The organism is Alphaproteobacteria bacterium (assembly GCA_039980135.1).
GTDB lineage: Bacteria > Pseudomonadota > Alphaproteobacteria > UBA6615 > UBA6615 > UBA8079.
Genome location: JBDXCV010000003.1, coordinates 171,765 through 229,217 on the forward strand (window position 1 = coordinate 171,765; position 57,453 = coordinate 229,217).

The window sequence follows — 57,453 nt, forward strand, 5'->3', positions numbered from 1 at the left end:
GATCTGCTGAAGGTCGATATCGAGGGCGCCGAGTTCGCGTTGTTCGACAGCGCGCCGGATGCGTTGCTGCAACGGCTGGTCCAGATCACCATCGAGTTCCATGACTTCAAGAACGCGGCCCTCACGCCCGACGTGGACCGCGTCAAGGCGCGGATGCGGGCGCTGGACTTCATCTGCCTCACCTTCTCGGGCAACAACACCGATGTGCTGTTCGTGAACCGGCGTTATCTGCACGTCGGCGCCGTGGCCCGGGCCTATATGCTCGCGCTGTACAAATACGGTCGCGGGATCGGTCGGCAGATCGCCGGACGCCTGTAAGGCGCGCCTTCACGACAGGCCCGGGACATCCGGCACCCCGTCATCGCGGCGGACCAGGCCCTTGATTCGCGCCCACATGTTATGGGCACCGACCGGAAGCTCGGTGCTCAGCAGAAGCTCACGCCGCAGGGTCGCCAGCAGGCCTGGCTCATCAGGATAGAAACGCAGCGTCTCGGCCAGCATGCGCGCGTATTCGCGCGCGGCGCGCGGCGGCGGGTCCGCGACGGGCGCATCGAAACCCTCCGCGCGCATCCCCAGATCATGCAGCAGCCGGAGAAACACCCGGTAGGGTCCGGCATAACCGCCGGCCGACGCCAGTCGATCGAGCCCCGGCCAATCGAGATCGTAATGCCGGGCCAACCGCATCGCGTCGGCGATCTTGCGCGCCGCAAACAGGCCGAACTTGTCCTTGGCGACGTTGGTCGCACATAACAGAAAGGCGTGATCGGCGCAGGCGGCCCGGAAAGACAGCCCGTCCGCATCGATTGAGATGGCCCGCGCGAAGACCGCATCCGTGGTCAACGAACGATAGGCGGGAAAGCAATCGGGATGAATATGAACGTCGAGATTGCACGTCGCGTCACCCGAGACAAACGGCGCATAGCTCGCCGCAGAAATGAAACCCCAGGGCGGGCGGGGCAATGGTTCGAAGACATAGCCGTTTTTGTCCAGAAACCGAACCAACCGGTCGCGATCCGCCGGGCGCACCAGCACATCCAGATCGCCGACGGCGCGAACTTCGGGATCGTCATAAATCATGTGGGCCAGTGCGAACCCCTTGATGACGACGATCTGGACGCCGGCGGCGGCAATCAGGCGCAGGCAATCGCGCTGGGCCGACAGTCGAAAACGATTGTTCAGCCGGCTCTGGTTGAGGGTTTCGGGGTCGACGTCACTGCCGCCCAGCAGGGTGTCTGTCAGAATCGGCGATGCGAGGGCGGAAAGCCGGGCGACAACGGACGACGCGATCGCAGGCGTGGATGCGGTCTCACCCCCCGCGACATTTGCCATACGCGCCCAGGCCGCCCGTCCCTGCTCGACCGTGATCGCTGTATCGATCGCAGCGGTCGCCATTGCGTCAGGTCGACATGAACGTGCGCCGGTCCCCCATCAGGACAGCACAGGTCAACCGGCTCGACGCGTAGGCGCCTGTGTCCACACCGATACGATTCGGTCGGTCGACAGGATGTTCGGTGATCGTGTGGCCATGCACGACGACGACACCGAAGTCGCGCTTGTCTTCCAGAAAATCGCTGCGAATCCAGTGCATGTCCTCGACGCTCTGCTCCTCGATCGCCACACCGGGGCGAATGCCCGCATGCACGAACACATAATCGCCCTCGCGATGCATCGACGGCAGACCGGCCAGGAACGCCTTGTGATCGTCCGGCAGGGCGGCGCGGAACTCCGACTGGACGCGGGCAAGATCGCTATCGGTCGCACCCGACCCGCCGGCGATCACGCCGTAGCTCATCAGGGTCTCGATGCCGCCATTGGCGAACCAGCCGCGCGCCTTGCTGGAATCGTCAAGGAACCGGATCATGTACTCCTCATGATTGCCCATCAGGAAAACGCGCTCGAAACCCTCGAATTCGCTGCCCATCAGATGCTCAATCACCGCGCGGGATTCGTAACCGCGGTCGACATAGTCGCCGAGATACACGATCACCCGGCGGGTGACATCGCGCGCGCGAGCATCGGCCACGATGCGCTGTTCGAGCGTCTCGAGCAGGTCTATCCGCCCGTGCACATCGCCAATCGCATAGACGACCGTGCCATCGGGGACGCTGTAATCGGGAATCGGGGCGCGATCCTTGCGGCCAAAAAGCTTCTTGAACATACGCCGATACTAACACGCGCGAATCGGCTGGCGCGGGTGCAAACGTGACGCGGATAAAACCTTTGGTGCGCCGCTAGCCGACGACCCCGCGGATGCCCGGCGGCGGGACGGAGAAATTCGACCAGTTGCTGCGGCCGCCATGATTGTCCAGGCGGTTGATCAAGGCCGCCACGACCCTCAGGTCGAACTGCGTGCCCGCCCCGTCGAGCAGGTTCTGAACCGCCGCATCGAACGTCAGGCCTGGACGATGCGCACGCGGGCTGACCATGCCGACGAAGGCGTTGGCGACCGCGACGATCCTTGCGGTGACCAAAATCTCGTCGCCGGCAAGCCCGGCAGGCTCGCCGTTGCCATCCACATGCGCGCGCGTCTGGCGCAATGTCTCCACCACCGGCCCTTCGAATTCGACACCTTCGAGGAGATCCACCCCCGCAGCCAGCGCATGGCGAATACGCTCGATCTCGTCATCCGTAAGTTTGCCATTCTTCATCAGCAGTGCGCGCGGCACGAGAATCTTGCCGATATTCATCACGCTCGCCGCCTTGTCCACCGTATCGACGAGGACCGCATCGAGGCCCATTTCATCCGCGATCGCCGCGGCCACCTGCGCCACACGGGCCGACTGATGCGCGGCGAACGAATCGCGACGATCGACGACGGCCAGCAGGGTTTCGGCCAATTGCTGCAGCAGGCGCTCGTTTCGCTCACGCTCGGAGATCGCGGCGCTGATGTCCTGCTCGACAATCAGGATTCCGGCGCCGACATGATCGGTGGCGGGCAGATGGACGAACTGGTTCTGCAACACGCGGTCTTCGCCGGCCTGTCCTGTCCGTTCCGAACCTTCGACCCGGTCAACGGACAGAAGATTGCATTCCTCGTCGAACGCATCGCGCACATATCGCGCATAGCGGCGCGCGGCGGCGGGACCGAAAACCCCCGTCAGGGTTTTGCCGACCAGTTCATCCGTATCGTGCGCGCCGATCGTCTGGGCGAGACGGGCATTGGCAAATGTCAGCCGGTCATTCCGGTCGACGATAAAGATCGCGTTGGGCTGCGTGTCGGTAAGCTTGCGAATGAACTTCGCCTGTTGTTCGAAACGGTCGGCCATATCCCGATAACGGGTCGCGGCGCTCTCGGCCCGGCGCGAGGCGCCGTGGCGCCAAGCCGCAACGATCCCGAGCGCGGCCAGACCAATCGCGAGGAGCAGGATCAACGCCAGCCTGGTCAGGCGACGGTCCGCCCCGCCCAGGGCCTCCTCACGGTCGACCTTGTAGGCCAGCACCCAGTCCACACCCGGGACGGGCCGACTCGCGATCAGCACCGGAACATCGCGATAGTCGTGATAGAGCCCGAACCCGCCGGTGTTCTGAATGGCAAAAGCAGCGGCGAGCGCGGGTGTATTCAGGGCGCGCGTGCGCGTCATCGCGGCCGTCCCGTCGGCCAGCGGCGACAGGTAACGCACCCCCGCGCCTTCTGCCGTCAGCAACAGAGTTTCGGCCGTTTCCTCCGTGGTACCCGGTTGCTTCAGAAGGCCGAACAGCGGCATCGCGACAGGCCGGATGCCCACCACCAGCCCGATCTGCCTATCGTCCTGCACCCCCGGGATCGGGGCGGTAAACAACAGGCTCGCGGTGCCGTCGGCGGGAGATGGAAACGGGCCGAACATGGCCGGACCGTCAGCGGCAGCCTGGCCCGCAACGAAAGCGCGCAACGCCGGCGTCAACGGCGGCAGGTCCGGGGTCGCCACGATAATTTCAAGGTTCGGATCGAGCAGCGCGAGCCCCGCGCGCCCCACTCGGGCCACATTCGCACGAACGTCGGGACCGACTGCGGCTGCGTTGAATCCAGTCCGCGCGGCGGTCACGACCAGAAGATTTTCCAGGAACTGGGCCTGGACCGGCACGTCGTCCGCAACCCTGTCCGGTGCCAATGCGGAAATGTCGGAGACATACAAGCGCAACACATCGTCACGTCCGAGGGACGCCACCACTTCGCGCTGGGATTGCAACCAGTCGCCCACCGCGGCCGCCCGGCTTTCGGCAACAATGGCGAGCTTGTCCTGCCAACCCCGCACCGCACGGTCCCGTTCGGTCGAGACCCAGGAGAAGACGAGGCCCACGCCGGTCACGGCCAATGCCAGCAGCAGAATGGCTGACATCCACAGGCGCATCCTCAAGAACGACCGACCCCCGGCTGCCAACGTGTCGGCCGGCGTATCAGCCACCATATTAGCCACCGTGTCGGCGCCTTCCGACCTGGAAGCTTCGCCATCCGGCATCCGGAAATTCGGCGACCCGTTTTCCGCCTTCTCGACCATGCACACCCCTCGCGCGATAATCCCGCGACCCGTGACCGGGGCACGATCGCCCCTTTGATGCCGATCCTAGCGGCGCGCTGTTTGCAAATTCTTAATGGCGGTCGGGTGAAATCAGCCCGTGATGACCACGCACAGAACATTCGGCCGGCCTGCCGGTCTCGCTTGCACGCGGCGCGCGTTACTGACCCGGTTCGCCGGCATGGCCGGGGGCGTCGGCGCGGGCATTCTCGTACCCTCATGGGCCCGGGCCGCCGGGTCCGGCGGCGCCGGCCTGTTCGGATATACCGACGTGAGACGCGAGAATTCGTCCCGGTTTCCCAAATGGAAAGGCGCACTCAACCGGACCTTCAAGGAGCGGGAATCCCTCGCACGGCCATGCCGACCGGGACACATATCCGGATGCCAGATGCATGAATGGCAGTCGCTTCTGGACAGTCTCGGGCAAACGGCACTCCCCGCCCAGCTCGACACGATCAACCGGGAGATGAACCGGCGCAAATACGTGCTCGATCCGGTGAACTGGGGGGTGAAGGACTACTGGGCCTCGCCCGCGCAGTTCTTTCGCAAGAATGGCGACTGTGAGGATTTCTCGATCGCCAAATACATGTCGCTGCGCGCCCTCGGGATACCGGCCGCACGCATGCGCGTGGTCGTCCTCAACGACGAGAATCTGCGCATTCCGCATGCCATACTGGCAGTGCACGATGGCCGAGACGAGCTGGTGCTCGACAATCAGATCAGCCAGGTCGTCAGCCACCGGTTAATACGTCACTACCGTCCGATCTTCTCGATCAACGAAGAGGGCTGGTGGCTGCACCGCTAGATCGACTCCCGCCGGAATCCGCAAAAGTCAAAGTGTTCCCGATATTTAGCCGTTTGCGGTGACACCGCGATTTCGTCTATTTTCCGCCCTTCAAGGTGCGCGAAAGGTAGTGCATGGCCGACGGCAAAAGATTCGCAGGAGACCTCCAGACCGGTGCCTCGGTCATCCTGCGCATGGGCGACATCCTGTTGGTCGGGTTGTTTGCCGTCGGGGCATACTGGGCCTGGCACGGCAATCTGGCGCTGCCCGCGATCTACGGCCAGGGCATCATCGCCGCGATGCTGCTGACCGCGAACTTTTTCCACGTCGCGCACCTCTACGAAACGCCCAATATCGACAGATTCCTCTACCAGTTCGGCCGCATGTCGGTCGGCTGGACGGCGGTCATGTTCACCCTGCTGGCGCTGGCCTTCATCACCAAGACAACGGACAGTTTCTCGCGCGCCTGGGCCTTGATCTGGTACCCGATGGTGCTGGGCGGCCTGCTGGTGCTGCGGATTCTGCTCATCCTGCAGATCGCGCGCTGGCGCGAGCGCGGCGATCTGCGGCAGAACGTGGCCGTGATCGGCGCCGGCGAATATGGCCAGCGCCTGATCCGCGAAATGCTCGCGTCGGACAACAAGAGCGTGAACATCGTCGGGCTGTTCGACCGGCGCGCGTCACGCATTCCCGAAGAAGTCGAGGGGGTCCCCGTGCGCGGCGGGATCAATGATCTCCTGAACTATGTCCGCGCAAACCGGGTCGACGAGATCATTGTCGCCCTGCCCTGGCGCTCCGGCGGCACCCTGCTGGACCTGGTGCAGTCGCTGAAGAGCGCGCCGGCGAACGTCAAATGGTGCCCGGAGACGATCGCTTTTCAGCTCCCGGTGCGCAGCCTGTCGAGTATCGCCGGCGTGCCGATGATCAACATCTTCGAACGCCCGATTACCGGCCGGAATCTGGTCCTGAAGATGATCGAGGACCGGGTCGGCGCATTTCTCCTGCTGATCGCGCTTTCACCCTTGCTGTTGTTGGTCGCCCTCATGGTCCGGCTGACCAGCCCCGGCCCCGCGCTGTTTCAGCAAAAGCGCTACGGGTTCAACAATGAAGAATTCACCGTGTACAAGTTCCGCACCATGCGGGCCGAAGCCGCCCAGCCGTCGAGCGCGCCCGGCAGCGCCGTGGACCAGGCGACCCGGGGTGATCCGCGGGTCACATGGATCGGCCGGTTTCTGCGCAAGTCGAGCCTGGACGAGTTGCCCCAGTTGATCAATGTCCTGCAGGGCGACATGTCCCTGGTCGGGCCGCGGCCCCATGCGGTCGCCCACAATGAGCAATTCGGCGCGGTGATCGATGAATATTTCGCCCGCCACCGCGTCAAACCCGGAATTACGGGCTGGGCGCAGGTCAACGGGCTTCGCGGCGAGACCGATACGTCGGAGAAAATGCGCCGGCGCGTGGAGTATGATCTGCACTACATCGACAATTGGTCGATCCTGTTCGATATCCGAATCCTGTTCCTCACCTTGTTTGTGGGATTCGTTAACAAGAACGCCTACTAGGGCTCGGCTTGCGCCGATTGCATCGGGATTTCTGATGGCACGCGAATCCACCAAGACCCCACGCTCGCTGCGTATCGCCTTCTTCGGCCTGCTCGCTGTTCTCGTGCTGGCACCCCTGCCCTTCGGCAGCAACCGCCTATGGGCCTGGAGTTTCCTGTCGCTCATGGTCGGGATGCTTACGCTGTTGTGGGCATATGGCGTCGTCCGCATGCCCGGGTCCATACGCATACCCTGGCAGCGCCACCTGCCCGCAACGATCATGTTCGGACTGGCCATCATCTGGTTCCTGGTCCAGGCGAGCGGTTTGACCCCGGCCGCCTGGGATCATCCGATCTGGGCCGACGCGGCGACGGCACTGGGACAGGAAAAGACATTCGGTGCCATCAGTCTTGACCCGAACGCCTCCTTCGATGGCGCCATGCGCTTGCTCGCCTATGGCGCGGTATTCTGGCTGGCGCTGCATTTCGGCCGCTCCCGACGCCTCGCCCGGCGTATCCTCTGGGCGATCGTTATCTCCGGCAGCATTTATTCGCTCTACGGGCTGGTGGTCCAGTTTTCGGGAACCAATACGATCCTGTGGTTCGAAAAATGGGCGTATGGCGATGTCGTGACGTCGACATTCGTGAACCGGAACAGTTTCGGCACCTATGCCGGGCTGGTGATCATGGCCGCCTTCGGACTGTTGACCTGGGAGGCCGACGAGGCCGCGTCCCTCGGGATCGCAAACCGGGTCGGCATCGTGCACATGATCGACAGTATGGGCGCGCGCGTGTTCGGGCTGCTGGTTGCCTTGTTCATAACCGGCTCGGCGTTGCTCTTCAGCGCGTCTCGCGGCGGCACCATAAGCACGGCGATCGGGATCATGGTGTTTCTGGTCGGACTGGTCCTCTACAAACGTGAACGCGTACGGCGGGCAATCGTGTTCGCCGGCATCATTTTCATAGGTGCCGCGGTGCTGTTGAGTTTCAGCGGCCGCGAACTCGCAACCCGCCTCGGCCAGAGTGATAGTGCAGTGTCAGGGCGCGGAGAAATCTGGAATTTTACCCGGCAGGCAATCGACGAGCGTCCCTGGCTGGGTACGGGCCTGAGCACGTTCCGCGATGTGTCCGTACGTTCGCGTGGTGGGGAGTTATCGCCACGTACAGCACCCTTCTTCCGGGCCCATAACGGCTATCTGGAAATGATTCTCGAGGGCGGCTACGGGGGCTTCCTGCTTATCGTCGGTTCGATCGCCTGGCTCGGCTTGTGGGCGTTCTACGGCATTGTTTCGCGACACCAGGAAGCCATTTACTCGTGCATCGGCCTTGGGGCGATCGGCGTCGTGGGCACCCATGCCTGGGTCGATTTCAGCCTGCAGATTCCCGCCGTCGCCGTGACGTTTGCCGCACTGCTGGCCGTCGCATGTGCACAGGCCAACCGCCATCGGTCTGAATCAAGGCGCGGCCGTTAGGGTTGGCGTCGCCCGTTCGGCCAATCGGACCGGATCAGGTCTGATCGCGGCGCAGGAAATACATCATATTGAAACGGGCGCGGGCCTGGGGATCGTCCGACAATGCGGCCCGGACCTGGGACAGACGGTGGCGCGCGCGCGTATAACGCACCAGGTCCCGCGGGAACCAGTTCATGGCCAGGCGGATCTGATCTTCGGTCTCCGACTTCAGGTCATCCGGCAGGTCATTCCAGAACAGTAATGCGATATCGAGACGCGTCAGGACAACACGCGGGTCGTAGCGTGCCATCGCGTAGGACATGCGCAAAAAGGGCGCGATTTTTTCCGCCGCCGCGGACCCGTCCCGTTCGATATGGGCCTGTGCGAGGCGCAGCCAGGAATAGGACGCGGTCGGCGCAAGCCTGATCGACCGCAGATCGGCCCCGATCGCCTCGTCGATCAATTTGCGGTGGATGTCCGTCCCGCGGTCTTCGCCGCGGGCCAGCGTATAGTTCAGGATACCGAGATCGGACTCGAACCGGGAGAATTGGTACCAGCCCAACGCCGACAACCGGCTCGCCCGGGCAATTCGTAGATCGACCCGGGGCACTTTTTCACCGCGCCCGATCTCGCGCACGGTCTCGTCAAAGGGGCTCGTGATAATGCCGGCCACAAGTCGCGGGACCGCCATTGCGATCAGGGGGAACGCGACGATAAGCGCGATGAGTGCGGCTGTCAGTCTGTTGCGGGACATGGATAAAACCCGGCGCGAATGATTCGAACGAGTATCCTACTCGCTGTAGTACTTCCGGTAACTGCCGTAATAGTAGTAACCCGAATCGCCATAGTCATAGGACGCATGCTTCTTGACGTTGACCTGGGTCAGGACGGTGCCGGCGAGGTTCGCACCCGCCTCCAATGCCTGTTTGACGCCGGCAAGAACGGTCTCGCGACGGGTCTTCTCCCAGCGGACGAGGAACAGCGTGCGGTCGACATCGCGCATCAGAACCAGCGCGTCCGAGACCGCCATCAACGGCGGCGTATCGAAGATGACCATGTCGTACATCTCGCCCAGGCGCGGAATGAGCCGACGCATTTCCTCGGAACTCAGCATATCCGTCGGGTTGGGCGCCCGCGACCCGGCCGTCACATAATGCATGGTCGACGATGGGTGAATTTCAATCACATCCTCAAGCTCGGCCTGGCCGGCGAGCAAGTCGCTCAAGCCGCGCTGGTTGGGGACATCCATGTATACATGCAGGCTTGAATTGCGCAGATCGCAGTCGAGGATACACACGCGCTGGCCGGATTTCGCCGCCGTGATGGCGATCGAAAGCGCAGTCGATGTCTTGCCCTCGCCCGGGATCGACGACGTGATCAGCACAGTGCGCGGCGGCTTGTCGACCGACGACAACATCAGGCCCGTTCGCACCGATCTTATCGCCTCGCCATAAGTCGAGTTTGGTCTCGCCAATGCGAATTCGTGGGGCCGCTTGCCCTCTGCCTGGCTGCGTTGCAGGGCAGGCACCATGCCCAACGCCGCCACGCCGCTCTGGCTTTCGAGCTGTGCGGTGGATCGGAAACCGCTGTCCATGAACTCGGCCACGAAGGCGAGCGCGAAACCGACGACCGCAGAGAAGGCGATGGCGGCCGCGATCATCAGCCGCTTTTTCGGGAAGAACGGTCCGCCGGGCACGGTTGCGCGAGAGATAATGCGTGCATCGGCCTCCTGCTCGGTACCTTCGAGGATGTCGGTTTCCTTCAACCGCTCGAGGAAGGTTTCATAGAGCTGGCGGTTGGCCTGGACTTCACTGGACATGGACTGGAGTGTCGCCTGGGCCTCGTTCTGTTCCTCGAGCGTGCCCTCGATCCGCGACAATTCCGATCGAATATTCGCCTCGCGCACGCGGGCGATCTGCAATTCGTTGCGCATATTCGCAGCGACTTTCGACACCTCGCGCTCGATCGCGCCACGCAGGTCCGCGAGCTCGTTCTCCGCCAGTTGCAAACGCGGGTGCCCGGGGCGCAGCTGGGTCTGGAATTCGGACAGCTTGCGAATAACCTCGGCTTCCTGTTCGCGCAGACGCGAAATGAGTGCGGAGTTGAGCACCGCTGCGGCGGTTTCGAGACCGGCACCCGATTCGAGCAACTCATTGACCTGGGCGAGCCGCGCCTCGGTTTCGGACAATGCGATCCGCGCCTCGGCGAGTTCTTCGTTCACGCGGGCCAGTTGCTGCTGATAAACGGTGATGCCGCCAGCATCGATGATGCCCGCATCGGAGCGGTAGCGCGCAATTTCCTGTTCCTGTTCGATCACCCGCTCGCGCAGCTCATTCACGCGCGCCGACAGGAAGTCGCCGGCCCGCGAGGTTGCTTCGCCCCGGTCCGTCAGCTGATCGAGAATATAAAGCTCGGCGGTCGTGTTTGCCGCCAACGCGGTAAATGCCGGATCCTCCGACGTGTAACTGATCGTGATGACACGGCTGATGTTGGACGGGGTTACGGACAGGCCACCGAGATACTGACCGGCGGCGAGTTCGCGCAGATACGCCTCGCGATCCTCGGGCTCCCACGTCATCAGGGGATGGACCTCGGCCTCGGCCTTCGTTTCCTCGGCCTCGACTTCCAGGATGTCCTCGGGACTGCCGATGATGGAAAGCAGGAAGACCTTCCCGGCCTTGACCAGGCTTTCGAACAGGCTGGGTTCCGGTTCCCACAGGATCGGATTGAAAAGCGGGCTCTTGGTCAACTGCAGTCGATCGACAGCCTGAAAGGCGAGCTCGCGACTCTTGATAACTTCAGCCTCGGTTTCGTTCGTATAATAGTCCGGCGTCAACCCGCTCACGACGGATTCAATATCGACCACATTCTGCCGGTTCGGCTCCACGACGATCTTGGTACTGGCGGAATAGAGCGGCGTGATCTGGTTAACCATCATCACGGTGATCGCGGTGATGATGAACATGACACCGGCGATCAGGAATTTCCGGCGCCGCAGAATCGACAACAGACGCCGAAGGCTGAAGCCCTCGGACTCAGGCGCCGGCATCATGAAGCCCTGGTCGGGCTGCGCGCCGTAATCCTGTGTCGGAAATTGCGAAACCGTGCTCATCGAATCTTTAAACCTGGACGACCAATCTTGTGAATATAAGCGCGCCCTCACCGCTTCCGCCGTCAACGAACGCGGAACTGCCAAACTCTATTTGGCACTGATGAAGGGCACTCTCTATACACAAATTCTTGCACTCCGGATCAAAAAAGATCATCTGCCCCGATAAGAGCAATTTGCATGCCAGACCGCGAACCTGATCCCGACTCTGTCAGATTGCCCCCGCGACGCGCGAAACGGAAATACCCGGCACACGATCAGGCAGCCCGGATTCGGACTACCCTTGGTATTCTGCGCGAGTATGTGGGGGCTTGAGCGACTTGTAAATGTATTTCTAATAATATGTTTTAAAGTCGGCTAACAAACAATTGATAAAACTTATTAAAATCCGTTATCCATACCAGGTTTAGGGTGCCGGATAGGCCCGAATACCGGGCTTGGTATCGCCAGCCCTACCTGTATGATATTCAGTCTAAAACAGGCGTCGGCGCACTTCCAGGGTGTCACCCGGCAGCACCGGTGCATTCGGGGTTGCGGCGTATTTGATATCGCCAACTTCCGTTTCCCGGACGATAACAATCTCAGACTGATCCGCGCGACGGGTAAACCCGCCCGCAATAGCCACCGCCTGTCGCACATTGAGACCGGACAGGAAGGGATAGCTGCCCGGCGCGTTCACCTGACCGAGAATATAAAACGGCCGGAAGTTCAGAACCTCAACGGAGACTCGCGGCTCGACCACAAAGTCCCGGTTGAGGTCGTCCGCGATGATGGCGCGAAGCTCTTCCAGGGTATGACCGCTGGCCTGCACCTGGCCCAGCAGCGGGTAAGCGATCTCGCCCGTACCGTCGACCTCGAATTCGCCGGAGAGATCCGGATGACCGAACACGGATATCGCAAGCCTGTCGCCCCCGCCCATCCGGTAAAAACCGCCGCTTGCGGCGTTGTCAGTCGTCAGGCCGATCTGTTCGGGCGCCAGGGGCAATTCGACATCGGTCGAAATCAGGTCGCACGCCGCAAGAGCAAACATCGCAACAAATAATGTTCCGGTTTTTCGCATGGTCACATTCCTGTTCGCCGGCAGGCGGCGTTCACGCTTGTAATTGATTCTATAGTTCCGCGCCAACACGCAAGGACACCCTGTTTTCGGTCATTTCGTCGGTTGCCAGGTCGCCATCCTGTATTTCACGGGTCAACGACAGCCGGGAGTAGACATTCCGGTTGATGGCCCAGTCGGCGACGAGCCCCAGAATCATGGCCTGACGCGACGTGTTGGTCCCGATACCCTCGAATTCCTCGACCCGGAACGTCGTCTCGGCCGTCAGAATCCAATCGTCTTGCGGCGTCCAGTCCACACTGGTGGTCAGGGACCGGGTCAGCGTGCCCGATACGCCCTCGGCCGCCGCGCCTTCGAAAGTCTGGTTCAACGTACCGCTCAGCGTGGTCACCGAGGTCGGATTCCAGACGAAGGTGCCACGGGAGAGATAATTGACGGTGTCTTCAAACTGCTCGTCCTTGTTCTTGCGCGTGGACAGGCCGGCGAGAAACTCGAGGAACGTGATCGGCGTCGCGTTCAAGCGAACGCCCGCAGTCATCTCATATTCGTTATAGTCCCGGATCGTGCCAAAATCGTCCACTTTGACACGGAATCGGCTGAAGAAGGCCCGTGGTTGCACGAAAACCGTCGTTCCTTCCTCGATCTCCCAGCCAATCCGCGCGCTCCCCTGATAGTCGGTCTCCCAACGGTCCGAGTTGTTGCGCGGACCGTTATTCTCGAAACTGACCTTGGAAACCTGAAGCTGCAGATTGAGCTGCAACCCGTCGGGGATGGCGCGCGTGAAGCCCAGGACAAGGGAGTTTACATACGAAATATCGGGCGAAAACTGTTCGCCCGGATCGTCAATATCCCCGCGCGCGCCGTGACCACGCGTGTGACTGAGGCTCGCCGATGCCGATGTAAAATCGTCAACGACGAGATTCAGCGCCGTAGCAAGGTTGTAATCTTCGAAATTTTCGAGCGGGTGGTTCTTGTGTCGTCCGAAACTCGTGGAGCCCGAGAAGCTCAGTGAATGATTATCCCAGTCTGATGCAATGACGAGACTGGGCCGATAGACCGTAATCAGTTCGCTCTTGCCTTCGGTCGCACGAAACAGGTTGTCGGTGTGCGTAAATTCCACCTCGAACTTCGGAAAGGCGATAAACGTACTGATGATGTCTTCGCGTTCCTCATCGGGATCGTAGCCGCCATCTTCGAGCAGGTCGAACGGCAGTTCGATCAAGCGATCAAGCTCGATTCCTATGGGATTTTTCTCGAAAATGCCGACCCCGCGCACGCTCTCGGCCTGGGCATCCTGCGCGTACGCGTGCAACGGTACAGCCAGTGCGTACGTCGCCGCGGCCGCAACGCACACGATGGCCGGAATCAGTTGCCGCCCAAACCGGAAACCCTGGGTGGGGCGGAATGGGCGGCGATCTGTATACTTCGTTGTCACGCCAGTAAAACTTCCCTGCGGTTATGCGGGGCTCGCCGCGTCCTCATCTTCTACGATCGGCTCCGGAAGGTCGAGCAATTCGAGTTCCGGTCCGGCCGCCGGCTCAATTTCTTCGAGCAGATCCGCCAGCGCCGTTGTGATATCGGCTTCGAGTTCGAGGCATTCCTCGGTCTCGAGAATGGCCTGGGAAGCATCAAGATGCCGGCTGAATCCGCCCTCGCCGCCCTCGGTGATCGGCTCGACCATGGCGCCGGTCAGATATGTCTGGCGTTCCTGCTCGCCGCCGCCCGGCGGGATCAGTTCGACCTCGAGCTGACCGTTGGTCACCTCGACCTCGACCATCAGCGCGCCGCCGCGCTGTTCGGTCACGGAAAGGCCGTTCACCTCGGAAGAGGAAACATTCGGTTGCGCGCCGGGCGCCGACAACACCGCCTGGGGCAGCCACTCGTCGGGCGGATGGTCGCCCAGAGCCACGGAGCGCCCATTTACCACCACGCTGCCGCCCAGGGGCGAAAGATAGGTGCTCTCGTCACCGATATCATCGGTGAACAGCAACACCCGATGTACGCCGTTTTCCATCGGCGTGACGAACTTGTTCACGCCGACAATGCCATTCGACAGCAGGGCCTCGTTGCCCGGACGCTGCAAGGCGCGTGGTTTACCGCCGAGCAGCCGGGAATCTCCCGGTGATACACGATCGAACCCGGCCATCGTGCGCGCATCGGGCGGGCCGAAGTCAAAGCCGCGCGCCGCGGGAGGAAGCGCAAAGCTCTGGTCGACGAAAACCTTCATCACCTTCGGCGGGCACAGGGCCGGTGTCGCCACCTGAGCGATGCGGTCGGCCGCCGCAATCAACGCGGCAGGGTCCGAAAAACCACCCGTTGCCTGCAGCTGATTGATCGCCACGACCGCGCGCGCGGCGATGTCCTGGGGGCGCGGATTGCCGGACAGCAGATAGTTCGAAATCGCCCGCCGCCCTTCGACGGATTGGCCGGACGCGCCCGACAAGACCGCGTCGGGCACCAGCGGGCCATTCTGCTGGGCCTGCGCGGAACCGGCGACCAATGCGGCACACGCCGCACAAACAAGGGCGGCACCACGCAATTTTGATGTTCTGGAGAGTGACAGGGGAGTTTTCATGAATTTAAACCCGGTGTTTGAAACAGGCCAACGAACGGAAACCCTCCCCCGAGTGTTCTCGTGTTGTGTCATTACATATAGCAACGCTTGACCCCCGTATCCAGACTAAATCTCGCCACTCAATCTCGCACGCGTAATCAACACACTCATAGAATCAACTTTGCGCCATGATTCGTTAAGGGTTTGTTAGAACTCGACCCCGGCAATTGAAATGTTTTGAAACGTTTCTTCCATAGTTATTTCAACATGTTCGAATATGTTTCCTCTTGTTAACCATTGTTTGCTAGGTTCCGCCCACTAAATTCATGATTCAACACATGAATCTATTGAATTGCCCATCACGTCCCTGGACGCATGACCGACGCAACTGATTCCCAGGACAACGATCCGGCCGAAGGCACCCCCTCGGGCGAGGTCGTGCGTGTACGCCCGGACGACGCACCACCGCCGAAACCGGGGTCGGGCCGCGTGGACACATTGCTGCGTTGCCTGATCCGTCTGACGCTGCACTATGGCCGCCCTGTCGCCGCACCGGACATCCGCGCGACGGTGCCGATCCCCGACGCCGGCATGCATCCCGAATCCTTCAGCCGTGCGGCAATCCGGCTCGGCTATGCCGTGCGCGAGGTGCCGTTCGATCTGGCCGCTGCGGGTGAGCTGCCGGTTCCGTTCGTGCTGATCGGGCGCAACGGCGGCCCCTCCACGCTGGTGCTGTCGCGCCAGGGTGACGAGCTTATCGTCTTCGACCCGCTGGCCGAACAGACCGTGCGCGTGAAGGCCGGCGGCGCGGTGAACCTTTCCGATCGTGCGATCCTGATCAAACCGGAAGACACGGTCACGCCACGCACGAACTGGCGATCCCTGATCGGCAAACGGGTCCGGGCCATCGCCTGGGAGCTCGTGCTCGCCTCGACCTTCATCAACCTGTTCGCGCTCGCCAGCCCGCTGTTCATGATGACCGTTTACAACAAGGTCATCGGCCAGCGCGCCGTCGATACGCTGCAGGTGCTCGTGATCGCCGTCATCACGGTCGCCATGTTCGATGTCCTGCTTCGCGCGATCCGGGGGTACGTATCGAGCTACACGGGTGCGCGCCTGGATGCGCTGATCGGCTCGGAAGTGGTGCACCATCTGGTGCATCTGCCCTACCAGCATTTCGAGCAGACACCGACCGGCGTCATTACCGAGCGGCTGCGCCAGCTCGATACCGTGCGCGCCTTCTTCTCCGGCCAGATGCCGATCACGCTCGTGGACATGGCCTTCGTCATCCTGTTTGTCGGCGCGCTGTTCTTCGTCAGCCCGCTCCTCGCCTTCCTCGTCGTTGCGGTGATGCCCGTCTTCGTCATTCTCTCGATCGTCTTTCACAAGCAACAGAAAGAACTGATCGAGCAGGACTTCGTCGCCCATGCCGCCAAGGCCTCCGCGCTCAACGAAACCATCAACAACGCCCTGACAATCAAGTCGCTCGGGCTCGAATCGGAAGTCGAGAACCGTTGGAGTCAGCGGCTCGCGCTCGGCGCCTGGACCGGCTTCAAGACCCAGAACCAATCCAACATCGTATCGGTCGTCGGCTCGCTCATGCAGCAGCTTGTCGGCTACGGCGTCGTCATCATCGGCGTGTTCCTGATCCTCGACAACCAGCTGTCGATCGGCGCCCTGATCGCCGCAAATATTCTCGCCAGCCGCGCCATCGCGCCGGTCCGCCAGGTGGTGAGCGCCTGGCATCAGCTGCAGGAAGTTCGCGCGGCATTCACCCGCCTCGACGAGATCATGGAAGAGCCCCAGGACACCGCGCCCGGCTCCACCAGCCCGCTGCCCCCGATCCGCGGCAAGATCGACTTCGAGAATGTCAGTTTTCATTTCGCCGAAGGCCAGCCGCCCATCCTCGACCGGGTGAACCTCTCCGTGCCCCAGGGCGCCATCATCGGCATCGTCGGCCCGTCCGGGTCAGGCAAGTCGACCCTGGTAAAGATCCTGCAGGGGCTCTACACGCCCGATTCCGGCCGCGTGCTGATCGACGACACCGACATCGCACACATGTCCCTTTCCGCCCTGCGCCAGCAGCTGGGCGTGGTCCCGCAGGACGTGCAATTGTTCGCCGGCACGGTCCGCGACAACATCTCGATCGGCATGCCGGTCAAGGATCCCATGCGGGTGGTCGCGGTGGCGCGCTTCGTTGGTGCCCATGACTTCATCCAGCGCCTGCCGAACGGCTACGACACGGTCCTCGGCGACCGCGGCAACGGCCTGTCCTCCGGCCAGCGCCAGCTCATCGCGCTGGCCCGCGCCCTGATCCGGAACCCGCGGCTGATCATTCTCGATGAGGCCACAAGTGCGCTCGATCTGGTGTCGGAAGATATGGCGATGCGCAATCTCCGGCGCGCCGCCGGCGACCGGACCATCGTCATGGTGACCCACCGCACCGCGCCGCTGGCGATCTGCGATCAGGTCACCTTCATGATGAACGGCCGCGTCGAACGCACCGGCACACCGGCCGAGATCATTCCCTATGCGCGCGAACGCATGGCCGAAGATCGGCGTCCGAACCAGCAGGAATCCCCGGGCAGAGATGCCGACTCCGACGGCCGGGGCACCACATCGGGAGAGACGGCCTGATGTTCGGGTTCGCACGACGCAAACGCGGCACCGAAGGCGAAGGCGCCACGACGCGCATGGCGCTCGAGGGGCGCGGACTCTCGGCCGTGATGACCCCGGCGCGCTACGCGGACTTCCTGCCCGACGCACAGGCGATCGCGGCGCGCGAGCATTCGCCGCTGGCGCGCATCCTGCTGGTCGCGATTACCCTCCTCGCCGCGCTCGCGATCGGCTGGGCCGCGTTCGCCGAGGTGGAGAAAGTCACGACGGCGCAGGGCCGTGTCCGGCCCGACAGCCGGGTCAAGATCATCAATCACCCCGAGGGGGGCCGGATACAGGAAATCTACGTCGTCGAAGGCCAGCGCGTGGTGGCCGGCGCGCCGCTCGTGGAATTCGATCCGGAGTTTCTCGACGAGGAAGTCGGCCGGTTGCGTGAGGAGTGGACCACCTTCGCCGCCCAGACCGCGCGGCTCGAAGCCGAATCCGTCCGGTCGAACGTGTTGATTTTCCCCGAAGACCTCGACGCTGCCGCCCCAAGCATACTCTCCAACCAGCGCGCCCTGTTCGACGCCCGACGCGCCGCTTTCGCCGCCAACCGCAGCGCGGCGGAGGACGCGGCCCGCCGCTTCGAACGGGAAGTCGAGTCCCTGCGGGGCCAGCTCGTTTCGCTGAGCCAAACGGCCGAGATTCGCCGTGAGCAGGAATCCAGGACCCGAGATTCGACCGAGCAGGGATACTTCCCCCGCCTGAGATACCTGACCATCAAGAACGAGTTGGTCGAGGCGGAGAGCCAACTCGCGAGCCGGCAGAAGGAATTGGCGGCGCGCGAGGCGCAGCTCGCCGAGGCCCGCGGCCGGGTCAACCAGATCGAGGAGGATTACTTCTCGGATGTGCTGGCGCAGCTGGTCGAATCACGCCAGCAGCGCGACAGCCTGGCCCGGGAACTCGCCCAGACATCCTCCCAACAAAGCCGCCTGATCGTCAGGGCGCCGGTCGACGGCATCGTGCAGAATCTGACCGTTTCCAGCAGCGGACAATCGGTGAGCGACAACGATCCCCTGATGAATCTGATCCCCACCGGCGACACACTGATCATCGAGACACGGGTCGAGAACGACGATATCGGCTTCATCAAGCTCGGCCAGGAGGCCAAGATCCGGGTCAACACCTATGACTTCGTGAAGTTCGGCACCCTTAACGGCACCGTGTCGCAGATCGCCGCCGACGCCACCGAAGATCCGGGCGGCCAGGGCGAAGTCTTCAACTATGTGGTGCTGGTCAAAACCGATCGCACCCATCTGGGCCCCACCCCGGCCGACCAGCCGGTCGTGCCCGGCATGCAGGTGACGGCCGATTTCAAGATCGGCGAGCGGACAATCCTCAGTTTCCTGACCGACAGGGTGGCGCAAACCACCAGCACGGCGTTGCGCGAGCGCTAGTTTCCGCAAATCTACAAGAGCGCAACGATCAGTTCGCGCGCGCGCATATCCGCGACGGCATCGCGCACATCAGCTGACACCTTGTCCGCCGGCTCGTCGGGAAACGCCTCGCGATAGGCCGCCGCCGCGTCGGCAACGCCCGTGGGCGTTGCAAACAGGGTCCACAGGCCGCTGGTCACGGCATTCAGATAGAACACTTCCCCGGTCCCCGGTTCGACCAGGAAGACATCGTCGTCCAGGGTCGTCTCGGTCACCGCCGGGTTGCGCACATACAAACTCTCGCGGCCACCGGCCATGTCCAGTTATCCGTCGTTTCGGTTCGACAGCGCCGCCAGCAGCAGATCAGCTGCGGCGGCCCCGTCTCGGTAGTGCAGAATATAACCCTGACAGGCTTCTGCAAGCCGGCTCATGGCGGGCACGAGCGTCTCCGGTCCGGCCGGCGAGGTCGCCTCCTCGATCAGGGCGCGGGCGATATCCCCGGCCGGGGCCGACTCCAGACGGGGGTCGCCATCCAGACCGGGGTCGCGCCGGGGCAGAATCACGCAGCCGAGCGGCCGGATCTCGCCAAAGCCCAGCGCCTCATCATCTTCCAGATGCAGATAGGCAATCGATTCATCGGTCAGATACCAGCGCGCCTCCACAAGCGCCGCCAGCTCCGGCCCGGGCGGGAGCGGGGTACGTGCCTTGGCGGCGAGCCCCAGTCCGGCCACCCGGTAGGGCGCCGCCCCGGTAGACAGCAGAATCCGATCATCGGCCAGGTGGCGGCAGCCGCGCGCGGCGAGGCGCAGGGCCAGGGTCGATTTTCCGGCCTCGGTCGGCCCGGCGAAAAGGACCGCCGCGCCCTCGAGTTCGACAGCTGACGCATGCAGGCTGCAAAACGCCATCGCGTGGGCGAGGATGCCGTCGATCAGCAATCCGGCCAGGGCGTTCGCGGCATTGTTGAAATCGGCCGCGACCGAGAAGCCGCCGTCCCAACTGACCGCCATGATGCGGAACTGCGTGCCCTCACGGGTCACATCTATATCGGCGGCGGGGATATCGACGACGTCCGCGGCCATCCGGGTCCAGAACGCCCAGCGTGGCAGAAAGACCAGCAGCGCCTCGCGAAACGCATCGGCGTCGACGCCGGGTCCGAGACGCACCGACAGATCGCGCCCGTAGCCCTTGAAGGTCAGGTGGGTATCTTCCGCAACGATGGGCGTGTCTCCCGGCGTCACTCGCGCGGCGCGTGTTTCGCCAGAATGCGCTGCAGCGTTCTTCGGTGCATCTTCAACCGCCGCGCCGTCTCCGAGACGTTGCGGTCGCATTGTTCATACACCCTTTGAATATGCTCCCAGCGGACCCGGTCCGCCGACATCGGCCGGTCCGGCGGCGGTGGCAATGTGGCCCCGTCGGCCAACAGCGCCGCGGCGACCTGGTCCGCATCCGCGGGTTTGGGCAGATAATCCACCGCCCCGGCCTTCACCGCCGCCACCGCGGTCGCGATGTTGCCATAGCCGGTCAGCACGATAATCCGGGCATCGGGCCGTACGCGGCGCAGGGCCTCGACCACCTCGAGTCCGCTGCCGTCTTCGAGGCGCAGGTCGATCACGGCATATTTGGGCGGGCGGGCCTCGACGGCACGAATGCCCTCGGCCACGGACTCCGCCACATCCGCCTGAAAACCGCGCCGGTCCATCGCCTTGGCCAGTTGCAGGCGGAGATTGACCTCGTCATCGACGATCAGCAGCGATGCATCGTCGGGTATCGGCAGCTCGTTCACATCCGCATCAACCATGATCGTCGATTAACCCGTCCCCGCATCAACTTCAAGATCATCGCGCGGCCAAGTGATCGATACTTCCGCGCCATCCGTACGCGCCGCCGCACGCGCATTCGAGAATCGTATCCGGGCGCCGGTGCGTTCGAGCAGGGACTGGGCAATGAAGATACCAAGCCCCAGATGCCCCTGTCCGCGGTTGGAAATATAGGGCTCGCCGACGCGATCGAGAACCGACGGCGGGAATCCCGGTCCGTCGTCACGCACCTCGACCCGTGCCTCACTCTCGTCCCACGAAATATCAACCGAGACATGTCCATCGGCGAACTGCACCGCGTTCTGGATCACATTGCCGAGCCCGTGCAGCAACTCGGGGCTTCGCGTGACCAACGGCTCGGCGCTGTCGTCGATGCCCGCCGCCACAAGATCGAGCACGACATCCTCGTCCCTGTGCCGCGCGGCGGCCGCCGCCACGACATCCGAAAGCAGTATCCTGGCGAACGGATCATTGGTATCCGCCAGCTCGGGCGCGCGGCCCAGTTCGGCCAGGATGTCACGGCACCGCTCCGCCTCGGCCTGCAGAATACGCACATCGTCGGCATATTCGCTGTCGGGCGGAATTTCGCGGGTCAGTTCCTTGGCCGTCACCGCGATGGTCGCCAGGGGACTGCCGAGCTCATGGGCGGCGGCCGCCGCCAGCCCGCCCAGTGCCGAGAGCTGCTGTTCACGCGCCAGCGCCAGCTGGATCGCCGTCAGCGCATCCGACATGCGCCGTCCTTCACCCGCCACGCTGCCGATATAGCCGCCCAGGAAAAGGGTACCCACGATCACGGCGGTCCACAGCCCGCCGATATAGAACACCGGCAGCTCCAGCCCGCCCCCCGACCAGGGCAGCGGCAGATGATGAAAGGCGAGCATACTCGCGCAGCCGATCACCAGGATGCTCAACAGCGCCGTGGCCGCCCGGCTCAGGGTGGTCGCGGAGACCGTCACGGGTCCAAGGAAAAGCAACGAGAACGGGTTGCCGAGCCCGCCGGTGAGATACAGAAGCACGGCCAGCTGCAGGATATCGAACGCGAGATAGGCAGCCGCTTCCCACTCGTTCAGGCGGCCGCGCACGGGACGGCGAAACGTCATCGCCACATTCAGCAACACCGACGCACCGATCGCCGCCAGCGCGGCATCGATCGGCAGCGACCAGTCCAGCCCGAACCGAACGATCAGCAAGGCTAAAAGTTGGCCGGCGATGGCAATCCAGCGAATCAGGACGAGCGTACGCAGGCGGACCTGCGCGGCAGACCGGTTCGGCCGGAGGTCCGCGAACGGCTTGCCGCCGGACAGCTGTGTGCGATCGTCGGTATGCGTCATCGGAGCCGCAATGCGCCTAATCGCCCCGGGGAAACTTCGCCGCGAGCGCCGGGTCGAATTCCCCGTCGAGCAACACGAACATCACCTCACAGGCAGCACCGCTGCGATTGACCCAGGCATGGTTGGTGCCGCACTGGATCACCACATCGCCTGCCTTCAGTTCCACCTCGTCATCGTCGATGACCATCGTGATCTCGCCCGACAGGATCAGCGCATAATCGATGGTCTCGGTGCGATGGCTCGCCGGGTGGTCGCCGCCGCGGCCATAGGTCGAGGCTGGCTCGTTGCCCAATGCGCGGAAGGCGGCGCGGGCTTCCTCGACCGTGCGGTTGCGCACGTCTTCGGTCTCGGGTGCGAAATGATTGATGCGAAACACGCTACCATTCTTCTGGGGCATCTGGCGGCGCGGCCCCAGGGTGGGTTCCTCGTGCCGCTGGACGATCTTCGCCGGGGTCTCGCCGGTCCGCCACAAATCCGTCGACCAGTCGTCGTCATTCTTCGGGTTGATGTGGACGAACGGTGCGGGGCCATCCTCGATCACGACCGCCTTGCCGTTGTCATCGTGGCCCATCACCACGCGCCGGATGGGTGTTGCCATGGTCCTTCCTCCCCCTGTGCTAGATACTGGGTGTTGGTTTCCGAGTGGTCGTTTGCCGCAACAACCATACGAGGACAGGCGACCCCTGCCCAATACGAAGATGAATGCCATGATCGAGAATATGCAGCGCGGCGACTGGAAAGACGTTCGCGCCATCTATGGCGAGGGGCTCGCGACAGGGCTCGCTGCGTTCATGACCAGCCCGCCGAAATGGGGTACATGGAATGCGGCGCATCTGCACATCGGCCGCCTCGTCGCGCGCCGCGACGACGGGCGTATCACGGGTTTCGCCGCCCTGTCGCCCGTCCCCGACACATGAGGGGCGGCCGGGGTCGCTGAGGTCAGCGTCTATGTCACCGACACCGCCCGCCGACAGGGTTTCGGCGCGTCCCTGCTCGCGCGGTTGATCGCCGTCTCCGAAGCCGATGGCTACTGGACGCTGCAGGGCCAGGTGATGGCGGCAAACACCGCCAGCTGCGCCTTGCTGGCAGGTGCGGGCTTCCGCGAGGTCGGCCGGCGCGAACGCTACGGCCATATCGACGACGACTGGCGCGACGTGATCCTGTTCGAACGCCGCAGCGCGCGGGCGGGCGGCCCGGGTCTGCCGACGATAGCCTGCGGCTAGTTCGCCTTGCCGCTGACTTCGGCATCCGCAAACGTCGCCATGCCGGTGTGACAGGCGAGCGCCGCGCGCACGATCTGGATCGCCAGCGCCGCGCCGGAACCTTCGCCCAGCCGCATCGCCAGCGCCAGCAGCGGCACCTTGTCGAGCTTCTCGCACAGCGCACGGTGGGCCGGCTCGGCCGACAGATGCCCGATCATGCAATGGTCAATCGCATGGTTGTCGATGGCGTGCAGCACCGCCGCGGCCGCCGTGCAGGTGTAGCCGTCGAGCAGCACCGGCACCCCTGCGAGCCGCGCCGCGATGATCGCGCCGGCGATGGCGGCGATCTCGTGACCGCCCAACGCGCGCAGCAGCTGCAGGGGGTCGTCCAACAAGTCCCGGTTGGCGGCGACACCGGCCTCGACCACGGCGACCTTCGCCGCCAGCGCATCGCCCGCGACGCCGGTGCCCGGGCCGGCCCAGTCCTGCGGGTTGCCACCATACAGCGCGTGACAAATTGCGGCCGCAGATGTGGTGTTGGCGATCCCCATCTCGCCGAGCGCGATCAGCTCGACCCCGGCCTCGACCGACATCATCCCGTAGGCCAGCGCCTTGGCGCAGTCTTCCTCCGTCAGGGCCGGGCCCTGGGTGAAGTCCGCGGTCGGGGTGTCGAGCGCCATCTCATAGACCCGCAGATCCGCGTCCGCCAATTCGGTGAGCTGGTTCACGGCCGCGCCGCCGGCGACGAAATTCTGCACCATCTGCACGGTGACCTCGGCGGGGAACGCCGACACGCCCCGGGCGGCCACGCCATGATTGCCGGCGAACACCGCGACCCGGGCATGGGTCACGTTCGGCGGGTAGCGGCCCTGCCAGGCGGCGACCCATTCGGTGATCTCCTCCAGCCGCCCGAGCGCCCCGGGCGGCTTGGTCAGCTCGGCCTCGCGCGCGCGGGTCGCCTCGACCGCCGCAATATCGGGGGCGGGCATCTCGGCGATCAGCTTGCGGATCTCATTGAAATCCGGGCCGGCGCCCGCGCCAGCGCCGCCCCCGGCGCCGTTACCTGTTTCGCTCATATCGTGTGACCGCAAGTTCCGTTTCGGAAAGGAAAGCGGTTGTCCTATAAGTCGGGCATGGATGCAAATGACGAAAATGGCCGCACGCAACTCGCCGCGCAGCTCCGTCTCGCGGCCACGTTTCTGACGCGGCTGCCGGTTGAGCACATGCCGGGTGAAGACGACACCAGCGATGCCCTCTTCGAGGACGCCGAAACACCCCCGACGCTGGCCGACGCCATGTGGCTGTTCCCGCTGGTGGGGTTCGGCATCGGCGGCGTTGGCGCGCTCATACTCGGCGTACTGGCGTGGGTCGGCGTGCCCGCCCCGGTCGCGGCCACGCTCGCCATCGGGGGCATGATCTGGCTCACCGGCGCGCTGCATGAAGACGGCCTGTCCGACATCGCCGACGGCTTCGGCGGCGGCGGCGACCGCGAAAGCAAACTCGAGATCATGCGCGACAGCCGGCTCGGCGCCTACGGCACCGTCACCCTGGCCGTTGTCGTTGTCACCAAGATCGCCGCGCTGGCGACCATCGCCGCCCATGATGTGGGGGCCGCCGCCGGCGCGCTGATCGCCGCCGCCGTATGGAGCCGGGCACTGATCGCGCCGACCATGCGCTGGCTCGAACCTGCCCGTGACGACGGGCTGGGTGCCGACGCGGGAAAACCCGGCGAGGGCGACGGCTGGAAGGGGCTCGGCCTTGCCGTGTTGCTGGTCCTTCTGGTGCTGGTCACCCCGGCGGGCTTCGGCGTAATCACGGTTCTCGTTGCCGGCGGGCTGGGCGCGTTCGTGGTCGGCATGATCGCGCTTCGTCAGATCGGCGGCTATACGGGCGACGTATTGGGCGCGGGGCAGGCCATCGCCGAAACCGCCGCACTCGTGGCGGCAAGCGCCGTCATCTCCGGGAGTATTTGATGACCACGCGCACACGCTGGTGGTGGGTCCGCCACGCCCCGGTTCGTTCGACCGGTGGGCGGATTTACGGCAACACCGATCCTCTTGCGGACACAAACGACCCGCCCACCTATGCCGGATTGGCACGGATTCTCCCAAAAAATGCATTGCTTGTGACGTCACACCTGCAACGCACCCATCAGACGGCGGACGCCATCAAGGCCGCGGGGCTGGATTTGCCCGACCCGCATATCGAGGAAGGCCTGGCGGAGCAGGATTTCGGCGCCTGGCAGGGCCGCAAGCGCGAGGAAGTCTATGCCGAACTGGACCCCAAGCACATGTTCTGGCTCGCCCCGGCCAACACCCGGGCCCCCGGCGGCGAGAGCTTCGCCGACCTGATGGTGCGCGTCACCGGCGTGATCGAGCGGCTGAACGTCGAACATGCGGGCCGCGACATCGTCGCGGTCACCCATGGCGGTACCATCCGGGCCGCGATCGGGCACGCGCTCAAGCTCGACCCCGAGGCCGCACTCACCTGCCAGGTGGATAATTGCTCGCTCACCCGGATCGACCATTTCGGACCCAGCGAGAGCCACCCGGACGGCGCATGGGCAATTTTCCACATCAATCAGATCCCGACCCAGGACTCCACACTGGTTCCCGATCACACCGCCATGCTAGCCTTGGTGCAGCGCTGAAACAGGGAAGTCCGGTGCGGAGCCATGCGGTTCCAAGACCGGCGCTGCCCCCGCAACTGTAACGGTCAGGCCGTGCGCAACACCCACTGGCGAACGATCCGCCGGGAAGGATGCGCGCGGGCCGTCGATCCGGAGCCAGGAGACCTCTTCGGCGCGCAACATCCGCGCATACCCTCGGGAGGAGGAACCGCGCCGTGACCGAAGACATGTCGAACGATCGAACCAGACACGGGGCCGCCGTCAACGACGACGACCGGCCCGGCAATTTGTTGCCGGCCCTGACTCTCGTCCTCGGCGGCGCCCGCTCGGGCAAGAGTCATCACGCCGAAACCCTGATCGCCGCCCATCTGGAAGCCGGCGCCAGCATCACGCGACCGACCTATATCGCCACCGCCGAGGCCGGCGACGGCGAGATGGTCAACCGGATCGCGGATCACCGTGCCCGGCGCGGCGATCGATGGCATACGGAAGAAACACTCCTGGCGCTTGCCGACACGATTGTCAGAGCCACCGACGATGGCCAGCCGGCGCTGATCGATTGCCTGACCTTGTGGTTGTCAAACGTGATGCACGCCGAGCTCGATCTCAACGCCGAGACTTCGACCCTGCTCGACGCCTTCGCCCACGCCAGGGGCCCGGTGGTCTGCGTGTCCAACGAGGTCGGCCTCGGGATCGTCCCGGACAATGCGCTCGCCCGCGCCTTTCGCGACGCGGCCGGCCACCTCAACCAACAGGTCGCCGCCCAGGCCGACCGGGTCGACTTCATCGCCGCCGGCCTGCCCATCACCCTCAAAAACGAGCTGTCATGAACCGCATCCCCGCCACCGTCGTCACCGGATTCCTCGGCGCCGGCAAGACCAGCCTGATCCGGCACCTTTTGGAAAATGCCGGCGGTCGCCGCATTGCTTTGGTGATCAACGAGTTCGGCGATCTGGGCATCGACCGTGGCATCGTCGAAGGCTGCGCCATTCCCGGCTGCGAGGACGACGACATCGTCGAACTGGCCAATGGCTGCATCTGCTGCACCGTGGCCGACGATTTCCTGCCGACAATTACGGCGTTGCTCGATCGCGCCGACCCGCCCGACCATATCGTCATCGAGACCTCCGGTCTGGCCCTGCCCAAGCCGCTGCTCAAGGCCTTCGCCTGGCCCGAGGTGCGCGCGCGCACGACCGTCGACGGGGTGGTCACCGTGATCGATGCCGCCGCCGTCGCGTCCGGCCGCTTCGCCGACGATCCCGCGGCCATCGCCGCGGCCCGGGCCGAGGACCCGTCGCTGGATCATGACAACCCGCTGGAGGAACTGTTCGTCGACCAGGTGAGCTGCGCCGACCTCATCATCGTCAACAAGGCCGACCTGGTGGGCGAGGGCGACGGGTCGGTCGAGGCCGCACTGGCACCCCATCGTCGCGCCGGCGTGCGCGCCGTATCGGCGACCCATGGGCGTCTCGACCCCGCGGTCCTGCTCGGACTCGACGCGGAGGCCCAGGACGATCTCGACACACGGCCCAGCGTGCATGACGGCGCGGACGAGCACGACCATGACGATTTCGACAGCTTCATCGTCACGCTCGGCGCGATCGACGACCCCGATGCCCTCGAGCGCCGCCTGATCGATGCCGTGAAGCGCCACGATATCTTCCGCATCAAGGGTTTCGCCCATGTGCCCGGCAAACCCCGGCGGCTTGTGGTGCAGGGCGTCGGTCATCGATTCCAGCGCTATTTCGACCGCGACTGGGCTGACAGCGAGACCCCGCGGACCGAGCTCGTCGTGATCGGGCGTAGCGGCATGGACCGGGCGGGCATTGAAGCGGTGTTGCAGGGCGGCTGATGCATCTGCTCGCCGCCGTCCCGGGAACTGTCGATGATGGTACTGAAGCGATCGATCTGGGTCAGTCGCCGGGGGATATCGTTGTCCTTACGGCCGCGGACACGGAAATCGCCGCGCTCGCGATGGCGAACCGGGCGCGTCTCGCAGAAGACCCAGACGCCCCCAGTCTGCGCCTGGCCAACTATCTGCGCCTCGCCCACAACATGTCGGTGGATCTGTATGTCGACGACATCGTCCGCCACGCGAAGCTCATCGTCTGCCGCCTGCTGGGCGGGCGCGGCTACTGGCCCTACGGCGTCGACGAGATCGTGGCAGCCTGCCGGACGGCGGGTATTCCCGTCGCCTTCCTGCCGGGCGATGATCAACCCGATGCCGCGTTGGCCGGCCTGACATCCGTCGACGCGGGCGACGCCCACCGCCTCTGGCAGTATCTGGTACATGGCGGCATCGAGAACGCGGGCAACTTCCTCGCCTTCGCCGAGAGTCTCGTCGGAAAGGAACGAACTTGGCATGAACCCGCGCCCCTGACGCGGGCCGGGCTGTACTGGCCAAGCGCGAATGACCTCACGCTGGAAGGCCTTCGTGAACACTGGATCGACGGCGCGCCCGTCGCCGGCATCCTGTTTTATCGCGCACTGATGCAGGCCGCGAACCTCGCCCCGGTCGATGCGTTGATCACAGGGTTGCAAGAAAAGGGCCTCAACCCGCTACCCATCCACGCCGCGAGCCTGAAGGACCCGCTGGCCGCCGCGATGATTGCCGAGACCTTCGCCACGGCACCGCCCGACGTGATCCTCAACGCCACCGGCTTCGCCCTGTCGGCCCCCGGCGCGACTATCGAACGCGGACCCTTCGCACACACCGATGCGCCGGTGCTGCAGGTTGTCTTCGCCGGGTCCACCGAAGACGCCTGGCGCGATACCGCGAACGGCCTGTCGGCACGGGACATCGCGATGAATGTCGCCCTGCCCGAGGTCGATGGCCGGGTTCTGGCCCGGGCCGTGTCCTTCAAGGGTTCGGACGTCCGCGACGATCTCAGCGAGACAGATATCGTGGCCCATGTGCCGGTTCCGGACCGGATCGACTTCACCGCCCGGCTCGCGGCCAGCTGGGCCCGACTGCGGAAGACTCCGGTCAACCGGCGCCGGATCGCCATCGTGCTGGCCAACTATCCCAATCGCGACGGGCGGATCGGCAACGGTGTCGGCCTCGACACGCCCGCCGGGGTCGTGTGCGCGCTCGAAGCTATGGCCGCCGCCGGATACGACATCGGCGACGCACCGGCGGACGGCAATGCACTTGTCACCCGCCTGCAGGCCGGCCCGACCAATGCCGGGACGGCGGGGCGCATGATTGAAGAAACACTGCCGCTGCCCGACTACGAGATGTTCTTCGCGCGCCTGCCGGCGCCCGTCCGCGATGCGGTTATCGATCGCTGGGGGCCACCCGAGGCCGACCCGATGTTCATGGCCGGCCACACCGATTGCGGCGCCTTCGCCGTCTCCGTCTTTCGTTGTGGCGAGGTCGCGATCGGGCTGCAGCCGGCGCGCGGTTACAACATCGACCCGGCGGCCAGCTATCACGACCCGGACCTTGTGCCGCCCCACGGCTATTTCGCCTTCTATGCCTGGATGCGCGAAAATTTCGCCGCCGATGCCATCGTGCATTTCGGCAAGCACGGCAACCTCGAATGGCTGCCCGGCAAGGCCGTCGCCCTGTCCGAGAATTGTTTCCCTGAAGCGGCACTCGGGCCGCTGCCCCACATCTATCCGTTCATCGTCAACGACCCGGGCGAAGGCACACAGGCGAAACGCCGGGCGGCCGCCGTGATCATCGACCATCTGACGCCGCCGCTGGCCCGCGCGGAGACCTACGGTCCGCTGAAGGATCTGGAGGCGCTGGTCGACGAGTATTACGAGGCGGCCAACGTCGATCCGCGGCGCCTGGCCGTGCTCGGCCGTCAGATTGTGGAACTTGTCCGGGAGACCGGTCTCGACCGCGACCTCGGCTTCGCCGCCGATGCCGACCTGACAGACACCGACGCCCTCAACCGGCTCGACGGCTATCTGTGCGAACTCAAGGAACTGCAGATCCGCGACGGGCTGCACGTGTTCGGCGAGGCTCCCAGGGGCGCGTTGCGCACGGGGCTTCTGTCCGCCCTCGTCCGCCTACCGCGCGGCACCCAATCGCCGGGCGATGCGTCATTGTCGCGCGCGCTGGCAGATGATCTCGGTCTCGGGTTCGACCCGCTGGACTGCGACTTCGCGGCATCCTGGGACGGGCGGAAACCATCAGAACTGGTCGATGACCAGCCCTGGCGCACGGTCGGCGACACGGTGGAGCAACTGGAGCTTCTCGCCGCCGCGCTGATCGATGGAACGTCCACGCCCGATCCGGGCTGGGCCGCGACGGCGGCGGTGCTGGAGTCCCTCGCGCAGACCATCGCGCCGGCCATCGATATCTCCGGTGATGCCGAACTGGCGGGCCTCCTGACCGGCCTCGACGGGCGCTTCGTCGCGCCGGGCCCGTCGGGCGCACCCACCCGCGGACGGCCGGACGTGCTGCCGACCGGACGCAACTTCTACTCGGTCGACACGCGCACCGTGCCCACGCCCGCGGCGTGGGAACTGGGCTGGAAGTCCGCGCAGCTGCTGATCGAGACCCACGCCCAGACCCACGGCGACTGGCCCCGCGCGGTGGCGCTGTCGGCCTGGGGTACCAGCAACATGCGCACCGGCGGCGACGACATCGCCCAGGCCCTGGCGATGATCGGCGCCCAGCCGCGCTGGGACAGCGCATCGCGCCGCGTGACAGGCTTCGAGATCATGCCCGTGTCCGTGCTCGACCGCCCACGCGTGGACGTGACCTTGCGGGTTTCGGGTTTCTTCCGCGACGCGTTTCCGGGCCTGATCGATCTGTTCGACAGCGCCGTGACCGCCATCGCGGACATCACGGACGAGAGCCCCCGTGACAACCCCATCTCGGAACGTGTCGCCAATGAAGCCGCAAGACTGACCGTCGCGGGCATGGCCGCAGATGACGCACGACGTCAGGCGGGCTATCGCGTGTTCGGTTCCAAGCCGGGGGCCTACGGGGCCGGGCTGCAGGCGCTGATCGACGAGCAGGGCTGGGATAGCGCCGACGATCTCGCCGCCGCCTATATCGCCTGGGGCGGCTGGGCCTATGGTGCCGGAACAGGGACGGGCCGCGAGGAATCCTATGGTGTTGCGGCGCATGACAGCTTCGCCCACCGTCTCGGGCGGGTCGAGGCCGTGATCCACAATCAGGACAATCGCGAGCATGACCTGCTCGACAGCGACGACTATTACCAGTTCGAGGGTGGGCTGGCGGCGGCGGTGACGGCCCAATCGGGCGCAGCACCCAGCGTTTACCATAACGATCACTCGCGGCCCTTCGCCCCCGCGATCCGGACCCTGGAAGACGAGATCTCGCGCGTGGTGCGCGGCCGCGTGACCAACCCCAAATGGATCGATGGTGTCATGCGTCACGGCTACAAGGGCGCCTTCGAGATGGCGGCGACCGTCGACTATCTGTTCGCCTTTGCCGCCACCACCAACGCCGTGCGCGACGATCAATTCGACGCGGTCTACAAGGCGTTCCTCGACGACGACGCGGTGCGCGCATTCCTCGCCGAACATAACCCCGCGGCCCTGGCCGAGATGGCAGCGCGCTTTCTGGAAGCCGCCGAACGCGGCCTGTGGCAGGCGCGGTCCAACTCGGCCTATGCTCGCCTGAGCGAACTCACCGGCCAGCGACTGGAGAACAGCGCATGAGTGACACAGACAGAAACGAAACCGAGGCCGACGACGCCCGCTGGGCGGAGAAGAAGCGCAAGCAGAAGGCCGCCCGCGACCGCATGCTTGCAACGAAGACCCGCGAGAAAGGGCTGCTGATGGTCCACACCGGCAAGGGCAAGGGCAAAACCACGGCGGCCATGGGGCTCGCCATGCGCGCGCTCGGCAACGGTATGAAAGTGGGCATCGTCCAGTTCGTGAAGGGCAAGTGGGAGACCGGCGAACGGGAAATCTTCGAACATTTCCCGGACCGGGTGACGATCCGGGTCATGGGCGAGGGGTTCTCGTGGGATTCACAGGACCGGCAACGGGATATCGCCGCCGCCGAGGCCGCCTGGGAGATGGCGAAGGAGATGATCGCCGACCCCCAATACGGGCTGGTGGTGCTCGATGAGATGAACATCCCGCTCCGCTATGACCATCTGGATATCAACGACGTGGTCGCCGGGCTCCTGGCCAAGCAACCCGACATGCATGTCGTCGTGACCGGGAGGAATGCCAAACCCGAACTGATCGAGGCCGCCGACATGGTCACGGACATGACCATGGTGAAGCACCATTTCCGCGACGACGTGAAGGCACAAAAGGGCATCGAGTTCTGAGAAACACCTGCCCATGACGCCCGCTTCGAAAACACCGGCCATCATGTTCCAGGGCACCGGCTCGGACGTCGGCAAATCGCTGATCGTTGCCGGGCTGTCACGGTTATTCGCGCGGCAGGGCCTCGCGGTGCGGCCTTTCAAACCCCAGAACATGTCCAACAACGCGGCACCGGCCATTTCGCATGAGGCGGGCTGGGGCGAAATCGGCCGCGCCCAGGCGCTGCAGGCGCGCGCCGCCGGACTCACCCCCCATACCGACATGAACCCGGTCCTGCTCAAGCCGCAAACCGATGTCGGCGCCCAGCTGGTCGTGAACGGCCGCGTCCGGGGCAACGCCGACGCGCGGGCCTACCACGCGCTCAAGCCGTCGCTGCTGCCCGACGTGCTCGACGCCTATAACCGGCTGGCTGACGGCGCCGATCTGATGCTGATCGAGGGGGCGGGAAGCCCGGCCGAGGTGAACCTGCGCGCCGGCGACATCGCCAATATGGGTTTCGCGGAAGCCGCCGACGTGCCGGTGGTTCTGGTTGGTGACATCGAACGCGGCGGGGTCATCGCCGCACTCGTCGGCACCTGCGAGTTGCTGCCGGCCGAAGAACGCGCGCGGCTCGCGGGCTACATCGTCAACCGGTTTCGCGGCGACCCGAGCCTGTTCGACGACGCGTTGCCGATCATCCACGCCCGGACCGAAATGAATTCGCTCGGAATTCTGCCCTGGCTCGACAGCGCCCGCGACCTGCCGGCGGAAGACACCGCATCGCTGACCGCGCGGTATGACGGGGCCGGCTGGACGGCCGCCGAAATCCGCATCGCGGTGCCCCGACTGCCGCGGATCTCCAATTTCGACGACCTCGATCCCCTGGCGTCCGAGCCGGATGTGGCATTACGGCTGGTGGAGCCCGGCGACACGCTGCCGACCGATGCCGATCTCGTCCTGCTCTGCGGTTCGAAATCGACTCGCGCGGATATGGCGGCACTGCGCGAAAATGGCTGGGCCGACCAGATCGGTGCGGCTGCCCGGCGCGGCGCACATGTCGTGGGGATCTGCGGCGGCTACCAGATGCTGGGGCATACCATCGCGGACCCGAAGGGCATCGAGGGCCCGCCCGGCAAGACGGCAGGGCTCGGCCTGCTGGAAATCGAAACGGTCATCGCGGAAGAAAAGGTACTGGCACCCGTATCCGGGACTTCGTCCATGACGGGCGATGCGGTCACCGGGTTCGAGATGCATATGGGCGCCACGACGGGGCCCGACACGGCGCGGCCAATGCTGATGATCGACGACCGAAATATCCGCCGCCCCGACGGTGCCGGCAGCGAAGACCAGCGCATCGCCGGGACCTATGTGCATGGTGTTTTCGCTGCGGACGGCTTCCGCCTGAATTTTCTCAAAAGCCTCTACCCCGCGCGAAACAAGGCATTTTCATCGAACCGGCATATAGACATTGCGCTCGACCGCCTGGCGGACCACATAGAAGAGCATATTGATACCGCGCGAATACTGGAGATCGCGCGACGCACCTGATGCCATGAAAGCGATGCGGATTATGCGTCAATTGAAGTCAGGACTGATGATTGCGGCGACGGCACTCCTGGTCGCAACATTTTCGACGCCGGCCTTCGCAGGCGCCATCCATAAGGATGTGCCCGAGAAGGTCGATCCGGATAAACGCTATCTGATCTATCTCCACGGCGCCTGGCTGGAATCCCATGCCCTGTCGGAGCCCCACCCGAAACGCGGGCTCTACCAGTATGAAAAAATTCTCGCGGAACTGGCCGCACGGGATTTCGAAGTCATCTCGGAACTGCGCGTCGGCAAACCCAACCCGCGCAAATACACGCGAACCCGCGTGATTCCCCAGGTCAATGCTCTGCTGGCAAAGGATGTCCCGCCAAACCGCATCACGGTCGTGGGATTTTCCAAGGGTGGGATGATGACCCTGGTTCTTTCGGCACAGGCGAAAATGCCCGCACTGAACATCGTGAACCTCGCCGGATGCGGCAAGGGGCGCTTCCGCGCGGCCTATGACAGTTTTCTAAAGAATGATGCTGCAAAAATGCAGGGCCGCATGTTGTCCCTTTATGACCCGGCCGATCTTATCGCCGGCACATGCGCCGAAGCGGCCATGCTGGGCACGCGGCTGAAGATGACCGAAGAAGCGCTCAAGCCCGGCAAGGGGCATGGAACTTTCTACAGCCCGAATCCCGCCTGGCTCGACCGAATCGCCAGCTGGTCGGCTGCCGCCGGTAAGCCGAAAACGAACTAGCCCGAGTGCTTCGTCACCGCAGAACCGCGGTGGCCAGCAGGGCGACAATCGCCGCCTCGAACAGGCACACCACGACAAACAGGTAAAGCGCGCGACGGATCTCGGTGCTGCCGATCCGCGCGCCGAATTCCCCGCCGACCCAGGGCTCGTCCTCAACCACGCCGTCATAGCTGCGCGGCCCCGCCAGCGCGACCCCGATGCCGCCCGCCATGGCCGCTTCGGGCCAACCCGCATTGGGTGAACGGTGCTTGCCGCCGTCGCGCGCCATCACCCGCAACGCCGAAACCGGACGGCCGCGGGGCACGAACAGGCTGGCGACCACGATCATCGCCGCCGCGATTCGCGCCGGCACATAGTTCATGACATCGTCGAGCCGCGCCGCGACCATGCCGAAGGCGCGATGACGGGGGGTGCGGTAGCCGATCATCGAATCCATCGTGTTGACGGTCTTGTAGACCAGCAGGCCCGGCAACCCGAGAAGCAGGTACCAGAAGACCGGCGCGACAACCCCGTCGGCAAAGTTCTCGGCCAGACTTTCGATAGATGCCCGGGCCACGGCGTGGGAATCAAGGTTTTTGGGGTCGCGGCCGACGATGCGCGCCACCGCTATCCGGGCACCTTCCAGCCCGTCACGGTCGAGCGCACGGGCGACGGCACGCACATGATCGAACAGACTCCGTTGCGCGATCAGAAGCGTGATCGCGGCCAGCTCGATCACCCAACCATAGGCAAGCATGCGGGCGACGTCGGACAGGCCCCAGCCAATCGCGGCCGCGAGCACGACCATCAGCAACACGACGAAGGCGCCCCGCCCGCGGCGCGCGGATTCGCTGCGCCGTTCGCGGTTAAGCCGCCGGTCCAACCAGCCGACCAGCCCACCGATGAGCGCGACCGGGTGGGGAATCACGCGAAATAACGGCCCGAACTCCCCGAAAACGGCATCGATCACGAGCGCCGCAAACAGGATGGCGGCGATCGAAAGACCCGCAATTTCTGGGTTCAGCAACATCGCGGCATCCTGCGAGCGCCGGCCGCGCCGGGTCAATCACGCGCCCGCCGCCACACCGGTTCGACAATTGCGGTTGTCCCCTTGGCCGGGCGGGGTCGGCATGGTCTATTGCGCATTCAGGAGCGATATATGTCCGATGATTTTGGAATAATGGTGTGCGGCCATGGCAGCCGCGACGAAGGTGCGGTGCGGGAGTTCGCCGTCGTCGCGGCGGCGCTGCGCGAACGCTTTTCCGACCGCGAGGTCGAACACGGTTTCCTCGAATTCGCGACACCTATCATCCGCGAGGGACTCGACAAGCTGGTCGCGCGCGGGGTCACCCGCATCTTCGCGCTGCCCGGCATGCTGTTCGCCGCCGGCCATGCCAAGAACGACATCCCCTCGGTGCTGAACACCTACGCGGCGCAGAACCCGAATGTCGAAATCATCTACGGTCGCGAACTGGGCATCGACCTGAAGATGATCCGCGCCGCCGGGGACCGGGTGCAGGAAGCCATCGCACGGGCCGACGCCGAATTCGGTGAGGTGCCCATGGAAGAGACCATGCTCCTGACCGTCGGGCGCGGCGCCTCGGACCCGGACGCGAACTCGAATGTGGCAAAAGTCGCACGCATGCTGTGGGAGGGCCTGGGATTCGGCTGGGGCGAGACAGCCTATTCCGGGGTGACCTTCCCGCTCGTGCAACCGGGCCTGGAACACGCGGTGAAGCTGGGATACCGGCGGATCGTGATTTTTCCGTATTTCCTGTTCACCGGAATACTGGTCAACCGTATCTACGACCATACGGACATGGTTGCCGCCAACCACCCCGACATCCAGTTCGTCAAGGCGCCCTATCTGAACGACCATCCCAAGGTACTCGAGACCTTCGCAGACCGGGTCGATGAGATTCTCAACGGCGCAAACCTGATGAACTGCCAGATGTGCAAATACCGCGAACAGGTGCTGGGCTTCGAAGCCGAGGTGGGCCTGCCTCAGGAGAGCCACCACCACCATGTCGAGGGGATCGGCACGGGGTCAGGCACGGCGCACACACATAATCACGGCCACGACCACGCAGATGGTCACGACCATACACACGCGCACCATCCCTATCCCCACGCCGACCATCCGCACGGACCGCGTACGCTGCCGCCGGAAGGCGACTGACCTCAACCCCGTCATGCGCCGATGAGCAACTCCGACTTCGACTATCTGCGCGACCCCGACGCGATCTACGCGGCGTCGTTCGCCGCCATCGAACACACGGTCAACCTGACCGAAGTGGCGACGGGCCTGCACGACGTGGCGCTGCGGCTGGTTCACGCCGTCGGCGACCCGGACCTGATCGACGCGTTCACCGCCTCCGACGGCGCGGGTCAGGCCGGTCGGGCGGCCCTGCAAGCCGGCGCGCCGGTGCTGACGGATTCACGAATGCTCGCGGACGGGATCATCCGTTCCAGGCTTCCCGCGCAGAATCGCGTGATTTGCACGCTCGGTCTGGGCAGCGTCGCCGGCAACGCCAAACGCGCTGGCACAACCCGGTCCGCCGCTGCGGTCGAGCTCTGGGCACCCTTTCTCGGCGGCGCCGTCGTGGCCATCGGCAATGCGCCCACCGCGCTGTTCCGGCTCCTGGAGGGGCTCGCGCTCGGCTGGCCGAAACCGGCGCTGATCATCGGCCTGCCGGTCGGTTATATAGGCGCTGCCGAATCCAAAGAGGCCCTCGTCGCGGCCGCACCCGCGCCGTTCATCACCCTGCGCGGCCGGCGCGGCGGAAGCCCCCTGGCGGCCGCGGCCGTCAACGCGTTGGCGAAAAGCATGAAACCATGACTGCCTGGCTCAACATCGTGGGGGTCGGTGCGGATGGCCTGTCCGGTCTGCCCGCCGCATCACAAACCCTGGTCGATACCGCCGAGCTGATCGTCGGCGGCGATCGCCATCTCGGGATGGTGGGAAACAGTTCGGCGCGAAAAATCGCCTGGGAGTTTCCCCTCGACGGGCTGGTGCAGGAGATCACCTCGGCGCGGGATAGCCGGGTGGTGGTTCTCGCGACAGGCGACCCCATGGCATTCGGGATCGGGTCCACACTGGCGCGGCATTTCAGCCCCGACGACATGACCATCCTGCCCGCGCCCGGGGCATTCAGTCTCGCCGCCGCCCGCATGGCCTGGCCGCTACATGGTTGCACCTGCCTGACCCTGCACGGCCGGCCGCTGGACCTTCTGAACTATCATCTGCATCCGGGGCGCCGTCTCCTGGTCCTCAGCCACGACGGCACGACGCCCCGGAACATCGCCGGCCTGCTGCGCGCGGCCGGGTTCGGGGCGAGCCGCATGACGGTGCTCGAGAATATGGGCGGCGACAACGAGAACCGCCTCGATTCCAACGCCGATGACTGGGCCGTGGCGCAGGTACAGGATCTCAACACCGTGGCCATCGCCTGCGTCGCCGCAGCGGACGCGCGCATTTCCCCGCACGTCCCGGGCTTGCCCGACGAGGCCTTCGTCCATGACGGCCAGCTCACCAAGCGGGTCGTCCGCGCCGCAACCGTCGCGGCCCTCGCGCCCTTGCCGGGCCAGACCCTTTGGGACCTTGGGGCGGGATGCGCCTCCGTCGCCATCGAGTGGCTGCGCGCCGCCCAGGATGTCCAGGGCCAGGGTGCCAAAGCCATCGCCGTCGAGCGCGACGCGGGACGCCGTGCCATGGCGGCGCAGAATGCCGCGCAGCTCGGCACGCCTTTCCTCGAGATTGTCGATGGCGATTGGGCAACGGCGATACCGGCGCTGGCCGACCCGGACTCGGTCTTCATCGGCGGCGGCCTGTCGGGCGACAAAGATCTGGTCGACACGATCTGGAGTCGCCTGCGGTCCGGCGGCAACCTTGTGGCCAACGTGGTGACGCTCGAAGGCGAACGCGCGGTCCTCGAGGCGCAGGCGAAATATGGCGGTGAGCTGACGCGGATCGCGATCAGCCATGCCGACCCGGTCGGCGGCCGGACCGGCTGGCGCCCGGCGATGCCGGTCACCCAGTGGAGCGTCGTAAAACCATGACCGTGACGCGCACGGCGCCGACCGGTACCGTCATCGGCATCGGCGTCGGCCCCGGCGACCCCGAACTGATTACCGTCAAGGGCGCCCGTCTGCTTTCCGAGACGATGGTCGTTGCCTATCCCGCACCGGAAACAGGCGACAGCCTGGCCCGCGCCATCGCCGCACCCCATCTGCACCACGGCGCGACGGAGATTGCGATCCGGATGCCGCTGTCCGCCAACCGTTTCCCGGTGGAGGCCGTCTATGACCGGGCGGCGGAAGAGATCGGGGGCCACCTCGCCCGCGGCGAAAATGTCGCGGTCCTGTGCGAGGGTGACCCCTTCTTCTATGGTTCCTTCATGTATTTGTTCGCGCGGCTGGCCGAGGACTGGCCGGTCGATGTGGTACCCGGCGTGTCGTCCCTGACGGCATGCGCCGCGGTCACCGGCACGCCGCTCGCGGCCCTGACCGACGTGCTCACCGTCCTGCCGGCTCCCCTGCCCGACGACACGCTACGTGTAAGGCTGGCCGATACGGATGCGGCGGCGATCATCAAGGTCGGACGGCATCTGCCTCGTATTCGTGCCCTCCTCGACGAACTCGGCCTCGCGAACCGCGCGCAGTATGTCGAGCACGCGACGATGGACCGCCAGGTCATCAGTTCTCTCGAGGCCGTTCCGAGGACCGCCGCGCCCTATTTCTCGATGATCCTGGTCCACAAGCGCGGTACGGCCTGGTCATGAGCAAGGATCGTGACATCGCGATTGTCGCGCTCACCCGGGGCGGCGCGCGCCTCGCCCGGAAACTTCAGGCCGACATGCCGCAATCAAGGGTTCATGGCCTCGCGGGCCGGGTCGATGATTGCGACACCCCGTTCACGGAAGCGACCGCCCATCTCGCCGCCCTTTTCGCCACCGGACAGGCGATCGTCGGCATCTGTGCTGCGGGCATCCTGATCCGCGCACTGGCGACCGGGCTCGACGACAAACGAAACGAACCGCCGGTCATCGCCGTATCTCCGGACGGCCAGCATGTCGTGCCTCTCCTGGGCGGCCATCACGGCGCCAACCGGCTCGCCACGCGGGTCGCCGATATCACGGGCGGGTCAGCCGCGGTCACCACCGCGGGAGAGGCGCTGCACGGCATCGCCCTCGACGACCCGCCGCCCGGCTGGGCGCTCGCCAACCCCGAATCCGCAAAGCCGGTGATGGCGGCCCTGCTGGCCGGCGACCATCCGACCATGGTCATCGAGGCCGGGGACCCGGCCTGGCTCGCCGACCTGCCGATCGGGCGCGACGGCGCATGGATGATCCGGATCAGCGATCGGGCGATCACACCGGCGGCCGACGAGTTTCTGATCCATCCCCCGACCCTCGCGCTGGGGGTCGGTTGCGAGCGGGACTGCGATCCCGACGAACTGATCGCACTCGTCGACGACACACTCGCCGGCGCCGGGCTGTCGCCGGCATCGGTGGCGGCGGTCACCAGCATCGATGTCAAAATGGACGAGGCCGCAGTGCATGCGGTCGCCGCGCATCTGGAGGCTCCGATACGGTATTTCGAGGCCGCGCGCCTCGAAGCCGAAACCCCACGACTGGAAAATCCGTCGGAGATCGTCTTCCGCGAGGTTGGCGCTCACGGCGTGGCCGAAGCCGCGGCGCTCGCCGCTGTCGGCAGCGAAGGCAAATTGGTCGTCGCCAAGCGGAAATCCGTGCGGGCGACCTGCGCGGTGGCGCGTGGCACCCATATCGACCCGGCAAACGTCGGAACCGCACGGGGAACATTGTCGATCGTGGGCACCGGGCCCGGCGACGCGGCCCATCGCATACCCGCCACCGACACGGCCGTCGCCGCCGCCACGGATCTCGTGGGTTACGGGCCTTATCTGGACCTGCTGGGCGTCGCGGCGCATGGCAGGCAACGACATGATTTCGGGCTCGGCGCCGAGGAAGAGCGCTGCCGTCATGCGCTCGAACTCGCGGCGGCCGGCCGCAACGTGGCGCTGGTTTCCAGCGGCGACCCGGGCATCTTCGCGATGGCGAGCCTGGTCTTCGAACTTCTGGACCGAGACGCAAATCCCGCCTGGCAACGCATTGCGATTTCGGTCCACCCGGGAGTCTCGGCCATGCAGCTCGCCGCCGCGCGGGCGGGCGCGCCGCTCGGTCATGATTTCTGCGCGATTTCGCTGTCGGACCTGCTGACCCCCTGGCCGGCGATCGAGGCGCGGCTGCGCGCGGCGGCCCAGGCGGATTTCGTGGTCGCACTCTACAATCCCGCCAGCCGCCGCCGGCGTCAGCAGTTCGAGACCGCCCGCGACATTCTCCTGGCACACCGGCCGGACGACACGCCCGTCGTCGTGGCCCGAAACCTCGCGCGCCCGGGCGAGCAGGTGAGCATCGTTCCCCTGGCAGAACTCTCGCTCGATGCCATCGATATGTTGACCATCGTGATCATCGGCAACAGCCAGTCGCAATCCATCGCCGGCGGCGCGTCGCGCTGGACCTACACGCCGCGCGGTTACGCGGCCAAGGCGCAAGACAAGATGCGGACGAAGACGCGCAGCTAGGCAGGACCCGATGCCGCGCCGGAATATTGAGATCAGATACTGTGCCGCCGCCCGATCCGGGCGGCCTCGGCGGGGCTCATGAAACCGAAACTGGCCACGAAGCTCGCGGCGTTCTCGCCGCATGTGAAGCCGACGATGAAGGTGTCGGGGTTTTGCATATCATTGTCGAAGCCGGTGGCGCCCTTGATACGTTTGAAGAAATGAAACGCGATGCAATCCCCGTCCATGGCGACGAAGCCGCGTCCCTGGCCGCGCGGAACCTTCGAAATGACCGGCTTGCCCGTGCGCATGATTGTGCGTCCCAGAAAATCGCGAAAGGCGGTCTCGTCGATCGCGTTCGCGAGAGTCAGATCGCTGAACCAGGCCTCGCTCGCATGCTCCACCACGACGATCGGTGCCTCACCGATGAAATAGGTCTCGACCACCACCGACCCGTTGTCGCGCAACGTGCGCCGCACATGATCGACTTCGGGCAGAAGCGACGGGATATTGAACCGGGCATCCACGATATCGACGACGACGGGGTCGGCGAAAACCGTACGGGCACCCCCGACAGTCGTTCCCTCGCGGCCGGATGCGCACGCCGCGAGCAACAGCGCCACCGCGACAACGGCAATCCGGGACCTCAGGCGCCACATGGTCCGCCTCCTTCCAAATCGATCATAGGTCGATCCACTGACCACTGTAAGTGGGCCATGCCAAGCATTGCACCGGGAATTCGCGGTACACTTCCGGCCGGCCCGGGGGTATGACACCTGCATGACCGTCTACTTCATCGGCGCCGGCCCCGGCGCGCCGGACCTGATCACACTTCGCGGCCGAGACCTCATCGCGCGCTGCCCGGTTTGCCTGTATGCGGGCTCGCTGGTGCCCCGTGAAATTCTGGCACACGCACCGGCGAATGCCGAGATCACCGACACCGCGCCGCTGCATCTGGATGAGATCATCGACCGGATCGCCGCGGCGCATTCGGCCGGGGACGACATTGCCCGGGTGCATTCGGGCGATCCGTCGCTGTATGGCGCGATCGGCGAACAGATGCGCCGCCTCGACGCGCTCGCAATTCCCTATGAGATCGTCCCCGGCGTCCCGGCCTTTGCAGCGGCTTCCGCGGCGCTGCGCCGCGAGCTCACCCTCCCCGGCGTCAGCCAGAGCGTGATCCTGACCCGCACCTCCGTTCGCGCCAGCGACATGCCGGCGGGCGAAGAGCTGGCCAGTCTCGCCACGTCCGGTGCCACGCTGGCCGTCCATCTGTCGATCAACAATCTGGCCAATGTGGTGCGCGATCTGACGCCCCATTATGGCGGCGATTGCCCCGTCGTCGTCGGCTATCGCGTAAGCTGGCCCGACGAACGGTTCATCCGCGGCACGCTGGAAACCATCCGGGACCTCGTCAAGGGATCGGGAATCACCCGCACCGCGTTGATCCTGGTCGGGCCGGTCCTGGCCGAGGATCTCGCCGAAGAATTCGGGTTCGAGGACAGCCGCCTGTATGCAGCCAGTCACCATCATGTGTTGCGGCCGGCGAAGAAATCGGCCGACCGCAGCTAGACAGGGCCGCTAGCGCGCGCCGGCATTCTCGAGAATCTGGACAACGCGCCTCGAACGGCCATCGTGGGCAAGATCGAGCGCCGTGCGACCGGTGAAGTCCGAAATCGTCACGTCGGCGCCCGCGCCGATCAGCAATTGCACGATTTGCGGATGGCCCGCACGGACCGCCGCCATGAGAGGCGTTCGTCCGTCACGGTTCTCCTGGTTTATCAAGGCGTTATAGGTCAGCAGCAGGTCCACGAGTTCGGTATGGCCGTTCTCCGCCGCATGATAAAGCGCGCCGTTGCCCACATCGTCGACCTGGTTCACCAGCACCTTGTCCTCGAGCAGGAGTTCGACCGATTCATAGCTGCCCTGGATCGAGCCCCAGATCAGCGCCGTGCGCCCATCGGTGTCGGCGCGGGATTTGGGGTGTTGGCGCACCAGCAACTCGCGCACCTTTTCCACCCGGTCCTCATAGACCGCCACGATCAGCGCATCGTCGGCCAGAATATTGGTCTGGGCCGCCGCCGGCCCCATCATTCCCGCCGGCGTCAACGCGACAACCGCAAATATCAAAGCGCCGCGCACGAAGGCGCGCCGAGACGCGAGAGCAGTATTTCTGAACATCAGCATGTCACCTATTTCGCGTTCCAACCCGGGCGCGTCAAGTCGCCTGTTCGGCAAACCACGCAACGACCGTATCCAAACTGTCGGCGAGAGGGCCTCCCGGAGCCGGTGGTCGTTCCACCATCAGTACCGGAATTCCAGACCGCCGGGCGGCAACCAGCTTCGCACGGGTCGCCTCTCCACCCGATGCCTTGCACACGAGTACGTCGATTTTATGTTCTTCCATCAACCGCATCTCGGTATCCACATCGAACGGCCCGCGTCCGGAGATCGCCTGATATGCCGGCAGCGGCAATGGCGTGTCGGGAATCTCGATCATCCGGACGAGAAACCAGATGTCCGCACAGGGCGTAAAAGCGTCCAGATCGGTGCGCCCCACCGTCAGGAACGCACGTTTTCCGACACCCGGCAGCGCGGCCGCAGCCGCGGCGAGATCGGACTGCATGCGCCAATCATCGCCGGGGGCGCGTTCCCATGGAGGCCGGACCAGCGCGATACGCGCCACGCCGGCGGCCGTACAGGCCGCGCGCGCATTCTCGGAGATCCGGGCCGCGAAGGGATGCGTGGCATCCAGCACCGCGGCAACACCGCGCTTTTCCAGATACTGCGTCATCGGGGCCACCCCGCCGAACCCGCCAACCCGAACCTCACCCGCCACGCCCACCGGCGCCCGGGTCCGTCCGGCCAGCGAGGTCACAATATCGAAACGGTCTCCCCACCCGGCTGCCAGTCGGTCGGCCAGCCTCACCGCCTCCGTGGTCCCGCCCAGGATCAGCACGGTCTTTCGTTCCGGGGACATCTCAGGGACCGACATGTGCCAGAACCCGCCCGTCCCGCGCCACGACCAGGACATCGATATCCGTGGCACCCGCCACCGACGCGCGGCAGACCTCGCGCGCGCCCCGCGCAACCGCCTCGGCCAGTGGCGCCTCAAGCCCCGCATCGGCCGCAATCGCCAGAACCGCGCCGGCCGAGACCGCCGCATGTGCGCGTGCCTGCAATTCGGCGGGCGCCCCCAGGTCCGCAAGCCGCGAGGCGAGTGCCGCGACATCGACGGACGAGCGGCTCGAATGCAGGTCCATGCACCCGTCCGCGAGCTTTGAAAGCTTGCCGAAACCGCCGGCCACGGACAGGCGCGGCAACGGGTGAGCGCGGACATATTTCAGCAGGGCGCCGGCGAAATCTCCCATATCGATCAGCGCGCGCTCGGGAAGCGCATAATGCGCCTGGACCGCCGCCTCGGACGTGCGGCCGGTGGCACCGGCGACATGCCCGATTCCCGTGGCGCGCGCGACATCGACCCCGCGATGGATGGAGTGAATCCACGACGCGCATGAATACGGTATCACCACGCCGGTCGTGCCCAGCACACTGAGCCCCCCGACGATTCCGAGGCGCGCATTCGCCGTTCTCTCCGCCAGTGCCAGGCCGCCGGGAATGGAGATCGTGACCAGCACATCCGGCGTGACCCCATAGTCTGCGGCAACATCGTGCAGCGCCGCCGCGATCATCTCGCGGGGTTTGGGGTTGATCGCGGGTTCACCCGGCGGGATCGGCAATCCCGGCAACGTCACGGTGCCCACGCCTTCCCCGGCCGCAAAACAAACACCCGATCCCGGCAGCCCCGGTGTCACCTCGCAACAGATGCGCGCGCCATGGGTGACATCCGGGTCGTCGCCCGCATCCTTGATCACGGCTGCATAGGCCCCGGTGTCCGACAAGCGGGTTTCGGCGAGATCGAAGGTCGCACGCAAGCCGCGCGGCAGCCGCACCGCGACCGGATCGGGGAACCGCCGGCTCAGCACGGCTTCATAGGCCGCCTTCGCGGCCGCCGTGGCACAGGCGCCGGTGGTCCAGCCGCGTCGCAACGTCCCCGACGGCGGACGGGCCGAATCTTCCTGGGTGTCGGGCGCATCGCTCATGACCCCATCGTAGCGCCCCGCGAGGTTGCCGGGCCAGCGGTCCGGCGCTAGCTTCGCTGTATGAATATCGACGAACTGAATCTCCCGACGTTTCAGGCCGGCTGGGTCTGGCTGGTCGGCGCCGGGCCGGGCGACCCGGCCCTGCTGACCGTGGGCGCATTGCACGCCCTGCAATCGGCAGACGTCGTGGTCCATGACGCCCTGGTCGACGACCGCATTCTGGCGCTCGCGGCGGCGGACGCCGAGTTGATCTATGCGGGCAAGCGCGGCGGCAAGCCATCGCCGAAGCAGCCCGATATTTCCGCGCGCCTCGTCGCCCTGGCGCGTGAAGGAAAGCGCGTTCTGCGCCTGAAGGGCGGTGACCCCTTCCTGTTCGGACGGGGCGGCGAAGAAGCGCTCGCACTCGTCGCGGCCGAGATTCCGTTCCGCATCGTGCCCGGGGTAACCGCCGCGATCGGCGGCCTGGCCTATGCCGGCATTCCCATGACCCACCGCGCGACCGCGACAGCCGTGACCTTCGTGACCGGGCATAATCTTTCGGGCAAGGTACCCGATGATCTGGATTGGGGTGCGCTGGCCAACGGGGCCCAGGTCCTCGTCTTTTATATGGCGTTGAAACATATTGACGAAATCGTCGCCCGGCTGATCGCCGCCGGACGCGCAGCCGACAGCCCGGCCGCACTCGTGGCCCACGCGACGACGGACGCACAGCAGGTCGTCGAGACCACGCTCGCCGGGGCCGGTCAGGCCGCCGCCGATGTCTCGCCGCCCGCACTTTTCGTCGTTGGCGATGTCGTCCGCCTGCGCCAGGGCCTCGACTGGCTCGGCGCGCTTTCCGGCCGAATTCTTGACCCCGACCCGCTGGGGCATTCGGATATTCGCGATGCGGTCTGACCGCCTTCGCAAAGCCGGGCCAGAGACGCCATCGAGGGTACCGAGGCTTGTCTCGGCGCTTCTCGTGATCGCCTCGGCGATTACGGTCTTTGCGTACCCGGAAATCGTGGACCGGCCGCTCGGACTGCCCGAAAAACTCAACGCCGCGATCATCGGGCTGGGAGCGTTGGCGGGGGTCATCCATATGCTGGGGATCGTGCCGCAACAACGCCAGCTACGCGCATTTGCCGGCCCTGCGGTTGCCTGGCCGGTGATGGCGGCGGGCATCGTGTCGCTGATCACGTCATGAACCAAGCACGATGAACACCCCACATGGCCTGATCATCGCCGCGCCCGCGTCGGGCAGCGGCAAGACCGTACTCACCCTGGGTTTGCTGCGGGCGCTTCGGAATGCAGGGCACGACGTGACCGGCGCGAAGGCGGGACCGGATTACATCGACCCGGCGTTTCACACTGCCGCCTGTGGCCGACCCGCTTTCAATCTGGACTCCTGGGCGATGCGGCCGGAGACGCTGGCAGGTCTCGTCGCAGGCCGCGCCCGTTCGGCGGAGACCCCGTCGACCATCATCGTCGAAGGCGTTATGGGCCTGTTCGACGGGGTCCATCTGCCCGATCGGCCCGACGCGGGCTCTACCGCCGACCTCGCCGCCTTGACCGGCTGGCCGGTGGTGTTGGTGATCGATGCGGCAAAGCAGGCCGCAAGCATCGGCGCGCTGGTCAGCGGCTTTGCGCGCCACCGGGCCGATGTGCGGGTCGCCGGGGTGATCTTCAACCGGGTGGCCAGCCCCGCCCACGAAGCCGTGCTGCGTGACGCCACACGCGCCGCCGCGCCGGAGGTTCAACTGCTCGGCAGCGTCGGTCGCGATCCCGCGCTGACCACGCCCGAACGGCATCTCGGGCTGGTTCAGGCCGGCGAGCATGACGACCTGGAGCGGTTCATCGAAGCGGCCGCCCGCACGGTGTCGGAGACGGTCGATATCGGCGCGCTCCTGGAACTGGCCGGCCCCTGCGAGATTTCACATCCCGGCACGGCGGCGCCCGCGCCGTTACCACCCCTCGATCAGCGGGTCGCCGTGGCGCACGATGCGGCGTTCGCCTTTTCCTATCCCGCGACCCTCAACGGCTGGCAGGCGGCCGGCGCGGAAATACTGCCGTTTTCTCCCTTGGCGGATGACGCACCGGACCCGTCCGCCGGCGCCATCTACCTGCCGGGTGGCTATCCGGAACTCCATGCCGGCACCCTCGCCGCGGCTGACCGTTTCTTGGGCGGCCTGCGCAGCGCGGCAAACCAAAGCGTGGAAATATTCGGCGAGTGCGGCGGCTACATGGTGCTCGGCCGGGGCCTCGTCGATGCGGATGGGGGACGTCACGCGATGGCGGGCCTGCTCCCGGTCGAGACGAGTTTTGCCGTGCGCCGCCTCCATCTGGGATATCGTGTCGCGCGCCTTCAATCCGACGGACCGCTCGGGCCTGCCGGCAGCAACTTTCGCGGCCATGAGTTCCACTATGCCTCCATCGTGAATGAAGCGACCGGGACGCCGTTGTTCACCACGACAAACGCACGCGGCGAGACGTTGGGTCCGGCGGGGGCGACGGCGGGATCCGTGTGCGGATCATTCATTCACCTGATCGACCGGGCGGCCCCATGACCGAGAGCAAACCATTCTGGAAGACCAAGGCGCTCGCCGACATGGACGAGGCGGAATGGGAATCTCTGTGCGACGGCTGCGGCCAATGCTGTCTCTACAAGCTCGAAGACGCCGACACCGGCGAGTTCGCGCTGACCGACGTGGCGTGCCGCTATCTCGATCACGACACATGCCGTTGTACCGACTACGCGAACCGCAGCCGCAACGTGCCCGACTGCGTCAAGGTGAAGCCCGACAACATCGCCGCGCTGCGCTGGATGCCGGCGACCTGCGCCTACCGGCTCCTCGCCGAGGGGAAGGAACTATTCTGGTGGCACCCGCTGGTGTCGGGCGATCCGGACAGCGTGCATGATTCCGGCGCGTCCATTCGCGGCAAGGCGATCAACGAGGATACGGTGGACGATCTGGAAGATCATGTGGTCCAGCAACTCAATGCGCAGTTGGAGAACGGAGTCCCGCCATTGGGCGAAACGCCGAACGACCCGTCGAAAGACCAAGAGACAGACTGAGCCACGCCGGTGTAGAACCAACGGCAAAAATACAGTCGCCTGAGATACGAGGGAGAGAAACGATGACAACCCAACCCGCCGGCGTGTTCGCCGCCTCGCTGACGCCGATGACCGCCGATCTCGAGATCGATGTGCCCCGCGCGGTCGCGCATAATCAGTGGCTGCTCGCGAATGGGTGCAACGGGGTTGCCCCGCTGGGCACCACGGGTGAGGCAAACTCCCTTTCTCTCGATGAACGTCTGGCCCTTCTCGACGCGCTGGCGGACGCCGGCATCACCGGACCGCAACTGATCGCCGGGGTCGGCTGCACCGCGATTCCCGACACGGTTACCCTGACCCGCAAGGCCCTGGCGAACGGGGCGGGCGGCGTGCTCATGCTACCGCCTTTCTATTACAAGGCGCCGAGCGAGGACGGCCTGTTTGCCGCCTATGCCGAGGTGATCGAGCGGGTCGGCGATTCCGCGCTGGAAATCTACCTCTACAATTTCCCCCAGCAGGTCGGTTTCGAACTGCCCCTGAGCCTGATCGCCAGGCTGGTCGAGGCCTTTCCCGATACCGTCGTCGGGTCGAAGGATTCATCCGGCGACTGGCCGCGTATGGAACGCACCTTGGCTGAACTGCCGGGATTCCGGCTGTTCCCGGGTTCGGAAGAATTCCTGCTGGCCGGCCTTCGCCAGGGCGGCGTTGGCTGCATCTCGGCAACCGTCAACGTCACGGCGCCCCAATCGCAGGACGTCTATGCCAACTGGCGCGGCGACAATGCCGACGATCTGCAGAATTACCTGACCGAGCTGCGCATGGCCTTCAAGGGCCTGCCGGCGATTCCGGTGATGAAGGCCTATCACGCCCGCGAGCGGAACGATCCCGGTTTCGCCAATCTGCGCCCGCCATTTACGCCGGCGAGTGACGCCGATCTGGCGACGGTCAGCGAGCGTCTCGCCGCGGCATCTTTCAAACTGGCTGCCTAGCTTGATTTCTTGGGTTCAGGCTTCTTACCCAGATTGACCAGCGCGACGCCGGCGAAAACCAGCGCCATGGCAAGCCAAAGCCAGACGGTCGGTTCCTCGCCATAGAACCAGGCACCCCAGCCGACCCCCATGATCGGCACCAGATAGCCGACCTGCGCGAGGTAGACCGCGCCGGCCAGCTTGACGATCGTATAGAACAGGGCGAACGCACAGACCGTGATCCCGGCATAGGCGATAATCACCCAGTCGCTCGGGCCGAAGTCGATCCATATCGGATGGAACGTCCCCGAAGCCGCCGCCACAATGAGCGCGCCGATTGCGGCCGTGAACATCGTCCCCATCGCCAGCGCAAACGTATCACTCTCCTGGGGTCGCCAGACCTCGGCGATGACATTGCTCGTCGCCCACAACGCCGGTGTCACGAACGCGAGCAACGCGATCGGCAGAAGTTCAGGCGAAGGCAGGCTGCCGTCCGGCAGGACGAGAACCGCCGCGCCGGCGAAGCCCAGCACCACGCCGGCCGCACGCATCGGCGTGAATGTTTCCAGCCGGATGGTTAACGCCACCAAATAGGTGATCACCGGCGACGTGATGATGATGACCCCCATCAACGCAACCGGAATTTCCCGCATGACGAACACGAGATTGGCGTTCGGCAATGCAAGTCCGACCCATCCCATCGCCAGATAGTAGCGGATATGCCTTCCGTTGAAGATCAGCGGCACACGGCGAATGAGGCAGATGCCCAGCAGGATAAATCCCGCCAGGCCGGTCTGCCACACCACCATTCCCAGCGGCGGCACGCCATCGAGCGCGACGAACTTCACGATCGACGGGCCGAGACCCCAGAACAGGCTCAGGGTCACCAGCAGGATGAGCGGCAGCATACGGACGTTCACCATACGCGTATCGGATGCGCTCATTTAGCGGGTCTCTTCTTGCCGAGATTGACCATACCGACACCCAGCGCGACGATCGCAATCGCAACCCACAACCAAACGGGCACGGTCTCGCCGAAGAACAGCACTCCCCAACCGACCCCGGCCAGGGTGACAATGTAGCCGACCTGCCCGAGATAAACGGCTCCGGCCAGCGCAACGATCGCATAGAAAATCAGAAACGCCACCGCCGTCGCGAGCGCGAAGCCGAACAGAATCACCTCGCGCTGGCCGAAGTCAGCCCAGACCGGATGAAAGTTGCCGGCGATGAGCGTGACGATCAGCGCACCACCCGCAGCCGCGAACATGGTGCCGGCGGCCAGCGCCACATTGTCCGCGTCAGCCGGACGGCCCCATTCGGCAAATATGTTCGCCGTCGCATAACCCGCCGGCACGACGAAGGCGAGAAGCGCTACCCCCAGCAGGTCCGGCGACGGCAGGCTGCCCTCCGGTACAACGAGGACCGCGGCGCCCGCAAATCCGACGGCAATACCCAGACCGCGCAGAAGATTGATCCGCTCGAGCCGCAAAAGGATGGCGAAAACATAGGTCAGCAGCGGCGAGAACAGCACCAGCACGGACACATAACCGACCGTCAGATGGCGCACGGAAAAGACCAGCATGATGTAGGCGAGGTCGATGCCGATCACGCCGATCACCAGATAGTAGATGATCGCACGGCGGCCGAGCCTGATCGGCGTACGCCGGACAATACACACGATCGACAGCAGGATGCCGGCGCCGAGGGTTTGCCAGAACACGACCGCCGCAGGCGAAATTCCGTTTGTCACGAGGGCCTTGGAGAAGGACGGATTGCCACCCCAGATCGCGCCAAGCACCAGCAACAGGAACAAGGGCAGCCACCTGACGGCGCCTCCGGCTTCGGCCCAATCTTTCATCGCTTTCCCCCAGAGTTCCCGGAAACCTTCGACGCCCGGGCCCGTCCCTCTTATCGTGTGCATCCGGGTCCGTAAAGGCACCGGACACGCAGCTGCCATTCTCACAAAACATGCAGCGGGGCTGTTCCGGTTCGGATTCGCCGGTATTCTGATAATCCACCGCGCAACGTGCCCCGACCGGACCCACCCCAGATGACACCCAACGCAGACGGTTCCCTGGAACTGCACGATGTGTCGCTGACGCTGAAAGGCGCACAGCTGTTTGCGCCGATCGAGCTGATCGTCCCGGTCGGCGAGGCCGCGACGGTGATGGGACCGAGCGGGTGCGGCAAGTCCTCCCTGCTCGCCCATATCTGCGGCACCCTGGCACCCGCCTTTACGCCCCGGGGTAGCGTCAGTCTTGCCGGAAACCCGCTCGACGCATTACCGCCGGAGCAACGCCATATCGGCATCCTGTTCCAGGACGATTTGCTGTTCCCGCATCTTTCGGTCGGCGACAACCTCGCCTTCGGGTTACCGCCCGAGGTCCGCGGACGAGAGCGCCGCCGCACAGAGATCGACACCGCGCTCGCGGATGCCGGGCTCGCCGGCATGGCCGACCGTGACCCCGCAACCCTGTCCGGCGGTCAGCGCACGCGTGTGGCCCTGATGCGCACCCTGCTGTCGCATCCCCGCGCCCTGTTGCTGGATGAACCTTTCTCGAAGCTCGATGTCGAACTGCGTGATCGCATTCGCGGTTTCGTCTTCGAACACGCCCGCGCCAACGGCATCCCGACATTGCTGGTCACCCATGACCCGGCGGACGCGGACGCGGCCGGCGGCACCACGATCGAGCTTCAATGAGCTTCGCCATGAAACCCGACGCGCCGATGCCGGGGCGACTGGCCATGACCTTGCTGATGGGGCTGCTCGTCTCGTTCGCACCGATGACGATCGACCTGTATCTGCCGGCCATGCCGCTCATGGCGCGCGAGCTGAAGACGGACGCGGAATCGATACAGCTTACCCTGAGCGTCTACATGCTCGGTTTCGCCGTCGCACAGACCATCTTCGGGCCCATTTCGGACCGGTACGGACGGAAACCGGTCATCATGTTCGGCACCTCCATCTACCTCGTTGCCAGCGTCGCTTGCGCCCTGGCAACCAGCGTCGAACAACTCATCGTTTTCCGCCTGTTCCAGGCCATCGGAGCCGCCGCGGGTCCGGTCGTGGCCCGCGCGGTGGTGCGCGACATGTTCACCCGCGAAGAAGCCGCGCGCATGTATGCGGTGGTGATGACGGTGGTGGCCATCGCGCCGGTCATAGCACCGGTGCTCGGCGGATTCATCGTCGTCTGGTTCGGCTGGCGGGCGAATTTCTGGATACTCACGGGCTTCGGCGCATCGGCGATGCTTCTTATCATCGTGATGTTGCCGGAAACCAACAAGGCCCTCGATCCCGGCGCGACCCGGATCGGTCAGATGCTCCGCAATTTCGGGTCCATGCTTTCCAACCGGGCCTATGCCGGATATGTGCTGACAATCATGGGCAATTTCAGCGGGCTGTTCGCCTATCTGCTCGGCGCGTCTTTCGTGCTGGTCGATCAACTCGGCATGTCCCCCACCGCATTCGGCCTATCGTTCGGCTTCGCCTCGGTCGGTTTCATGTCCGGCGCCTTCCTTGGCAGCCGCATCGTCCGCCACATGGGGGTGGAGAGGATGTGCCTGATGGGGACCTTCTGCTCTGCGACGGGTGGCGCGCTTGTCTTCGGCCTCATCTGGTCGGATGTGATCTCCATCTGGTCGATCATCCTGCCCACGGTCGTCTACTTCTTCGGCATGGGTGTGTCCCAACCCAACATCCAGGCCGGGGCCGTCTCCCCCTATCCCCAAATGGCCGGGGCCGCCGCGTCACTGCTGGGTCTCGCACAATATGTATCGGCCGGCCTGCTCTCGACGGCGCTGGCGATCTTCGCCTTCGATCAGACACTCCTGCTTGCCACCGTCATGGGGGTCTCGGGTGTCTTCGCCTTTGTGGCCTTCTTCGCAATGATATGGCGGCCGATGAAGCGCGCCGGCACGGTGTAACCGGCCGGACCGCTCCGGCCTAGTCCGTTTGCCGCTCGATGAATGTCGGGTCGAGCCGTTCGCGCGCCGGGCGCGCGGCTTGCGGTAAGGGCGCTTGGGCACGGGCCGGGGCCGCCACCGATGCGGCGAGCGGTGTCGACATGAAATCCTTCCAGACCGCCGCGGGAACACTCGAGCCGGTGATGCGCCGGGTCGGCGTGTTGTCATCATTGCCCACCCAGACGGTCACGACAAGATCACCGGCATATCCGACGAACCAGGCATCCCGAAAATCCTGGCTGGTCCCGGATTTTCCCGCTGCGGGTCGGTCGATTTTCGCCTGCCGTCCGGTCCCCCACTCAATAACGGCGCGCAACATTTCCGTCGTATGCGCCGCGGCTTCGGCCGTGATCACCCGACGCGGCGCGCGGCTGGACCGGCGGAACACCACCTCCCCGCCCTGGCGCACTTCGGAGATACCATAGGGCGCCACCGCGAAGCCGCCATTGGCAAACACGGCATAGGCGGCTGTCAGTTCAAGCGGCGTTACCTCGCCCGCACCCAGCGCGATCGACGGATGGGGCGTCAGCGGCGTCGTGATCCCCAACCGCCGGGCGGACTGAATGACACGGCCACGGCCGATATCCTCGGCCACGCGCACGGCAACCGTGTTCAGGGAGCGCGCGACGGCTTCGCGCAGGGTCACCTCGCCGCGAAACCCGCCGGAGAAATTCTTCGGGGTCCAGCCATCGACGGTAATTGGGGCATCGATTACCGGGCTATCCGGGGTCATGCCGGATTCGAGCGCCGGGAGATAGACAATCGGCTTGAAGGCGGACCCGGGCTGGCGCAACGCCCGGGTTACCCGGTTGAACTGGCTTTCGCCGTAGCGCCGCCCGCCAACCATCGCGAGCACCGCGCCGTCGGTCCGCATGGCGACCAGCGCCACCTGGGACCCCTTGGTGTCCGCACGCGCGATCGCCGCCTCCGCGCGCGCCTGAAGCTCCGGGTCGAGTGTCGTCTCAACGGCGAGATCGGTGCCGGTCGCCCCGGCATATCCCGCGGCACGCTCGAGCACCCAGTCCGCAAAATAGCGCCGCGTCTCGCCCGTCACGCGTGGGCGTGGCAGCGCTGTGTCGCCGCGACCGGGACGACGTGTCCCGGCGGCTTTCTCGGCGACGTCGGGCCGCAGGAATCCCGCCGCGACCATCGCCTGCAACACTGTCTGCGCCCGCACGTGTGCCGCAGCCTCGCTGTTATCGGGGTTCAAACGCGACGGCGCGCGCAGCAGCCCGGCCAGCACCGCCGCCTGATAGATGTCCACATCACGCGCGGATGTGCCGAAATAGCGCTGCGCCGCCGCCTCGACGCCATAGGTACCGGCCCCAAGATAGACCCGGTTGAGATAGATGGTGAGCAACTCGTCCTTCTCGAACCGACGTTCCAGCTGAAGGGCCAGAATCAGCTCGCGAATCTTTCGGTCGAACGATCGTTCGGGGGTCAGGAACAGGTTTTTCGCGAGTTGCTGGGTCAGGGTCGAACCGCCCTGCACCACACCGCCCGCGCGCAGATTGGCGACGGCCGCACGCAGCACACCGCGCACGTCGACACCGGGATGTTCGAAAAAGCGGCGATCCTCGATGGCGACGACCGCCTGCACCAGTTGGGGCGGCAACTCGTTGACCGTCAGCCGCGCGCCGTAGAGATCCCCATAGCCGCCGACCAGCGATCCGTCCGCCGCGACGATCGTGACGCCGGGCCGCCGCGCCTTGTCAGCGCTCGGACCCAGCGCATCGACGGCAGGCAGGTTCCAGGCAAACCAGACCAGCACCCCCGCCAGCGCAATACCGCCCCAGATGCCAAGCACCAATGTCCATTTGGTCACGCGCCATGCCAGGCTGGAACGCGCCTGTGGCGTCGTGTCCGCCTTCGGCGTCCGCTTCTGCGGGGACGTCTTCCCCGGCTTTCCGGTTTTCTTTTTGGGCGACTTGCTCATGGACGCAGACAGTGACGCACGGGATTGGCCGAATTATGGCAAAACACGCGTGGCGCGCTAGACGTCGAGATTCGCGACCTTGAGCGCATTTTCCTGAATGAAGTTGCGCCGCGGCTCGACCTCATCGCCCATCAGGGTCTCGAAGATGTTACCGGCCGCATCCGCCTGCGCGACGCGGACCTGCAGCAATGCCCGGGCATTCTGGTCGAGCGTGGTCTCCCACAACTGGTCCGGGTTCATCTCGCCGAGCCCCTTGTAGCGCTGCATCGAGATACCCTTGCGGCCCGCCTCGAACACCGCCTGAAGCAACGTCAGCGGGCCGGTGATCGTGTGTTCCTGATCCTTCGCCTGGAGGCGCGAATGCTCGATATAGGTGTCGCGCAGATCAGCCCAAAGCTCGTTCAGGCGGCGCGCCTCCGACGAGTTGATGATCCGGTCGTCGATCACCAGCGTTTCGGTGACCCCCCGCAGTGTGCGCGAGAATGCCAGCGCGCCATCCTCGCGCTGGGAGCCCTGCCAACCGCGTTCGAGCCGGTCGGACAACCGATCAAGCATCCAGGCAATGGCCTGCGCGGCCTCGCCCGCACGTTCCCGGTCGGCGATCAGTTCGGGATTGAGCGCGCCGGCGATGGCCGCCTGTTCCACGACCGTGGCGTTCGGCAAATACACCGTCAAAGGCTGGATCAGCTTGCGGGCCTCCAATGCGACACCAAGCAGGCCCCGCAGGTCGGCGCCGGAGCGCTGGGTTCCATCGCTCAGATTGAGCACGGCATCACCCAGCCCGGTGTCCATCAGATAGTCTTCCATCGCCCGGTCGTCCTTGAGATAGACCGCCGACTGACCGCGCTGCACCCGATAGAGCGGCGGCTGGGCAATATACAGATGCCCGCGTTCGACAATTTCCGGCATCTGGCGATAGAAGAAGGTCAGCAGCAGGGTCCGGATATGGGAGCCGTCCACATCGGCGTCGGTCATGATGATGATCTTGTGGTAGCGCAGCTTCTCGATGTTGAAGTCGTCGCGAATTCCGGTACCCAGGGCTGTGATGAGCGTGCCTATTTCGGCCGAGGACAGCATCTTGTCGAAGCGGGCGCGTTCGACGTTCAGAATCTTGCCTCGCAGGGGCAGAATTGCCTGGAATCGACGGTCACGACCCTGTTTGGCAGAGCCGCCCGCGCTGTCGCCCTCGACGATGAACATTTCAGCCTTCTCCGGATCGCGCTCCTGGCAATCGGCGAGCTTGCCCGGGAGGGACGCCATGTCGAGCGCGCCCTTGCGGCGGGTGAGTTCACGCGCCTTGCGGGCCGCCTCGCGGGCCGCTGCGGCTTCGATGATCTTTTCGACCACCGCACGGGCCTCATTGGGATGTTCTTCGAACCATTGACCCAGCCGATCACCGACCGTCGATTCGACGATCGGGCGCACCTCGGACGAGACGAGCTTGTCCTTGGTCTGGGACGAGAATTTCGGATCGGGCACCTTGACCGACAACACGCACGTCAGACCCTCGCGGGCGTCATCACCCGTGATGGCGAGTTTCGCTTTCTTCGCCAGCCCGCTTTCGTTCGCATAATTGTTGATCGTACGGGTCAATGCGCCCCGGAATCCGGCCAGATGAGTACCGCCATCGCGCTGCGGGATGTTGTTCGTAAAGCACAGCATCGTCTCGTGATAGCTGTCGTTCCACTGCAGCGCACACTCGACGACCACGCCTTCCTTCTCGCCGATGATATGCATCACCTCACCCGCAATGCCCTGGCGGTTGCGGTCGACATACTCGACGAATGCCTTGAGCCCGCCCTCGTAGAACATCTCCGAACGTATGGGCTCCACGCCGCGTGCATCGGTGAGCACGAGGGTCACGCCGGAGTTCAGGAAGGCGAGCTCGCGCAGCCTGTGCTCCAACGTGTCGCGGTCGAACTCGATCATGGTGAAGGTTTCGGTCGAGGGCTGGAACGTGATTTCGGTGCCGGTAAGCGGTTTGCCATCCGCATCCGGGGCGTCCCCGATCACTTCCAGCGAATCTGTGGGCTCACCGTGGGCAAAGCGCAGCTTGTGTTCCTTGCCTTCGCGCCAGATGCGCATCTCCAGCCATTCCGACAGCGCGTTCACAACCGACACGCCGACCCCATGCAGGCCGCCCGACACCTTGTAGGAATTCTGGTCGAATTTTCCGCCCGCGTGCAGCTGGGTCATGATGACCTCGGCCGCCGACACGCCTTCCTCTTCATGAATATCGACCGGAATGCCGCGCCCGTTGTCGACGACCGTTACGGAGCCGTCGGGGTTGAGGGTGACATCGACCGTGTCGCAGTGCCCGGCGAGCGCTTCGTCAATCGCGTTGTCGACCACC

Annotated in this window: 51 protein-coding genes, 1 pseudogene and 1 riboswitch (2 of these 53 running past the window's edge); of the genes and pseudogenes, 29 read left to right on the plus strand and 23 right to left on the minus strand. The window is 65.0% G+C overall.

Annotated elements, in window-relative coordinates; all coding sequences use genetic code 11:
* A protein-coding gene (locus tag ABJ363_02735; protein MEP4377890.1) for an FkbM family methyltransferase crosses the window boundary here: on the plus strand, positions 1–318 show its end. It extends 405 nt beyond the left edge of the window; 318 of the gene's 723 nt are visible here — the last part of the coding sequence; its start codon lies off the left edge, out of view; its stop codon occupies positions 316–318.
* 9 nt (positions 319–327) lie between these two features.
* Here the strand turns inward: ABJ363_02735 and ABJ363_02740 are convergent, their stop codons facing one another.
* From ABJ363_02740 to ABJ363_02750, 3 genes are all read right to left on the minus strand, one after another.
* A complete protein-coding gene (locus ABJ363_02740; GenBank protein MEP4377891.1) occupies positions 328–1,392 on the minus strand; it encodes a nucleotidyltransferase family protein in 1,065 nt (354 codons plus the stop codon).
* A gap of 4 nt (positions 1,393–1,396) precedes the next feature.
* A complete protein-coding gene (locus tag ABJ363_02745) occupies positions 1,397–2,158 on the minus strand; it encodes a metallophosphoesterase family protein (GenBank protein MEP4377892.1) in 762 nt (253 codons plus the stop codon).
* Between the two features lie 73 nt (positions 2,159–2,231).
* Positions 2,232–4,316 (minus strand): HD domain-containing phosphohydrolase, encoded by a 2,085-nt coding sequence (locus ABJ363_02750; GenBank protein MEP4377893.1) that lies wholly within the window; start codon positions 4,314–4,316, stop codon positions 2,232–2,234.
* 280 nt (positions 4,317–4,596) lie between these two features.
* On the opposite strand from ABJ363_02750, the gene ABJ363_02755 reads away from it, so the two are divergent.
* The 3 genes from ABJ363_02755 to ABJ363_02765 all read left to right on the plus strand — a co-directional run bounded on the left by ABJ363_02755 (position 4,597) and on the right by ABJ363_02765 (position 8,289).
* The gene (locus ABJ363_02755; protein ID MEP4377894.1) at positions 4,597–5,298 is read left to right on the plus strand and encodes a transglutaminase-like cysteine peptidase; all 702 of its coding nucleotides are present in this window, start codon (positions 4,597–4,599) and stop codon (positions 5,296–5,298) included.
* 113 nt (positions 5,299–5,411) lie between these two features.
* On the plus strand, positions 5,412–6,839 hold the full coding sequence (locus ABJ363_02760) for an undecaprenyl-phosphate glucose phosphotransferase (protein ID MEP4377895.1): 1,428 nt from the start codon (positions 5,412–5,414) through the stop codon (positions 6,837–6,839).
* Between the two features lie 34 nt (positions 6,840–6,873).
* A complete protein-coding gene (locus tag ABJ363_02765) occupies positions 6,874–8,289 on the plus strand; it encodes an O-antigen ligase family protein (GenBank protein MEP4377896.1) in 1,416 nt (471 codons plus the stop codon).
* Positions 8,290–8,323: 34 nt separating this feature from the next.
* Here ABJ363_02765 and ABJ363_02770 read toward each other — a convergent pair whose 3' ends face one another.
* The 5 genes from ABJ363_02770 to ABJ363_02790 form a co-directional block, all read right to left on the minus strand.
* Entirely contained in the window at positions 8,324–9,022 is a 699-nt protein-coding gene (locus ABJ363_02770; protein ID MEP4377897.1) for a hypothetical protein, read from the minus strand.
* A gap of 36 nt (positions 9,023–9,058) precedes the next feature.
* Entirely contained in the window at positions 9,059–11,380 is a 2,322-nt protein-coding gene (locus ABJ363_02775; protein MEP4377898.1) for a polysaccharide biosynthesis tyrosine autokinase, read from the minus strand.
* Between the two features lie 469 nt (positions 11,381–11,849).
* Entirely contained in the window at positions 11,850–12,437 is a 588-nt protein-coding gene (locus tag ABJ363_02780) for a polysaccharide biosynthesis/export family protein (protein ID MEP4377899.1), read from the minus strand.
* A gap of 49 nt (positions 12,438–12,486) precedes the next feature.
* On the minus strand, positions 12,487–13,746 hold the full coding sequence (locus tag ABJ363_02785; GenBank protein MEP4377900.1) for an outer membrane beta-barrel protein: 1,260 nt from the start codon (positions 13,744–13,746) through the stop codon (positions 12,487–12,489).
* Positions 13,747–13,890: 144 nt separating this feature from the next.
* The gene (locus ABJ363_02790) at positions 13,891–15,009 is read right to left on the minus strand and encodes a hypothetical protein (protein ID MEP4377901.1); all 1,119 of its coding nucleotides are present in this window, start codon (positions 15,007–15,009) and stop codon (positions 13,891–13,893) included.
* A gap of 354 nt (positions 15,010–15,363) precedes the next feature.
* Between ABJ363_02790 and ABJ363_02795 the strand changes: the two genes are divergently transcribed.
* Together ABJ363_02795 and ABJ363_02800 are read left to right on the plus strand one after the other, a co-directional pair.
* Positions 15,364–17,625, plus strand: coding sequence for a peptidase domain-containing ABC transporter (locus tag ABJ363_02795; protein ID MEP4377902.1), 2,262 nt, complete (start codon positions 15,364–15,366; stop codon positions 17,623–17,625).
* Positions 17,625–19,043, plus strand: coding sequence for an HlyD family type I secretion periplasmic adaptor subunit (locus ABJ363_02800; protein MEP4377903.1), 1,419 nt, complete (start codon positions 17,625–17,627; stop codon positions 19,041–19,043). The genes ABJ363_02795 and ABJ363_02800 overlap by 1 nt, the downstream gene beginning before the upstream one ends.
* An 11-nt stretch (positions 19,044–19,054) precedes the next feature.
* On the opposite strand, the gene ABJ363_02805 is transcribed toward ABJ363_02800, so the two are convergent.
* Genes ABJ363_02805 through ABJ363_02825 form a run of 5 tightly spaced genes read right to left on the minus strand, consistent with a single transcriptional unit; the run spans position 19,055 to position 22,768 of the window.
* Positions 19,055–19,339: a PqqD family protein gene (locus ABJ363_02805; protein ID MEP4377904.1), complete on the minus strand. Its 285-nt coding sequence runs from the start codon at positions 19,337–19,339 to the stop codon at positions 19,055–19,057.
* A gap of 6 nt (positions 19,340–19,345) precedes the next feature.
* Positions 19,346–20,260 (minus strand): hypothetical protein, encoded by a 915-nt coding sequence (locus tag ABJ363_02810; protein ID MEP4377905.1) that lies wholly within the window; start codon positions 20,258–20,260, stop codon positions 19,346–19,348.
* Positions 20,257–20,820, minus strand: coding sequence for an ActR/PrrA/RegA family redox response regulator transcription factor (locus ABJ363_02815; protein ID MEP4377906.1), 564 nt, complete (start codon positions 20,818–20,820; stop codon positions 20,257–20,259). Before ABJ363_02815 ends, ABJ363_02810 begins: the two co-directional genes overlap by 4 nt.
* A 9-nt stretch (positions 20,821–20,829) precedes the next feature.
* Positions 20,830–22,170 (minus strand): ActS/PrrB/RegB family redox-sensitive histidine kinase, encoded by a 1,341-nt coding sequence (locus ABJ363_02820; protein ID MEP4377907.1) that lies wholly within the window; start codon positions 22,168–22,170, stop codon positions 20,830–20,832.
* A gap of 16 nt (positions 22,171–22,186) precedes the next feature.
* Positions 22,187–22,768: a cupin domain-containing protein gene (locus ABJ363_02825; GenBank protein ID MEP4377908.1), complete on the minus strand. Its 582-nt coding sequence runs from the start codon at positions 22,766–22,768 to the stop codon at positions 22,187–22,189.
* Between the two features lie 109 nt (positions 22,769–22,877).
* On the opposite strand from ABJ363_02825, the gene ABJ363_02830 reads away from it, so the two are divergent.
* Both ABJ363_02830 and ABJ363_02835 read left to right on the plus strand, forming a co-directional pair.
* Positions 22,878–23,087 (plus strand): hypothetical protein, encoded by a 210-nt coding sequence (locus ABJ363_02830; protein ID MEP4377909.1) that lies wholly within the window; start codon positions 22,878–22,880, stop codon positions 23,085–23,087.
* Positions 23,088–23,111: 24 nt separating this feature from the next.
* Positions 23,112–23,393: pseudogene (locus tag ABJ363_02835) on the plus strand (GNAT family N-acetyltransferase).
* On the opposite strand, the gene cobT reads toward ABJ363_02835, so the two are convergent.
* Complete coding sequence (cobT, locus tag ABJ363_02840; GenBank protein ID MEP4377910.1) at positions 23,390–24,448, minus strand: nicotinate-nucleotide--dimethylbenzimidazole phosphoribosyltransferase; 1,059 nt, start codon at positions 24,446–24,448, stop codon at positions 23,390–23,392. The pseudogene ABJ363_02835 and the gene cobT overlap by 4 nt on opposite strands.
* A gap of 57 nt (positions 24,449–24,505) precedes the next feature.
* On the opposite strand from cobT, the gene cobS reads away from it, so the two are divergent.
* The 8 genes from cobS to ABJ363_02880 all read left to right on the plus strand — a co-directional run bounded on the left by cobS (position 24,506) and on the right by ABJ363_02880 (position 34,537).
* Positions 24,506–25,345 (plus strand): adenosylcobinamide-GDP ribazoletransferase, encoded by an 840-nt coding sequence (gene cobS, locus ABJ363_02845; GenBank protein MEP4377911.1) that lies wholly within the window; start codon positions 24,506–24,508, stop codon positions 25,343–25,345.
* Positions 25,345–26,022 (plus strand): histidine phosphatase family protein, encoded by a 678-nt coding sequence (locus ABJ363_02850; GenBank protein ID MEP4377912.1) that lies wholly within the window; start codon positions 25,345–25,347, stop codon positions 26,020–26,022. The genes cobS and ABJ363_02850 overlap by 1 nt, the downstream gene beginning before the upstream one ends.
* A riboswitch (cobalamin riboswitch) is annotated at positions 26,023–26,168 on the plus strand.
* A 48-nt stretch (positions 26,169–26,216) separates the two neighbouring features.
* Positions 26,217–26,831, plus strand: a complete 615-nt coding sequence (cobU, locus tag ABJ363_02855) for a bifunctional adenosylcobinamide kinase/adenosylcobinamide-phosphate guanylyltransferase (GenBank protein MEP4377913.1) — start codon at positions 26,217–26,219, stop codon at positions 26,829–26,831.
* Complete coding sequence (gene cobW, locus ABJ363_02860) at positions 26,828–27,853, plus strand: cobalamin biosynthesis protein CobW (protein MEP4377914.1); 1,026 nt, start codon at positions 26,828–26,830, stop codon at positions 27,851–27,853. Before cobU ends, cobW begins: the two co-directional genes overlap by 4 nt.
* Positions 27,853–31,647, plus strand: coding sequence for a cobaltochelatase subunit CobN (gene cobN / locus ABJ363_02865; protein MEP4377915.1), 3,795 nt, complete (start codon positions 27,853–27,855; stop codon positions 31,645–31,647). Before cobW ends, cobN begins: the two co-directional genes overlap by 1 nt.
* Positions 31,644–32,270 carry a cob(I)yrinic acid a,c-diamide adenosyltransferase gene (gene cobO / locus ABJ363_02870; protein ID MEP4377916.1) on the plus strand — a complete coding sequence of 209 codons (627 nt, stop codon included), beginning with the start codon at positions 31,644–31,646 and terminating at the stop codon, positions 32,268–32,270. Before cobN ends, cobO begins: the two co-directional genes overlap by 4 nt.
* A 13-nt stretch (positions 32,271–32,283) precedes the next feature.
* Positions 32,284–33,795, plus strand: coding sequence for a cobyric acid synthase (locus ABJ363_02875; protein MEP4377917.1), 1,512 nt, complete (start codon positions 32,284–32,286; stop codon positions 33,793–33,795).
* Positions 33,796–33,826: 31 nt separating this feature from the next.
* The gene (locus ABJ363_02880; GenBank protein ID MEP4377918.1) at positions 33,827–34,537 is read left to right on the plus strand and encodes a hypothetical protein; all 711 of its coding nucleotides are present in this window, start codon (positions 33,827–33,829) and stop codon (positions 34,535–34,537) included.
* Positions 34,538–34,550: 13 nt separating this feature from the next.
* Here the strand turns inward: ABJ363_02880 and cbiB are convergent, their stop codons facing one another.
* Complete coding sequence (cbiB, locus tag ABJ363_02885) at positions 34,551–35,546, minus strand: adenosylcobinamide-phosphate synthase CbiB (protein ID MEP4377919.1); 996 nt, start codon at positions 35,544–35,546, stop codon at positions 34,551–34,553.
* Between the two features lie 129 nt (positions 35,547–35,675).
* On the opposite strand from cbiB, the gene ABJ363_02890 reads away from it, so the two are divergent.
* The 5 genes from ABJ363_02890 to cobJ are packed head-to-tail and all read left to right on the plus strand — an operon-like array spanning position 35,676 to position 41,120.
* Complete coding sequence (locus ABJ363_02890) at positions 35,676–36,695, plus strand: CbiX/SirB N-terminal domain-containing protein (protein ID MEP4377920.1); 1,020 nt, start codon at positions 35,676–35,678, stop codon at positions 36,693–36,695.
* Positions 36,696–36,716: 21 nt separating this feature from the next.
* On the plus strand, positions 36,717–37,355 hold the full coding sequence (locus ABJ363_02895; protein MEP4377921.1) for a precorrin-8X methylmutase: 639 nt from the start codon (positions 36,717–36,719) through the stop codon (positions 37,353–37,355).
* Positions 37,352–38,575 (plus strand): precorrin-6y C5,15-methyltransferase (decarboxylating) subunit CbiE, encoded by a 1,224-nt coding sequence (gene cbiE, locus ABJ363_02900; GenBank protein MEP4377922.1) that lies wholly within the window; start codon positions 37,352–37,354, stop codon positions 38,573–38,575. Before ABJ363_02895 ends, cbiE begins: the two co-directional genes overlap by 4 nt.
* Positions 38,572–39,297, plus strand: coding sequence for a precorrin-2 C(20)-methyltransferase (cobI, locus tag ABJ363_02905; GenBank protein ID MEP4377923.1), 726 nt, complete (start codon positions 38,572–38,574; stop codon positions 39,295–39,297). The genes cbiE and cobI overlap by 4 nt, the downstream gene beginning before the upstream one ends.
* Positions 39,294–41,120: a precorrin-3B C(17)-methyltransferase gene (cobJ, locus tag ABJ363_02910; protein MEP4377924.1), complete on the plus strand. Its 1,827-nt coding sequence runs from the start codon at positions 39,294–39,296 to the stop codon at positions 41,118–41,120. The genes cobI and cobJ overlap by 4 nt, the downstream gene beginning before the upstream one ends.
* 32 nt (positions 41,121–41,152) lie before the next feature.
* Here cobJ and ABJ363_02915 read toward each other — a convergent pair whose 3' ends face one another.
* Positions 41,153–41,758, minus strand: coding sequence for a hypothetical protein (locus ABJ363_02915; protein MEP4377925.1), 606 nt, complete (start codon positions 41,756–41,758; stop codon positions 41,153–41,155).
* Positions 41,759–41,879: 121 nt separating this feature from the next.
* Between ABJ363_02915 and cobM the strand changes: the two genes are divergently transcribed.
* A complete protein-coding gene (gene cobM, locus ABJ363_02920; protein MEP4377926.1) occupies positions 41,880–42,671 on the plus strand; it encodes a precorrin-4 C(11)-methyltransferase in 792 nt (263 codons plus the stop codon).
* A gap of 9 nt (positions 42,672–42,680) precedes the next feature.
* On the opposite strand, the gene ABJ363_02925 is transcribed toward cobM, so the two are convergent.
* From ABJ363_02925 to ABJ363_02935, 3 genes are read right to left on the minus strand one after another with little or no spacing between them, the layout of a single operon-like run.
* Positions 42,681–43,286, minus strand: coding sequence for an ankyrin repeat domain-containing protein (locus ABJ363_02925; protein ID MEP4377927.1), 606 nt, complete (start codon positions 43,284–43,286; stop codon positions 42,681–42,683).
* A 31-nt stretch (positions 43,287–43,317) separates the two neighbouring features.
* Entirely contained in the window at positions 43,318–44,079 is a 762-nt protein-coding gene (locus ABJ363_02930) for a cobalt-precorrin-6A reductase (protein MEP4377928.1), read from the minus strand.
* 1 nt (position 44,080) lies between these two features.
* Positions 44,081–45,202: a cobalt-precorrin-5B (C(1))-methyltransferase gene (locus ABJ363_02935; GenBank protein MEP4377929.1), complete on the minus strand. Its 1,122-nt coding sequence runs from the start codon at positions 45,200–45,202 to the stop codon at positions 44,081–44,083.
* A 60-nt stretch (positions 45,203–45,262) separates the two neighbouring features.
* On the opposite strand from ABJ363_02935, the gene cobA reads away from it, so the two are divergent.
* The 5 genes from cobA (at position 45,263) to ABJ363_02960 (ending at position 49,222) form a co-directional block, all read left to right on the plus strand.
* Positions 45,263–46,096 (plus strand): uroporphyrinogen-III C-methyltransferase, encoded by an 834-nt coding sequence (cobA, locus tag ABJ363_02940; GenBank protein MEP4377930.1) that lies wholly within the window; start codon positions 45,263–45,265, stop codon positions 46,094–46,096.
* Complete coding sequence (locus ABJ363_02945) at positions 46,086–46,385, plus strand: cyd operon YbgE family protein (GenBank protein MEP4377931.1); 300 nt, start codon at positions 46,086–46,088, stop codon at positions 46,383–46,385. Before cobA ends, ABJ363_02945 begins: the two co-directional genes overlap by 11 nt.
* 10 nt (positions 46,386–46,395) lie before the next feature.
* Complete coding sequence (locus ABJ363_02950) at positions 46,396–47,745, plus strand: cobyrinate a,c-diamide synthase (protein ID MEP4377932.1); 1,350 nt, start codon at positions 46,396–46,398, stop codon at positions 47,743–47,745.
* Entirely contained in the window at positions 47,742–48,254 is a 513-nt protein-coding gene (locus ABJ363_02955; GenBank protein MEP4377933.1) for a YcgN family cysteine cluster protein, read from the plus strand. The genes ABJ363_02950 and ABJ363_02955 overlap by 4 nt, the downstream gene beginning before the upstream one ends.
* Before the next feature lie 62 nt (positions 48,255–48,316).
* Positions 48,317–49,222: a dihydrodipicolinate synthase family protein gene (locus ABJ363_02960; GenBank protein MEP4377934.1), complete on the plus strand. Its 906-nt coding sequence runs from the start codon at positions 48,317–48,319 to the stop codon at positions 49,220–49,222.
* On the opposite strand, the gene ABJ363_02965 is transcribed toward ABJ363_02960, so the two are convergent.
* Entirely contained in the window at positions 49,219–50,145 is a 927-nt protein-coding gene (locus ABJ363_02965; protein MEP4377935.1) for a DMT family transporter, read from the minus strand. The genes ABJ363_02960 and ABJ363_02965 overlap by 4 nt on opposite strands.
* A complete protein-coding gene (locus tag ABJ363_02970; protein MEP4377936.1) occupies positions 50,142–51,059 on the minus strand; it encodes a DMT family transporter in 918 nt (305 codons plus the stop codon). Before ABJ363_02970 ends, ABJ363_02965 begins: the two co-directional genes overlap by 4 nt.
* Positions 51,060–51,251: 192 nt before the next feature.
* Between ABJ363_02970 and ABJ363_02975 the strand changes: the two genes are divergently transcribed.
* Together ABJ363_02975 and ABJ363_02980 are read left to right on the plus strand one after the other, a co-directional pair.
* Entirely contained in the window at positions 51,252–51,902 is a 651-nt protein-coding gene (locus ABJ363_02975; protein ID MEP4377937.1) for an ATP-binding cassette domain-containing protein, read from the plus strand.
* Entirely contained in the window at positions 51,899–53,125 is a 1,227-nt protein-coding gene (locus ABJ363_02980) for a multidrug effflux MFS transporter (GenBank protein MEP4377938.1), read from the plus strand. Before ABJ363_02975 ends, ABJ363_02980 begins: the two co-directional genes overlap by 4 nt.
* A 19-nt stretch (positions 53,126–53,144) precedes the next feature.
* Here the strand turns inward: ABJ363_02980 and ABJ363_02985 are convergent, their stop codons facing one another.
* A complete protein-coding gene (locus tag ABJ363_02985; protein MEP4377939.1) occupies positions 53,145–55,100 on the minus strand; it encodes a PBP1A family penicillin-binding protein in 1,956 nt (651 codons plus the stop codon).
* 57 nt (positions 55,101–55,157) lie between these two features.
* On the minus strand, positions 55,158–57,453 hold the 3' portion of the coding sequence (gene gyrB / locus ABJ363_02990; protein ID MEP4377940.1) for a DNA topoisomerase (ATP-hydrolyzing) subunit B. Its footprint extends 194 nt past the window's final position; the window shows 2,296 of its 2,490 coding nt (coding positions 195–2,490); its start codon lies off the right edge, out of view; its stop codon occupies positions 55,158–55,160.

What these genes read in the sequence shown, in the direction of transcription:
- cobA (MEP4377930.1), top strand. Translation starts at nt 45,263, where the DNA reads ATGAATATCGACGAACTGAATCTCCCGACGTTTCAGGCCGGCTGGGTC.
- ABJ363_02915 (MEP4377925.1), bottom strand. Translation starts at nt 41,758, where the DNA reads ATGTGGCGCCTGAGGTCCCGGATTGCCGTTGTCGCGGTGGCGCTGTTG.
- ABJ363_02935 (MEP4377929.1), bottom strand. Translation starts at nt 45,202, where the DNA reads ATGAGCGATGCGCCCGACACCCAGGAAGATTCGGCCCGTCCGCCGTCG.
- ABJ363_02965 (MEP4377935.1), bottom strand. Translation starts at nt 50,145, where the DNA reads ATGAGCGCATCCGATACGCGTATGGTGAACGTCCGTATGCTGCCGCTC.
- ABJ363_02925 (MEP4377927.1), bottom strand. Translation starts at nt 43,286, where the DNA reads ATGCTGATGTTCAGAAATACTGCTCTCGCGTCTCGGCGCGCCTTCGTG.
- ABJ363_02770 (MEP4377897.1), bottom strand. Translation starts at nt 9,022, where the DNA reads ATGTCCCGCAACAGACTGACAGCCGCACTCATCGCGCTTATCGTCGCG.
- cobS (MEP4377911.1), top strand. Translation starts at nt 24,506, where the DNA reads ATGGATGCAAATGACGAAAATGGCCGCACGCAACTCGCCGCGCAGCTC.
- ABJ363_02755 (MEP4377894.1), top strand. Translation starts at nt 4,597, where the DNA reads ATGACCACGCACAGAACATTCGGCCGGCCTGCCGGTCTCGCTTGCACG.
- ABJ363_02745 (MEP4377892.1), bottom strand. Translation starts at nt 2,158, where the DNA reads ATGTTCAAGAAGCTTTTTGGCCGCAAGGATCGCGCCCCGATTCCCGAT.
- ABJ363_02960 (MEP4377934.1), top strand. Translation starts at nt 48,317, where the DNA reads ATGACAACCCAACCCGCCGGCGTGTTCGCCGCCTCGCTGACGCCGATG.
- ABJ363_02825 (MEP4377908.1), bottom strand. Translation starts at nt 22,768, where the DNA reads ATGGCAACACCCATCCGGCGCGTGGTGATGGGCCACGATGACAACGGC.
- ABJ363_02985 (MEP4377939.1), bottom strand. Translation starts at nt 55,100, where the DNA reads ATGAGCAAGTCGCCCAAAAAGAAAACCGGAAAGCCGGGGAAGACGTCC.
- cobO (MEP4377916.1), top strand. Translation starts at nt 31,644, where the DNA reads ATGAGTGACACAGACAGAAACGAAACCGAGGCCGACGACGCCCGCTGG.
- ABJ363_02895 (MEP4377921.1), top strand. Translation starts at nt 36,717, where the DNA reads ATGAGCAACTCCGACTTCGACTATCTGCGCGACCCCGACGCGATCTAC.
- ABJ363_02800 (MEP4377903.1), top strand. Translation starts at nt 17,625, where the DNA reads ATGTTCGGGTTCGCACGACGCAAACGCGGCACCGAAGGCGAAGGCGCC.
- ABJ363_02830 (MEP4377909.1), top strand. Translation starts at nt 22,878, where the DNA reads ATGATCGAGAATATGCAGCGCGGCGACTGGAAAGACGTTCGCGCCATC.
- ABJ363_02815 (MEP4377906.1), bottom strand. Translation starts at nt 20,820, where the DNA reads ATGGTTGATGCGGATGTGAACGAGCTGCCGATACCCGACGATGCATCG.
- ABJ363_02945 (MEP4377931.1), top strand. Translation starts at nt 46,086, where the DNA reads ATGCGGTCTGACCGCCTTCGCAAAGCCGGGCCAGAGACGCCATCGAGG.
- ABJ363_02850 (MEP4377912.1), top strand. Translation starts at nt 25,345, where the DNA reads ATGACCACGCGCACACGCTGGTGGTGGGTCCGCCACGCCCCGGTTCGT.
- ABJ363_02775 (MEP4377898.1), bottom strand. Translation starts at nt 11,380, where the DNA reads ATGAGCACGGTTTCGCAATTTCCGACACAGGATTACGGCGCGCAGCCC.
- ABJ363_02795 (MEP4377902.1), top strand. Translation starts at nt 15,364, where the DNA reads ATGACCGACGCAACTGATTCCCAGGACAACGATCCGGCCGAAGGCACC.
- cobT (MEP4377910.1), bottom strand. Translation starts at nt 24,448, where the DNA reads ATGAGCGAAACAGGTAACGGCGCCGGGGGCGGCGCTGGCGCGGGCGCC.
- cobJ (MEP4377924.1), top strand. Translation starts at nt 39,294, where the DNA reads ATGAGCAAGGATCGTGACATCGCGATTGTCGCGCTCACCCGGGGCGGC.
- ABJ363_02890 (MEP4377920.1), top strand. Translation starts at nt 35,676, where the DNA reads ATGTCCGATGATTTTGGAATAATGGTGTGCGGCCATGGCAGCCGCGAC.
- ABJ363_02970 (MEP4377936.1), bottom strand. Translation starts at nt 51,059, where the DNA reads ATGAAAGATTGGGCCGAAGCCGGAGGCGCCGTCAGGTGGCTGCCCTTG.
- ABJ363_02820 (MEP4377907.1), bottom strand. Translation starts at nt 22,170, where the DNA reads ATGACGCATACCGACGATCGCACACAGCTGTCCGGCGGCAAGCCGTTC.
- cobN (MEP4377915.1), top strand. Translation starts at nt 27,853, where the DNA reads ATGCATCTGCTCGCCGCCGTCCCGGGAACTGTCGATGATGGTACTGAA.
- ABJ363_02805 (MEP4377904.1), bottom strand. Translation starts at nt 19,339, where the DNA reads ATGGCCGGTGGCCGCGAGAGTTTGTATGTGCGCAACCCGGCGGTGACC.
- ABJ363_02790 (MEP4377901.1), bottom strand. Translation starts at nt 15,009, where the DNA reads ATGAAAACTCCCCTGTCACTCTCCAGAACATCAAAATTGCGTGGTGCC.
- cobW (MEP4377914.1), top strand. Translation starts at nt 26,828, where the DNA reads ATGAACCGCATCCCCGCCACCGTCGTCACCGGATTCCTCGGCGCCGGC.
- ABJ363_02875 (MEP4377917.1), top strand. Translation starts at nt 32,284, where the DNA reads ATGACGCCCGCTTCGAAAACACCGGCCATCATGTTCCAGGGCACCGGC.
- cobM (MEP4377926.1), top strand. Translation starts at nt 41,880, where the DNA reads ATGACCGTCTACTTCATCGGCGCCGGCCCCGGCGCGCCGGACCTGATC.
- cbiB (MEP4377919.1), bottom strand. Translation starts at nt 35,546, where the DNA reads ATGTTGCTGAACCCAGAAATTGCGGGTCTTTCGATCGCCGCCATCCTG.
- ABJ363_02930 (MEP4377928.1), bottom strand. Translation starts at nt 44,079, where the DNA reads ATGTCCCCGGAACGAAAGACCGTGCTGATCCTGGGCGGGACCACGGAG.
- ABJ363_02975 (MEP4377937.1), top strand. Translation starts at nt 51,252, where the DNA reads ATGACACCCAACGCAGACGGTTCCCTGGAACTGCACGATGTGTCGCTG.
- ABJ363_02740 (MEP4377891.1), bottom strand. Translation starts at nt 1,392, where the DNA reads ATGGCGACCGCTGCGATCGATACAGCGATCACGGTCGAGCAGGGACGG.
- ABJ363_02950 (MEP4377932.1), top strand. Translation starts at nt 46,396, where the DNA reads ATGAACACCCCACATGGCCTGATCATCGCCGCGCCCGCGTCGGGCAGC.
- cobI (MEP4377923.1), top strand. Translation starts at nt 38,572, where the DNA reads ATGACCGTGACGCGCACGGCGCCGACCGGTACCGTCATCGGCATCGGC.
- ABJ363_02760 (MEP4377895.1), top strand. Translation starts at nt 5,412, where the DNA reads ATGGCCGACGGCAAAAGATTCGCAGGAGACCTCCAGACCGGTGCCTCG.
- ABJ363_02780 (MEP4377899.1), bottom strand. Translation starts at nt 12,437, where the DNA reads ATGCGAAAAACCGGAACATTATTTGTTGCGATGTTTGCTCTTGCGGCG.
- ABJ363_02955 (MEP4377933.1), top strand. Translation starts at nt 47,742, where the DNA reads ATGACCGAGAGCAAACCATTCTGGAAGACCAAGGCGCTCGCCGACATG.
- ABJ363_02750 (MEP4377893.1), bottom strand. Translation starts at nt 4,316, where the DNA reads ATGTCAGCCATTCTGCTGCTGGCATTGGCCGTGACCGGCGTGGGCCTC.
- ABJ363_02765 (MEP4377896.1), top strand. Translation starts at nt 6,874, where the DNA reads ATGGCACGCGAATCCACCAAGACCCCACGCTCGCTGCGTATCGCCTTC.
- cbiE (MEP4377922.1), top strand. Translation starts at nt 37,352, where the DNA reads ATGACTGCCTGGCTCAACATCGTGGGGGTCGGTGCGGATGGCCTGTCC.
- ABJ363_02980 (MEP4377938.1), top strand. Translation starts at nt 51,899, where the DNA reads ATGAGCTTCGCCATGAAACCCGACGCGCCGATGCCGGGGCGACTGGCC.